We start from the raw sequence: 57,671 nt of genomic DNA, 5'->3' as shown, positions 1-57,671 counted from the left end.
TGTACAAGCGCGTCAGCCCTTCCGGCGTCCAGGTGGAGCCCTTCCTGGCGCGCACCACCACCGTGATCCGGTTCGCGCCGAGCAGATCGTTCCGGTATTTCTGGAAAGTCCGGATGTATTCATGGCCGATCGGCATCTGCTTCTCGAAGCCGGCGTCCATCCGGAGTTGCACGGCGAATACCGCCATCACTGCGGTAAACAGGCCGATCACCACAAGCACGATCGCGCGATGGCCGAAGAAGGCCTTTTCCAGCCTGCTGACAAGACGATTGAGCACAACGTTACCCCTTCAAGTATTCCGGCGGCGCGCGATGCGCGCCGTCTCTCACCGGTTCATGCGTCAGAAATTCCGGGTGACGAACATCCCGACGAAATTGCGATCCGCGTATGGCTGCCCCACCGTGTTGTGCCCGCCGAAGAACGCCGTGAAGTTGATGCCCGCCTGCCAGACGGTCGGATTCTGGTTGAACAGCACATAGACGTTCACCGACTTCGCGCCCTGCATGTAGTTGCCCGTGAAGGTCGGCGTGTAGCCATAGAGCCCATCGGTGAAGGTCACCCCGGGTGTCACCTGCCAGCCGTGAATCAGCGTGCCGTCGTAGGTCCAGTTGAAGTCGATCGTCGCGCCCACCGAGCTCGACGTGCCCTGTCCCGTCACGATCGGGTAGCCGGCCCCCGGCCCGTTGTTCAGCCACGGCAGATAGCCGGCCGCCGGCACCTGCGTAACCGCCTGCCCGTCGATCGTGCGCGTGACGCTCGAGCCGAGCCCCGGGTAGTAGATCCACGTCAGCTCCCACGTCAGCGCGGCCGAATCCGCGCCGAGCAGCTTCAGGAACGGATACCCGCTGCGTGTCAGCGCCAGCAGTCCGTTGATGTCGAGCTGGAATTTCTTCTTGTCGGCCCACTGCTGGCAGTCGATGCCCGACACGCCGTTCGTGTTCAGGTCGAGCGGACCACCGGCCCCGAAGCAGCTCGACAGCGCGACCGCGTCACGCGGGCGATACGACAGCTCGGCGCCGATCGCCCAGTCGCCGAGCCCGAAGTTGGTACTGGCGCCGAAGAGCTGGCGGTTGCCGAGATACGACCATTGCGCAACCCCATTCGCCGTCGACGTCAGCACCGGCGCCTTGTCGATATAGTTGACGTAATACAGCGCGAAGTTCGCACCGAGGGAAGGCGGCGCGAAATTGAATTTCACGCCGAACTGCGGCCGGTATTTCGCCGGCAGCTGTGTCGAGACCGGGATGCCGATGTCGTTGAACGGCGGCCCGGCGAAGTTGCCGTTCACGAGCCCGTTCTTGATTCCGTCAAGCGTGCCCTGGTTGCGTGCCGAACCCGGCCCGCCGATCGCGTTCGCGATCGTGCCCGCACTCGGGCCGGCCACGTTGAAGTTGGTCGTATTGATCGTGAACGGTTCCGCGCCGCGGCCAAAGCCGTTCGTGGTCGACCAGAACGTTCCGACCGGCGGATAGCGGTTGCCGTTCCACTGAAACTGGTAGTAACCCTCAGTGCTGATCCCGTGCGAGAGATCCGCGGCGAAGCTCACCATCGGCGCCGGGAGCAGACCTTGCTTGAGCTGCGTGCCCGGAATCAGCAGCTTCTGGATATCGAGCGAGTTGGTCGCATTGATACCGTTCTGCGCGTATATGCTCTCACCCCAGTTGATCACCTGGTTACCGAGCCGCACGTGCGCGGGCCGCCCGTTGATCGTGAAATCCTTCTGGCCCCACAGGTCGAGCAGTTGCGCGTTGTACACCACCTGCGCCGCCGCGGTGCTCGACAGCGGCGTTCGCTCGGTGTTCTTCGCCATGAAGTCGTACATGCCGGTGCCGCGCACCATGAACTTCAGCCCTTCACTCGGCATCTTCAGCAGCAGTTCGCTGGTTGCGCTGATGTAGGTGCTGAACGGCTGCCCCTTGCGGTAGTTCAGGTCGCCGTCGTCACCAAACCCCCATTGGTTGACGTTGGCTGCCGAGCCGCAGCCGAACGCGTTCGGATCGCCGGTGAGCGAGCAGCTCGGGCTCTTGGTCCGAATACCGGCGCCTGCCGTGATATTGCTGACCAACGACCCCTGCACGCTGCCATCGCCCAGCGTGAAATCGTACCCGTAAGCGGTCGATGTCGCTGCACCCAGCACGGAAATCGAAACTGCAGTATGCCTAACGATTTTTCTCGCTTTCATGTCTCCACCCGCCATCTCCAAACCGGATGCCGGCGACGCATCCACGCGCGCCGGCTCAGTTTTTATCTACTCGACACGCGTCAGCGTTCGCTGACCGACCGCAACGTTTCTGCGGTAAAGAAGTCCGCCTTGAAGCGCGGATCATCGGCTTGCTGATACCAACGGAGGTCTTTGCCTTGGCCGATCGTCGATGAATCGGTTACATAACGCCCATTGATCAAGTCATATTGCGCGAACGGCTCGTTATCGCAGGTGCCGCCCAGCTCCCACACCGGGATCGGGTAACTCTCGCGCACCCTCCACAGCTTGCCCTGGGCGTCGTAGTCCTCGCCGGCGAGCGCCAACCAGCTATCCTCATCCAGATAGAAGACCTTCTTTGATGCAACGTGGCGCGCGGTGGTCCTGAGCGTCGCCTCCACAACCCAGACGCGGTGCGTCTCATAGCGCCGGTTAGCGGCGGCGACACCATCAGGCGTAATCACGTCGTGCAACTTCTCGTTGAATTTGTACATGCCGAAGGCGTTGTACGGCACGATCATTTCCTTCTTGCCGACAAGCTTCCAGTTGAACCGATCGAGGGAGCCAAAGAACATGTTGGCTTCATCGATCAGGTACTGGTTTTCGAAGCCGATGACTGGCGCATCGTGCGTGTAGGCCGGCATGCGGCGCACGCGCCTCTGCCCGGGGAAGTAGTAGAAGGTTTCCGGATCCTTGTTGAAGAATTGGCGCTGAACAAAGGCCTGCCCGGCCAGCGCCGGCGGCGATTGCATCTGGAAGAAGGTGCCGCTGCTGAACTGGTCGACGTCCTGAGGTGTGTGCTTGCCCGACTTGCTCGGCGGAAAATATTGAGTTGCCGTGCTGATTGCATCGATCCATTCGCTGCCCCCCGGACGTGGGGAAACCGTCGTCACCACAGACGGCCATTCAATGGCTTCGCCCCGGTACCGCATGAGATAGTTCAGAATCGCTTCGGCGCCGTTCTTCGGTTGCGGAAATGCGACCCCCGGAAGATTCGCAGTCTGCAACTGCTCGCCCGTCGAATCGAGCTTTGCCGCCGTGAAGTTCGCCTTGGAGTTCTGCGCGACGAAGTCCGGCACTTGACATTCGCGATGCGACGGATACACGTCCATCCGGTAGCCCTTCTTCTGTTTGACCAGCGCGATCTGGCCCGGTGTCAGCTTGTCTGCGTACTGGTCGATGTTCGACGCGTCGATCGAGTACAGCGGTTTCTCGTTCTTGTGCTTCCAGAAATCGCCGCGAACCTTGCCCCACTCCCAGCCTGCGTCGGGCGATTGCTTGCCGGCGTAGGCCGCTACAGCGCCGTCCTTGCTCGCAGCGCGTTCCGCACCTTCCGGGGTAAGGTCTTCCGCTGCGACAGCGCCGCCTACCGAAAGTAACAAGACGGCTGCAATAGCAGACGCAGCTCCAATTTGGTGCTTCTTCATCATCGCCTCCTTCCGATTCCACATTCATTCGCCGATCACGCCACTGGCGGACGATCGGCACTCCTTCCAATATGATCACTGACGATCCGGCTTACCTACTTCCTGACGACTCACACCCTCCCGGATCCCGCAACTGCCATTGCCCGAATTTCAACGCACAGCTCGGGAAGAGCGAGTTGCGTCACCCCGACCGCCGTCCACGCCGGGAAGCGGCTCGGAAAATATTCGTCTTTGACAGCGGAGAACAGCTCAATGTCGGCTTGCAGATTCGTGTGGAACGTCGTCAGTTCGACGACGTCGGCCAGGGTCGCCCCGGCCGCCGCAAGAATCGTCTTCAGGGACTCGAATGCGATTCGGGTCTGTGCCTGCACGTCCTCGCCAATTTTCATCTGTGCGTCGACCCCAACTTGGCCAGACACCCAGATCGTGTCGCCCACGCGGGTCGCCGGGGTGAAGTGGTAGGTATCGTGCCAAGCCAGAAACTCGGGAGGGACGATCGATTGCCGTTGAGTACCAGATGCCATGGTGCATGTACCTTCGATTAAACGAGTTGACGGAAACAAGGGTGCGCGGAACGGATCGGCGAGGTGCACGTCGCGACTCTCTTTCGCCTGCCGCCTCGCAGCCGGCGCTCTTCGATACCCAGGCTAGCGCGTATTCGACCCACTAAATACGCGTACACGACCTATTGTTAACGCGGCTTAGACCTAAGAGTAGCGCGGCACAGACCTAACATCAAGGCAAATTAAGGCAGGGAAAACACTGACTTGAGTGTCAGACCATCCGGAAAAGTTCTTGATTTCAAGGGGGTATGACCACGATGGCGACGGCGACCTGCCGACTGCAGGGTCGAGCCAGCACGGGCTTTCAATCGCGATATGACTGCAGCAGCATGCCGCCTGTTAGGCTACGCGATGGTGTATCCTCTTACGAGGTCGCGACCTATAACTTGCGATAGGTCGAAGTGAATTTCTTTTCTTAAGGGTGAGCCGACGTGCAACAAAAGGCGGTAAGGCGAGGAGCCTCGGGTGACCTTGCAGAGGCAAGATCAGAGACGGGATCGACTGCGCAGGGAAATCGAGAACTGCGTCTTGCACAGATCATCCTTGCAGCGCAGCAAACGTTTCGCGAGGATGGATATGCCGCGTTCGCTACACGCGGTGTAGCCGCGCGCGTAGGGATCACATTAGGAAACCTTCAATACTACTTTCGAACGAAAGGGGAATTGCTACGCGCGGCGCTGCACGCATACGTGTCTCAGACAATTAACGACTACACCGCCATCGCAAACCAGCCGGGCATGAGTGCTGCGCGGCGTTGCTCAGCGCTGGTAGAACGCATTTTTCTCGATATCAACGAAACCGATCTACCGAAGTTCTTGTTTGAAATATGGGCTTTCGCCCAGCAAGAGCCCTACGCTGCCGAGCTCGTTGATGACCTGTATGCCGAGCATCGAAGCACCTTCGCGAAGTTGTTATCCGAGATCCATCCGACTTTGACTCACGAAGAGTGTCTTGCTCGTGCATCGGTGATTGTCGTGCAGATGGCAGGGATCATGATATTCGCCTACAACGGCGGAGATTCGGATAAGGACTATGCTGAATCCGTTCGCGTGACAAAGCAGTCTGTAAAAATGATCGTTGACCTGTCGCCACAAGTACTGGAGAACGACGTCACGCTTCGCGGTTTGCCCAATCTGGAGACTCACGGCACGAACAGTGCGCACGGCGCCATCTTCAATTCTGACAAGGATGGCCAGGACCTGTTCGAGTTGAGCGCGCGACAAACAGGCCAGGATACGCCTTCTTACCGACCAACCGTTCAAGGGAAGCGGCGAAAGGTAAAGATCAACGAAATCGTCTCTACTGCCGCCAACCTATTGGCGGCGGAAGGATACGTGAACTTTACCCTCGCGGGTGTAGCCAGGGAGCTTGGCATTCCGGAATCCGCGCTCCGGAACTACTTTCCAACACATGATGATCTACTGCGATCGACCACGAGCGCGCTCATGCAGGTCTATCAGGACCGGTATGCGGATATTGGCAAGCCAAGCGACAAGCCAGCGTTGGAGCGACTGTGTGAGATCACGGTTGATGCTTTTGAAGAAGCTCGCGATTCAAGAGTGTGTCGATTCACGTTCGAAATACTTGCGCTGGCCCAGCACTCGGACATTACGCTAGAACTGACGAAAACGCTCTACTCGGCCTATCGGGCACTCTACGTGGATTTAGTACGCGAGCTTGACGCTTCTGCCACCGCGCGCGAATGCCACGCGCGCGCGACGCTCATCGCGGCTCAGACAGAGGGGGCACCAATTTTGTTGTTCGGCTCCAAGAAGCAACCGTTGGAGGCGAATCGCATTTTCGAGTTGATGAGAGCCGTCACGATACGCGTCGCGCAAGGCAACGTTGGCACCAAGAGAGCGACAGAGAGTGGCCAGAGGAGATCGACGGCCTAGTTGGGGCAGCGAGGGACCTCCGAATCGATACGGTTGACGTGGTCACTGTCATGGATTCCCGGCTCCGGCTATTTCGAGCGGGAAGCTGACGTTCGGCTGCTCGATGCAGTCGCTGTCAGCAATCCGCCAATTGCTGATGTAGAACCCAGCCCGCCAAAACGTCGACAAAGGCCGACAAGCCGGCGAGCGAAAACTGCTGGTAGGTGACTGCCTTCGAAGCGAAGCGGCCGTCTGAACGACACGGGCGCAAAGACGGCGAACATCGCCCTGTGGCCGATTCCGGCCAATCCGTATCGCTGAGTGGGCAGCCTCCCAGGCGTCCGCGGTCCGATCGCCCCCATACGTCCGCTTGGCTCGTATCCGGTCCCGTAAAGGCTCACCGACAACCCAGGTCGGGACCGATACGGGCGCGAACCGGCCGATCCGCCGCGCGGCTGATTGGGCCGACGACAAAGGCTGCCAGCGCCCTGTCTCAATCGACGCGATCAGACGGCACGGGATCGCGCGACGGATCGACAGGCCGACCTGCCCGACTCGCCGCGCGCCCGCTGTGCGACGATTGCGGCACGCTGCCGGTGATGAGATCGAGCGCGTTCGCGTGAGGCTTCGATGGCGGCAACGGAACGGATCACGATGACGATGCGCGAACTGGACCGATTCAAGGTCATACAGGACGTCGCGGCCGGCAAGCTCAAGCCGTGGCGCGCGGCCGAGCGATTCTTGCCGCCGAGCAAGCTCCACCGGAATATGCACGATCTCCTGACGAGCAACGAGCAACGAGCAACGAGCAACGAGCAACGAGCAACGAGCAACGAGCAACGAGCGCCCCGGTCAATTTGGCGCGCTCGCTCGCTCACACGAGCCACCTCACTCTCGCGCCCAGCCGTTCTGATAGAGCTGCCCAGCCAGCACACCAAGGCGCGATGCCAGCACGTAGTTCTCGCCATCCTCGATCAGCGCCGAACGCACGTCACGGAACAGCTTCTCGATCGGAAACTCGCGCGTGGTGCCATTGCCGCCGAACAACTGAAACGCCTCATGCGTCACCTTCATCGCTTCCTCGGTCACGCTCACCTTGGCCTGCGCGGTCGCGTATGGATGGCTCTGCGGCGACATGCGCGAGAACGCGAGGCTGCGCCGCGCGATCGCGCGCGCCATCTCCAGCCGGCGCAGCATCTCGCCGATGCGCAGATGCGTCATCTGGTGATCCATTAGCAGCGCGCCGCCCTGCTTGCGCTCGTGGCAATACGCGAGCGCAAGCTCGAACGCCGCGCGCGCGACGCCGACGAACACCTGGCACATATGCGTGCCCGCATACGACCACGTCGATGCGAGGTTGCCGAGATAATCGTCCTTCAGCGCGACCGCGAAACGCTTCGGCACCTTCACGTTGTCGAAATAGATCTCGCCCTGCGGCAGCGAGCGCTGGCCGATCTTGTCGAGCGGCTTGCCACGCGACACGCCCGGCAGGTCGAGCGGCAGGATCATCGCGATGCCATTCGTGAACGCGCTGCGCTCGCCTTCGCCATAGAACCCGTCGCCATAGTCGGCCGCCATGTACGCAAGCGCGACCTGCGCGACCGACCCGTTCGAAATCCACGCCGAGCTTTGCCCGTTGATCACGATCTCGTCGGCGCCGACTTTCGCAGTCACGTTGCCGACCGGCTGCCTGCCGTGCGCATCGAGTTCCTGCCGATACAGGATCGCCGCGTCCGACCCGCGATCGGGCTGCGTGTTCATCCAGCAGCCGACCTTGCCCGCGCACATCTCGATCAATTCCTGATTGCCGACAGTCTGCGCCATCATCAGCGGCATCGTCGCCGCGCCGATCGACACGGCGAGGCCCGAATCGCCCCAGCCGAGCTCCTCACCGATCAGCGATTCGATGCGTACGGCGGTTTCCGGCGGAAACTGCGCGATCAGCTGCGGATCGAGCCCGAGCTTCGCGCTCTCGACGATCGCGGCCCAGTACGGCGAGCCGGGCGCGATCACCTCCTCCGCCGTCATCCGGTCGAGCTCGCGGCCGATCGGCCGCAGCACGTCGCGCGCAAAGCGGTGAACCGTGTGCTGGATTGCGCTTTCCTCTTCGCTCAGCGGCGTCTCGAAGCCGGTCATGCCGACCGCGGGCAGCGCCGCGGACTTGTTCAGACGAATCATCTCCGTTCTCCTCCTGGACTCCAATCATGTCGACCCGGCAGCGGACGCGCCGGGCCACCCCACATCTAGTAATGTATACAAAACATAGGTCATAATGACAAATACAGGAAGCAAAAAAAAGACAGGGTATTCCCCTGTCTCTTCCTGAATCGACGCTGTGCGCTTCGCGCGGCTAGTTGCCGGCGGGCGCCGTCAGCGTGCCGTACGCGATCGCGCGCGACGTCGCCGCGAAATACGCGTCGAGCGCCTGCGTGTGCCGCCCGACGGTGCCGTACTGGATCGCGAGGCCATCGGCCAGCGCGATGAGCATCGTTGCCGCATGCCGGCTGTCGGCCGCGCTGAATGCGGGCGTGAGCGTGCGCACCAGCTGCGCGAGGTCGCGCGTCAGTGCCGAATACCATTCGTCGCACAGCTTCAGGCATTCGGCATCGGTCGCCGCGAACGACAGGAAGTGCCGGAACAATGCGTTGTACTTCGAATCCTTCGCATCGGCGATCGAGCGCAGGATGATCTCTTCGAACACATCGCGCGGCGACGCGTCGCTGCCGATCGCGCGCTTCATATCGTCGAGATACGCTTCGATGACCGGTTCGATAACGGCCCGCAACACGGCGAGCCGGGTCGGGAAGTAGTACTGCAGATTGCTGACGCTGATGCCCGCGGCCGCGGCAACCGCGCGCTGCGAGAATTCGAGCGGGCCGCCTTCCAGCAGCAGCTTGCGTGCAACGCGAATGATCGTGTTGCGCGTGCGCAGGCCTTGCGCGCGCAAACCTTCCGGGTTGCCGGCAGCGGCCGGGGTGGCAGTCGAAGTGCGCCGCTTTCTGCTGCTGCGCGGGTCGTTGGACACTGTCATCGTGTTCGTCGTGAAGGTGGCGTTTCGGCTTCGTCGAATGGACGCTCCGTCCCTTACGGAGCGCAAACGACTATACCCGATGCGAGCTTCATTTTCCATCGAGCCGCCCCTCTGCCGGGCGCCCCGCCGGATCCACGTTTTTCGCGTCGCGACGATCGCCGGTGCCGCTACATTGGCCGCACCTTGCGGTTCACGCGTTCGTCGAGCAGGTTCGCGACGCCGAGCATCGCATTGACCGCACACCATCGCAGCGGCTCCGGCGGCACCGATGGCGTCTTGTGCGTCAGTGCCGCGAGCAGCGGCGAGTGCCCGCCCGCGATCCGCTCGGCCAGCAGGCGCCCGACCAGCGATTGCGTGCCAACGCCATGTCCCGAGCAGCCGGCCGTGTGGAACACGTTGCCGTGCGCGCCAGCCGCGCCGACCACCGGCAACGCGTCGCCCGCGAACGAGATGTAGCCGCTCCAGCACGCGCGCACCGGCACGCTGCCGAGTTGCGGAAAGCGCGCGTGCAGCGTCTTCAGGAGCGCGCGATACGCATCGTCGTCCGGCACGTTCGGCGTCTGCGAGCCGTACACGTAATGCAGCCGCTTGGTCGTCAACAGCAGCGTATTGCGCGCGGTGAGACGGTGGCTCTCCATCGTCAGGTGCGGCGTGACGATACCCTCGCGATTCGTCCAGCCCAGCGCCGCGAGCTGCGCATCGGACAGCGGCTCGGTTTCGAGCGCCGACACACGCAGCGGCATCACCTTGTCGCCGAGCAGGCCGAGCTGCGGTGTATAGGCGTTGGTCGCGAGCACCAGCACCGGCGCGCTCGCGCTGCCGCGTGCCGTGCGAACGCGCACCGTGTCGCCTTCCTCGAATTCGAGCAGCGCGGTGTTTTCGTAGAGTTTCACGCCGGCCGCGAGCGCCGCGCGCCGCAACCCCGTCACGTACTTGCCGGGATCGAGCGTGCCGCCGCCGGGCACGTATGCGCCGAACAGGAATGCCGGCGGAATGCCGCGCTCGCGCATCGCCGCACCATCGAGAAACTGTGCGGGCGACCCGAGTTCGATGCCGATGGCCATGCTCTCGCGCAAGCGCTTCTCCTGCGACGGATGCACGCCCGCGCGGATGATGCCCGACGCACGGTAGTCGCAGTCGATCGCGTATTCGGCGAGCTTGCGTTCGACATACGCGACGCCTTCGTCATAGAAGCCGACGATCTGCTTCGCCTGTTCGCGGCCGACCCGCTTGAGAAACAAGTCGTACTCGAGCCCCTGGCCGCCGGCGAGATAGCCGGCGTTGCGCCCGCTTGCACCGAAGCCCGCGAACTCGCGTTCGAGCACGACGACGCTCGCGCCGCGCGCGGCCAGCTCCAGCGCGGTGGACAGACCGGCAAAGCCCGCGCCGACGACGATCGCGTCCGCGCAGACGTCACCTTCGAGCGGCGGCTGTGCACGCTCGGGCGGCTCGATCCATCCGCCCACGGGACGATACTTCTGCAACGCCGCATCGGCGCGGATTTCCTCGCCCCAGCGCGCCAGCGGCCCGGCCGCGTCGGCTCCCGCCGCCTGCATCGACGCCGCCGCGCCGACACCACCCGACTCCTGCGTCGTCTGCCCTGCGTGCGCTCCCTGCCCGAGCGCCATCGCGCCATGTGCATCGCCCATGCCCACCTCCGTCAGTCCCTGCTGAGAATGTGAATCGCCAGCGCGGCCTCTTCGACGCCCTGCAAGCCGCCGCCGTTCTCCTGGATCGCATGACGCGCGCCGTCCACCTGCCGCGCGCCCGCTTCGCCGCGCAACTGCGTGACCAGCTCATACAGCTGCCCGATGCCGGTCGCGCCGAGCGGATGGCCCTTCGATTCGAGGCCGCCCGACGTGTTGATCGGGATGCGTCCGCCGAGCGTGAATTCGCCGCGCTCGGCCGCCGGGCCGCCTTCGCCGAGCGGCACGAAGCCGAGGTTCTCGGCCTGGATGATTTCGCCCATCGCCGACGCGTCGTGCACTTCGGCGACGTCCATGTCCTCCGGCCCCACGCCGGCCTGCTCGTACGCCTGAAGCGCGGCGAGCCGGCCGATGTGCTTGTGCGGCTCGTCGATACGCCGCCGCGTGAAGCTGCGAATCACGCTCGCGGCGATCCGGATGCAGCGGCTGCGATCGGCGCCGATGCGCTCCAGCCCTTCCTCGGTGCAGAGGATCGCGGCCGCCGCGCCGTCCGACAGCGGCGCACACATCGGCAGCGTGATCGGGTACGTGATCGGCGCGGCCGCCAGCACCTCGTCGATCGTGAACGGCTGGCGGAACTGCGAGTACGGGTTGTGTACCGAATGCCCGTGGTTCTTCGCCGACACGGCGGCGATCTGCCGCTGCGTCGTGCCGTACGTGCGCATGTGATACCGGCACATCGCCGCGTAGATCTTCATGAAGCGGCTGTACGGGCGGTCGGATTCCGACCCGGGCGGCGGCTCGATCCCTTCGCCGAGCCGCGCGAGCGTCGCGAAATTCTCGTCGACACGCGACACGTCCCAGCCGGCCTCGAACAGCGCGAACGATTTCGCCTTGTCCGCGACGTTCATCTTTTCCGCGCCGAGCGCGAGCGCGACGTCGCACGCGCCCGACTGCAGCTGCCGCACAGCGAGGTGCACGGCCGTGCTGCCGGACGCGCACGCATTCTCGACGTTGAACACCGGGATGCCTTCGATGCCGATCTTGCTGAACACGACCTGGCCGGGAATCGACAGCTGCCCCTGCAACGCACCGTTGGTGATGCCCGCGTAGAAAGCCGCGCCGATCGCGTCGGCACAGCAGCTCGCATCCTGCAGCGCGCCGCGCAGCGCCTCGCCCGCGAGATCGTCGAGACTGCGTTCGAGATGCCGGCCGAATACGGTCATCGCAATGCCGGCGATGTAGATGTTGCTCATGATGTGTCGCTCGTAGAAAGTAAGCTCAGATCCTGCGTTGCTGGCCCTGCCAGTACTGCTCGCGCAGATCCTTCTTCAGCACCTTCCCGGCCGTGCTGCGCGGGAGCGCGGCGACGAAGTCCACGGTCTTTGGCGCCTTCACCGAACCGAGCTTCTCCTTGCACAGCGCGACGAGCTCATCCGCGCTCACCTGCTGGCCAGCATTGAGCTCGACGACGGCCTTCACGGCCTCGCCCCACTTGTCGTCGGGTACGCCGATCACCGCGCAGTCCTGCACGGCCGGATGTGCCCAGATCACCTGCTCGATCTCGCTCGGATAGACGTTGAAACCGCCGCTGATGATCATGTCCTTCTTGCGGTCGGTGATGTGCAGATAACCGTCGGGATCGAGATGGCCGATATCGCCGGTGTGCAGCCAGCCGTCGACGATCGTCTCGGCCGTCTTGTCCGGCGCGCGGTAGTAGCCCTTCATCACCAGATCGCCGCGCACGCAGATCTCACCGGTCTCGCCCTGCTTCAGGACGTCGCCGCGCTCACCGACGATCTCGACGCGCACCAGCGGGTTCGGGCGGCCGACCGACGCCAGCCGCGTGTCGGACGCCAGCTTGCCGTCGACGAAATGCTCGGCCGGCGTCAGGTACGAGATCGACGCGGGCGCCTCGGTTTGCCCGTAGCCGCCCGTCATCACCGGGCCGAACACGTCGATCGCGCGCTTGAGCTTCTCGACCGACATCGGCGCGGCACCGTACAGGAAGTAGCGCAGCGACGAGAAATCGACCTTGTCGATGCCGGGGATGTCGAGCAGCCGGTAGATCACCGTCGGCGGCAGGAAGAACTCCGTCACGCGATGCTTCACGATCGCGCCCAACAGCAGCGCGGGGTCGGGCTTCGGCAGCACGACCACCGTGCCGCCGCGCGCGGTGCACGGCAGCGACAGCATGCCTGCCGTGTGCGTCATCGGCGCCGCGGCGAGATTCACCGGGCGCGCGTCGCCGTACGTCATCGCGATCATGAATTGCGCGAAGTACGTCTGCAGCGAACGGTGCGTGTTCATCACGCCCTTCGGCGCACCGGTCGTGCCGCCCGTGGCCGACAGCGCGACGACGTCGTCCATCGCGTAATCGACGGCTGGCAGCGTCGCCGGCTGGCGCTCGCTCCACGTGGCCAGCGACGGCGCCCACGGCAGGTCGGCGTCGAGGCACACCCACAGCCGGATCTTCGGCAGGCTCGGCCGCAGCGCGTCGATCGCGGCCGCGAACGCCTGGTGGAAAAACAGCACTTCGCAGTCGAACGCATCGAGCACGTACTGGTTCTCGGCCACCGCGTTGCGGCCGTTCACCGGGATGTACGCGAGCCCGGCGCGCCACATGCCGAGCGCGCAGCTCCAGCCGATCACGTCGTTGTCAGCCCACACGGCCGCCTTCGCCTCCTTCGTGAAGCCGGCGGCAATCAGCCCGTTGGCGATGCGGCACGACAGCTCGCCGATCTCCTGGAACGTATAGCTGCGGTCGTCCTGAATGTAGGCAATGCCGTCGGGATTGAGGCGCCACCCGCGGTCGTAGAAATCGATAATGGCCATGTCACAAGTTCCGTTGGGTCTGTTCCGGTGCGGCGGCGGCCGTCACAGTTGCGTGATCGTGGCGCGCGCGAGACCGCGCTGTTCGAGGAAGCCGAGCAGGTAGCGATGGCCGAATGCCTTCGAGCCCGACGCGAAGCCCGTGCGCGCGACGTCGCCGTCGAGCAGCTTGAGCACGCCGGCCGCGTGAATCGCGCCCGTCGAGATGTATGGCGTGATGCCGTGCACGGTCGCGCGCACCGACGCGAGCTGGCCGCGGCCGATCGCGAAATCGACGCTGCGCTGGATCGTCGTGCGCTCGCGCGGCGGCATCGTCGGCGTGGTCGACGCGACGACCTGCTTCAGCACCGCGTCCTGCTGCTCGCGCGGCAGGTGCTTGTATTCGGCTTCCCACTTCTGCCCGAACTGGTGCACCAGCTTCATCACGTTGTTGTCGTAGAAGCCCACGCACGAGATGCAGCTGCGCACGCGTGCATCGCGCTCGAAGTAGACGGGCAGCGACGTGCCGCCCCACGGCAGGCAGAACACCGGCTGCATCAGTTCGGGCGTCGCGACGGTGAACGATGCGTCCGGTGCGTGCGGAACGAGCGCCTTCTCCCACAGGTAGCAGGAGTCGTGGCGCGCGCCGTCGAAGATCGTCGCGGTCGAGCCGATGCTCACGCCGGCCGCGCCGCGCGGGCCGCGCGTCAGCGTGGCCGTTTCCAGCGCATCGATGCCCGGCGTTTCGAGCGCGAGCTCGGCGGCGATCTCGGCGAACGTGTACATGTACGCATTCGACGACGACACCAGCAGGCCGGCCTGGCGGTACAGTTCGCCGAACTGGTCGCGCACGTTGCGGATATACGACTGTTCGCCCGTCGTATCGAGGTGGTGACAGCCGGCCTTCAGCGCGGCCTCGACGCCGACGAGCCCGAAGCTCGAGAACGGCCCCACCGTATTGCACACCACCTTCGCACCGCTGAATGCCTTCACGAGCGCATCGACGTCGTGCTCCGCCTCGATGATTTCGTATTCCGCCGATTCGAGGCGCACGACGCGCTGCGCCATCATTTCCTTCGCGCGGCCCGCGTTGCGCGCAACCGCCGTAAACGGGATGTTCTGGTCGATCAGCCAGTCCATGATCAACATGCCGGTATAACCGCTTGCGCCATAAACGACGACGGGGTGCTTAGCCATGGTTGTCTCCTGAAACGTGAGTTGTCAAAAACCGGTTCGGTCCAAAGTCGGGTACTGCCGCTTCACATCCGGGGGGTGTTTCGTTTGTAGAACACATCACCAATGTTAGGTCACTATGACAAAGTAAACGGCAAAGAAAAAGGCAGGGTATTCCCGGCCCTGACGCGCTGCGCGCATCATCGGGCCGCTCCGTCCGGCGACAGGCCGGCCAGGTAGTGCGCAAGGGCGCGCGTATCGTCGCCGGACAGCGTTGCGGCCACCCCGTTCATCGCGCCGGTCGGATCGTGCCGCGCTCCCGACCGGAAGGCCGACAACTGCATTTCCAGGTAGAGCTGCCCCTGGCCCGCGAGGCGCGGCGCCGGATCCTTGCCCGTCAGCGCCGCGCCGTGACACGCGCGGCAGCTTCTGGCCTCGACCAGCGCGATCCCGCGCCGGTCGAGCGCGGCGTCGGCCGGCACGGCCTCGTTGCGCGCCGGTGCCTGCCGCGCGAAATAGGTCGCCAGCGCGTGGATCCTGGCGTCGTCGAGCTCGCGTGCGAGCGGTCCCATGTATGCGTTGCGCCGCCGGTCGCTCGCGAACGCGCGCAGTTGCGCGGCGATATACGTCGCCGGCTGCCCGGACAGCGACGGGTACCCCGCGTTCCGCGACTGGCCGCGCACGCCATGGCAGAAAAAGCACATCTCCTGTTGCTGCGGCCACGCGCCGCCGTTGGCCTTGTCGGCTGCGCCGATCGCGGCCATCGCCTTCTGGTAACGCATGCCGTCGACGAGGTCGGGGCCGTAGCACGCGCCTGCGGCCAACACGCCCGCCACCGCAAGCGCGACGCCGATCATCAGGGTTCGTTTCATTCACGCCTCCCCGCCACGGCCGGCCAGCTTGCCGAGCGCCTGCAGCGCCGCGCGGTGCCCGGAGCGCACCGCGCCGTCCATCGCGCCGGGCCACAGGTCGGCCGTTTCGGTGCCCGACCAGATCAGCCGGCCGGCCTCCGGGCGCAGGTACTTACCCCATTTCGTCCAGAAACCGGGCGGCAGCGGGTGTATGCACTGCAGCGTCCACGGATCGACGCGCCCCCAGTCGTAGTCGTGGAACTGCGTGGGGTGCAGCGCCTTGTCGCCGAGCGCGCGTGCATAGATGGCCGACAGCATCCGTTCGGCCGCCTTCGGTTCGGCCGGCAGCGCACCCGGCGCGACAAACGCGGCGAGCACGCCGACCGAGCCGTCCGGCGGCGAGTTGTCGTACGCCATGAAGACCGGGCCGCCAACTTCGAAGATCTGCCCGTTGTAGCCGTCGTTGCGCCAGAACGGCCGGTCGTACACGTGTACCGTCTTGCGCATCGGCGCGTTCGCCGGCCAGTTCCGCTGCAATTGCGCGCGGCCGTCGGGCAACGGCGGATCGAACGCGATCTGCTGGCACAGCGCCGGATTGAGTGCGACGATCACGCGCCGTGCGCGAAGCATGCCGCGATCGGTCTGCACGTCGACCACGTCGCGATCCCAGCCCGAGATCTTGCGCACCGGGCAGGACAACTGCACCTTCGCACCGAGTTCGCTCGCCATCCGGACGCTCAACACCTGCGAGCCGCCGACGAACCGCGTCTCCTGTGCGCCGCCCTTGATCGATTCGAGTTTCGCGTAGTCGCAATCGGCGCTGTTGATCATCGACAGGTAGTGCAGCAGCCCGAGCTGCGCCGGTGCGCCGCCGAGCGACAGCTTCGCCGCGAGGCCGAGGAAGTAGCCGTCCTCGTAGGTAACGCCCTGCTTGAGCAGCCAGTCGCCGTAGGTCAGTTTGTCGAACTCCGCCGCGTGCTGCGCGGTCCACGGTTCACGGGACGGCACGCCGCGTGCAAGCGCACCGAGCTTCGCGCCGATCGCGTCGTCGCCACCCGAGCCGCCGTGGAAATCCTGGGCAACACGGGCATCGCCGGCCAGCACGACCGTCTTGCCCGCGTAATAAGTCGGGAACGTATCGACACCGAGTTCGCGCGCGAGATCGGCGATCGCCGTCTGGCCGGGGCCAATCCACTGGCCGCCGGCCTCGGACACCACGCCTTGCCCGAGGTCGTGGTTGTAGGTCCGCCCGCCGACGCGATCACGCGCCTCGACCACGACGAATGATCCGCATCCGGCGCGCTTCAGGTCGCGCGCGGCAGTCAACCCGGCAAGCCCCGCGCCGATGACGACGACATCGAACACGCCGCGATCGGCGAACGCCGACGCCGCCCCTTCGGCGAACGACACCTCGCCAGCTGCGAGCGACGCGGCACCCGCGGCCGCGACGCGCAATATCCGCCGCCGGGCCTGCGGGTCCGGCTTGTACTTGCTCTTCATTTTGCGTACTCCATCGTTCCTTGCTTTTCTGCGGATTCAACTCACGGCGCGGCCAGCACGCCGTCCTGCGAAAACAGCACCGGCTTGCCACGAGCATCGATCAACGCGGCGGTGAGCGTCGCGCGATCCGCACGCTGTGCGACGTCGAACGGGCCGCCCGCCACGCGCTGCGTCAGCACGAGGCCGTCGAGCCCGACACCGGTCAGCCCGCCGTCGGTGGCGACCAGGTCGGTAATCGAACTGCGCGTGCCGGTGTGCTGTGCGGCCCACGTCGTGCCGCCGTCGCGGCTCTCGAACAGGCTGCCGAGCAGCCCGCCCACCACGATCCGGCCGTCGGGCATCGCGACGCCCGACCACAACGTGCCCTTGCCGCCCGTCGGCAGATAAGTCCAGTTCGCGCCCCCATCGGCCGACTTGAGCACCATCCCCTGTTCCGACGCGACGTAAAGCGCGTGCGCGGCGTCGGCAAACACGTGATAGAGATTGCGGTCGGCCTTGCCGCCGCCCGGCGGCTTCGGCAGCGTTGTGCGGGCCCACGTCTTGCCGCCGTCATGGGTCTGCAGCATCAGCGACCACAGGCCGACCGCGATGCCGTCCTGCGCATTCGTGAACAGCACCGAGAACAGCGGCTGGTCGACCGACGTATCGAGTCGCTGCGTGATCCACGTATCGCCGCCATCGTCGGACGCGAGAATCGCGCCCCACTGGCCGACGGCCCAGCCGTGCTTCGCATCCGCGAACGACACGGCCGACAGCGTCGCCGACACCGGCACGCGTCGTGCCTGCCGCCAGGTTTTGCCGTCGTCGTCGGACAGCAGCACGATGCCGTGTTCGCCGACCGCGACGACCCGCGACCCGGCACGCGCCGCGTCCATCAGCATCATGTGTGTCGGCGTGGCCCACGCGTGCGCGGGCTTCGCGGCCCAGGCCGCGACCGTTCCGTCCTGCGCTTGCGCGAAGGCCTTCGCGGCGGCGCAGAGCGCGATACAGGCAACTAGCGTCTTGATCATGGATGAGCCTCTGTAGTGGTGTGCGCGGGCATCAGTGACTGAACAGGCCCGGTGCGCGGGCCGGCTTGCGGCGCGGGAACCAGCGTTCGAGCAGCGACGCGAGCGCAGGCAGCGCGGTCATCGCCATCACCAGGTTCACGACGAACATGAATGCGAGCAGCTTGCCCATGTCGGCCTGGAACTTGAGCGCCGAGAAACTCCACGTCGCGACGCCGATCGCCAGCGTGATGGCCGTGAAGATCGTCGCGACGCCCACTTCGAGCATCGCGTGCTGCACGGCCTTCACGATGTCCTGGCCGCCCGCGAGATGCACCTGCAGCCGGTTGTAGATATAGAACGCGTAATCGACGCCGATGCCCACTGCCAGCACCATCACCGGCAACGTCGCAACCGTCAGCCCGATCTGCAGCTCCTTCATGAACCAGTAGCCGATGAAGGTCGCGACCGACAGCGGCACGCAGCACGCGAGCATCGCGCGCCAGTCGCGGTACGCGAGGAACACGAGAATCAGGATTGCGGCATACACGTAGAGCATCATCGGCAGCTCGCTCTTCTCGACTTCGTCGTTGGTCGCGGCCAGCACGCCTGCATTGCCGGCAGCCAGCCGCACCGTGATGCCCGGGAACGGATGCGACGCGCGGTACTGCTTCACGTCGTCAAGGATCCGGTTGATCGTCGTCGCCTTGTGATCGGTCAGGAACAGGTGCACGGCCGTCATCCCGCAATCGCGGTTCATGAAGCCCTTCACGCGCGACACGTCGACCGACACCGCACCGTAGTTCTCGCCGTCGATCGGCACGACGTTCATCTTCGGGAAGTCTTCGTTGTAGCCCTGGTTGTACGCGCGCAGCATCGCCGAATACGACTGCACCGATACGACGCCCGGCTCGGTTTTCATCGCGGCCGAGAAGTCGTCTTCGTACAGCCCGACCGCCGGGTTGTTGCAGGCCTTGCCGTTCGATTCGATCGCCACCGTCAGCCAGTCGAGCCCCATGTCGTAGTTGCCGGCGATCGACGTCGCATCGCGGTTGAAACGTGCGTCCGCGCGCAGTTCCGGCGCGCCCGGTTGCAGCGTGCCGATCACGCGGTCGCAGCTTTGCCAGGCGGCGAGCGCGAAGATCGCCACCGTCAGCGCGACCGTCACGCTCGCGTACTTCGGTTCGGCCACGCGGGCCAGCACGCGCAGCGGCTTCGCACGCTGCTGCGCGCGCTTCAGCGAGTTGTCCGCATAGGTTTTCGTGAAGTTGAAGCACGACGCGGCGACCGGCAACAGGATCAGGTTCGTGACGATCTTGTATGCCACGCCGAGCGATGCGGTGATCGCCAGCTCGCGCACCATCGGAATCGGGATCAGCAGCAGCGTGATGAACGACACGAACGCCGTGATCAGCGCAAGCACGCCGGGGATCAGCAGGCCGCTGAAGCTGTGCCGTGCCGCATCGAACGAACTCTGCCCGTGCGCGATCTCGCGGACGATGAAGTTCACCTGCTGCACGCCATGCGACACGCCGATCGCGAACACCAGGAACGGCACCAGCACCGCGAGCGGATCGAGGCCGAACCCGAGCAGCTTCAGCGTGCCGAACTGCCACACGAGCGACGTCAGCGAACACGCGACCAGCAGCACCGTGAAGCGCGCCGAATGGCAGTACCAGTACACCGCGAGCGTGGTCAGCAGCAGCGCGACCGCGCAGAAGCCGAGCACGGCCGTTGCACCGTCGGCGATATCGCCGATCTGCTTCGCGAAGCCGATGATCTGGATCTCGTACCCGGCATCCTCGAACGGCTTGCGGATTTTGCTTTCGAGCAAATGATTGAATGCGACGTAGTCGAGCACCTTGCCGGCGCTGTCGCGCTCGTTCAGCTCGGCCGTGATCATCGCGCTGTCTTCGTTGTGCGACACGAGCGTGCCGACATAGCCGCCGAGCGTCGTTGCGCGGCGCACGCGGGCCACGACGTCCTGCGTCAACTGGTCGGGCGTGACCGTGCCGGGAATGATCGGCTCCGCGCGAAAGCCTTCGTCGGTCACTTCGTTGACGAACGCGTTCGGCGTCCACAGCGAACGCACGCCGATCCGGTCAACGTTCGGCAAGTACGTGACGGCCTGCGTGACGTCGTACAGCCGTGTCAGCCCCTCCTTCGACCAGATCGACCCGTGCTTCGCCCGCACGACCACCGTGATCCGGTTCGCGCCGAGCAGGTCGTTCCGGTATTGCTGGAACGTGCGGATGTACTCGTGCCCGATCGGCATCTGCTTTTCGAAACCGGCATCCATCCGCAGTTGCACGGCGAACACGGCCATCGCAACGGTGAACAACGCGATCGCCGCGAGCACGAGCGCGCGATGACCGAAGAAGAACCTTTCCAGGCGAACGACCAGACGATTGAGCACGACGTTACTCCCTCATGTATTCCTGTGACGTGCGACGCACGCCACCTGCCATCCCGCCACCGTCAGAAATTCCGCGTGACGAACAACCCGACGAAATTCCGGTCCGCGTACGGCTGCCCCACCGTGTTGTGGCCGCCCCAGAACGCGGTGAAGTTGATGCCGGCCTGCCAGTTCGGCGGGTTCTGGTTGAACAGCACGTAGACGTTCACTGACTTCGCGCCCTGCATGTAATTCGCGGTGAACGTCGGCGTGTAGCCGTACAGCCCGTCGGAGAACGTCACGCCCGGCGTGACCTGCCATCCGGAAATCAGCGAGCCGTCATAGGTCCAGTTGAAGTCGATCGTCGCGCCCACCGAGCTCGACGTGCCCTGGCCCATCCCGATCGGATAGCCGGCCGCCGATCCGTTGTTCAGCCACGGCAGGTAGCCGGTCTGCGGCACCTGCGTGACGGTCTGCCCGTCGATCGTGCGCGTGACGCCGCTCGAACTCAGCCCCGGGTAGTAGATCCACGTCAGCTCCCACGTCAGCGCGGCCGAATCGGCGCCGAGCAGCTTCAGGAACGGGTATTCGCTGCGCGTCAGCGCGAGCAGCCCGTTGAGGTCGTACTGGAACTTCTTCTTGTCGACCCATTGCTGGCAGTCGATGCCCGCCACGCCGTTCGTGTTCAGGTCGAGCGGGCCGCCCGCGCCATAGCAGCCCGACAGCGCGACCGCATCGCGCGGCCGGTACGACAGCTCGGTGCCGATCGCCCAGGGCCCGAGCCCGAAGTTCGCGCTGACGCCGAACAGCTGACGCCGGCCGAGATACGACCATTGCTCCGTCCCGTTCGCGAGCGACGCGAGCACCGGCGACTTGTCGGTGTAATTCAGGTAGTAGAACGCGAAATTTGCATCGAACGAACGAGGCGAGTAGTTGAACTTCACGCCGAACTGCGGCCGGTATTTCGCCGGCAGGTTCGTCGTGCTCGGCAAGCCGATATCGTTGAACGGCGGCCCGGCGTACGCACCGTTCACGAGCCCGTTCTTGATCGCGTTGAGCGTGTCCTGGTTGCCGGCCGCGCCCGGTCCGCCGATCGCATTGGCGATCGTGCCCGCACTCGGGCCGGTCACGTTCAGGTTGCCGGTGTTGATCGTGAACGGCTCGGCGCCGCGACCGAACCCGTTCGTCACTGACCAGTACGACCCGACCGGCGGATAGCGGTTGCCGTTCCACTGGAACTGGTAGTACGCCTCGGTGCTGAACCCGTGCGACAGATCGGCCGCGAAGCTCGCCATCGGCGCCGGCAGCAGCGCCTGCTTGAGCTGCGAGCCGGGAATCAGCAGCTTCTGCACGTCGATCGAGTTCGTCGCGTTGATGCCGCTCTGCGCGAACATGCTCTCGCCCCAGTTGATCACCTGGTTGCCGAGTCGCACGTGCGCGTTGCGCCCGCCGATCGTGAAGTCCTTCTGCGCCCACAGGTCGAGCAACTGCGCGTTGTAGACGACCTGCGCAGCCGCCGTGCTCGACAACGGCGTGCGGTTCGTATTGCCGGCAAGGAAGTCGTACATGCCGGTGCCGCGCACCATGAACTTCAACCCTTCGCCCGGCATCTTCAGCAACAGCTCGCTGGTCGCGCTGATGTAGGTGCTGAACGGCTGGCCCTTGCGGTAGTTCAGGTCGCCATTGTCTGCGTAACCCCACTGGTTGGTGTTCGCGGCCGCGCCGCAGCCGAATGCATTCGGGTCGCCGGTGAGCGAGCAGCTCGGGTTCTTGGTCCGGATCCCGGCGCCGGCCGTCAGGTTCGTGACCCACGAGCCCTGCAGGTCACCATTGCCCATCGTGAAATCGTAGCCGTACGCGCTCGACGCCGCGGCACTCGTACCCGCGACCGCAATCAATACCGTAGCATTCCTGATTATCCGTTCCGCTTCCATGATTCGCTCCACCCCTGTTCGACGCCGGCGCGTCGCTGTGCGCGCCGGTCCTTGTGTTCGTCAGTCGACTCCCTTCAACGCTCGCTGACCGAGCGCAGCGACTCCGCCGTGTAGAAATCCGACTTGAAGCGCGGGTCGTCCGGCTGCTCGAGCCAGCGGATGTCCTTGCCCTGACCGATGGACGACGCATCGAACACGTATCGGCCGTTGATCATGTCGTACTGCGCGAGCGGCTCGTTGTCGCAGGTGCCGCCGAGCTCCCAGACGGGAATCGGATAACTCTCCCGCACCTTCCACAACTTGCCCTGCGCGTCGTAGTCCTCGCCGACGAGTGCGAGCCAGCTGTCCTCGTCGAGATAGAACACCTTCTTCGACGCGACATGGCGCGCGCTCGGCTTGAGCGTCGCCTCGACGACCCACACGCGGTGCGTCTCGTAGCGGCGGTTCGCGGCGGCAAGACCGTCGGGCGTCGCGACGTCATGCAGCTTGCCCTTGAAGTTGTACATGCCGAACGCGTTGTACGGGACGACCATTTCCTTCTTGCCGACCAGCTTCCAGTTGAACCGGTCGAGCGAGCCGTTGAACATGTTCGCCTCGTCGATCAGATACTGGTTCTCGAACCCGATCAGCGGCGCGTCGTGCGTATAGGCCGGCATGCGTCTCACGCGCCTCTGACCCGGGAAGTAGTAGTAGGTTTCCGAGTCCTTGTTGAAGTACTGCCGCTGGACGAAGGCCTGCCCGGCGAGCGCGGCCGGCGAATTCATCTGGAAGTAGACGGCCGCGCTCAACTGGTCGACATCCTGCGGTGAGTGCTTGCCGAGCTTGGCCGACGGGAAGTAGAAGGCCTGCGGGCCGAACGCGTCGATCCAGTCGCTGCTGCCCGGACGCGGCGCAATGGCGGTCACGACCTGCGCCCATTCGACGCCTTCGCCGCGATAGCGCATCTCGTAGTTCAGCATCGCTTCCACGCCGCTCTTCGGCTGCGGGAACGGCACGCCCGGCAGCACGGCGGCCGCGAGGTTCTCGCCGGTCGAATCCAGCTTCGCCGCGGTAAGGTTCGCCTTCGAGCTCTGCTCGGCGACGTCCGGCAACTGACATTCGCGATGGGACGGGTAGACGTCCATCCGGTAGCCTTTCTTCTGCTTGATCAGCGCGGCCTGCCCCGGCGACAGCTTGTCCGCGTACTTGTCGACGTTGGCCGCATCGATCGAAAAAAGCGGCTTCTCGTTGCGGTGCTTCCAGAAATCGCCGCGCACCTTGCCCCACGCCCAGCCCGCATCGGGCGACTGCCGGCCGGCATAGGCCGGCACCGCGCCATCCTTGCTCGCCGCGCGATCGGCACCGGTCGGCGTCAGGTCGTCCGCCGCCGCCGCGGTGCCGATCGCGATACATGCAGCGGCCGCGATCGCCGACACGGCCCAGAATCTCTGCTTCTTCATCTCGGTTCTCCTTCCCACTCCGCCTTCGCTCGCCCGTCGTGGACGAAGCGCGTTCGCTGCGATCGCCATCATCGGCCGACGATGGCGTCGCTCTCTGATCGCGGCCGGCCCGCAAAGCCGGCCGGCCGCCTGTCGACTGGTTTGAATCTCGATACCTTTTTACTCAGGACTGCGATTCATGTGGAACGCAGGCCCGGTGCAAAACCATCCATGCTGCGTCAGTCCTTGCCCGACCCGGCCACCGCCACGGCTCGAATCTCGACGCAAAGGCCCGGCAGCGCGAGTTGCGTCACGCCGACGGCCGTCCACGACGGATAGCGGTTCGGGAAATACACGTCCTTGACCGCCGCGAAGCCCTCGGTCTCGCGCTGCAGGTCCGTATGGAAGGTCGTCAGCTCGACGACGTCGGCAAGGCTTGCGCCGGCCTCCTCGAGAATCATCTTCAGGCATTCGAACGCGATCTGCGCCTGCGCCTGCACGCCGTCGGCCGGCTGCATCTGTGCGTCGAGGCCGACCTGGCCCGACACCCAGATCGTGTCGCCAACGCGCGTCGCCGGCGAGAAGTGGTACGCGTCGTACCACGGCTGAAATGCGGCCGGCACGATCGATTGCCGCTTGGAAGTTGCTGTCATGATGAAAATCTCCGTTTAAACGAGTTGACGGAAACACGGCGCGCGGAACGGGTCACCGGCCTTCAGCGCGGCCAGTTCCTCGACGAACAGCACGCCGGCCGGGGTGAAGCCCGAGCGGCTTTCGTCGGGCAGCGGGCTGAACACCGCGTCATCGCCGAAGAAGCGCAGCACAAGCGTATGGCGATCGGGGAAATCGGCATCGACCGCGCCACCGCCGTGCAGCACGCCCGGATGGAGCAACAGCACGTCGCCCGGCTTCGTTTCCCACGACAGGATGTCGTACGCCTCCGGTGCGGCACGACGCTCGACCTCGATGTTCGGCAGGCGTGGCCACACGTCGCCGCCATGCAGCGGGTCGGTCGGATCCTCAGCGTTCTGGAACGTCGTGCCGTCGTGGCGCACGCCGTGATGCGAGCCGCGCACGATCTCCAGCGCATTGCGCTTCGGCACACCTTCGAAGCTGATCCACGCATTGCCGAAATGCATCCCTTGCCACGGCAGGTATGACGTGTCCTGGTGCCACGGCGAGCGCGCGCTCTTGCCGCCGGCCTTCATGAACAGTTCCTCCGCGAAGTACCACACGTGCTTCGAGCCCCACAGGTCGGCGAACAGCTGCCCGAACGGCAACGTGCCGACAAGTTCGTCGAGCCGCGCCTTCGCATACGGGTTCGCGTTGTCGTTGTGCGATTTGTATTCGGTGCCGTCGAGCAGCGTCGATGCCATCGGGCCCGGGTTCTCCATCCCCCAGTCGAACACCGCGCGGCATTGCGCGAGTTGTTCGTCATTGAGCACCCCTTCGATGAGCACGGCCCCATCCTCGAAGAACGCCCTGCGCGTCTTTGCATCCATCGTCAATCTCCTGATTCGTCCAGCGACAACCGGCGGCTGAGCTTCACTACCGGCCCTTAAGTAGATCATGATGACTATGTTAGGTCATCATGACAAAAATAAAGAAAAGAAAAAGACGGGGTATTCCCTGTTTCGTCTGCATGATCGAACGAGCATCGCGGCGGGCCGCCAGCCCGACATGACAACCGGCTTTCGGCCTTCATACAAGCTCACGACAATCTCAATAAAGCTACTCATTTCGGATACGACAACAAACCGACGCCGGCCTGACTGCGCCCCTTCTCCCGCTCCAGCGCGCAGTACGCGTAGTAGAGCACCACCGTGAAGTACGACCACGTGAGCAGCGCCAGCACGTAGAAGTTGAACACGACGTTGGTGTCCTCGCCCGGGATCCTGTAGAAATCGTAGATGCACGCGATCGCCAGCGAGGCAACGAGCGCGACCGTCGTCGTCAGTGCATGGAGCGCGTGCCCGGCACGCAGCAGCCGCATCACGAACCCGGCCAGATAGACCGACAGCAGCGCCCACATCGTCACGTAGAAGTACGGCAGCACGTGTTGCAGGAATCCTGCCGAGACCAGCACGACCGTGCCGACGGCCGCGAGCACGAACAGCAGCACGTCCTGCCGCACCGACGGCCGGTAGCCGTGCGTGACGGCCATCAGCCCCGCGACTGCGATGACGGGCATCCCGAATCCACGCGAGAACGCGTCGAGAAAGTGAGAGATGCCGTACGACACCGGCGACTCCGTCGCGAAGAAGATCAGCGCGTTGGTCGAGGAGATCGTGACGATCCACCATTCGAAGCCGAGCAGGAAATTGCGCTTGCGGACGAACTTGAAGCCGTAGATGCCGGTCGTCGTCGCAAGCGCCACGCTGGAAAGACAAAGTGCAAGTGATCGGTGATCCATGATTCGAACTCCGTAAGTCGATTGCTGTCGATGAGTCACTGTTTGCCGGGGCTGACGCTCGCGAGGTAGGTCGCGACCGCCGCGCGGTCATCCGCCGACATCGCCTGCGCGACGCGCTGCATCGTGCCCGTCGCCTCGCTGCGCGAACCCTTCGCGAACGCGTCGAGCTGCGCGAGCAGGTAGTCGTAGCCCTGCCCGGCGAGGCGCGGGAACTGTGCCTGCCCTGTCAACCGCGCACCGTGGCACGCGGCGCACGCGCCGCCCGTCACCAGTTGCTCGCCCTTCGCGCGCAGTCGCGCATCCGGCTTGTAGTACCGGTTGTCCACCGGTACCTGCTTCGCGTAGTAGCCGGCCAGGTGCGCGATCTCGGTTTCGCTCATCGTCATCGCGAGCGGGCCCATCGTCGGGTTCGCGCGCTGTCCGCCGGCAAACGCGCGAAGCTGCGCGGCCACGTATTGCGCCGGCTGGCCGGCGAGGCTCGGATACGCCTGGTTGAGCGACGTTCCCTTCACACCGTGACAGCCCATGCACACGTCGGTCACGCGTGGCCATACACCACCGTCGGCCTCGTCGGCCTGCGCGGCCGTATCGATATGGCGCTGCAGGCGATAGAAGCCGAACAGCGTCGGGCCGTAGAGCGCCAGCAGCGCGCCGATCACCACGAGCGCCGCGAGCAGCAGCATGCGTTTCTTCATCTTCGGTCTCCTAAGCACGACGCAGCGCATTGAGAGCGTAAAGCGCACTTTGGTGACCGGAGCGCACGGCGCCGTCCATGTAACCGGCCCAGATGTTCGCAGTCTCGGTGCCCGACCAGATCAGGTTGCCGCATGGCGCGCGCAGCGCCTCGCCGTGCGCGCTCCAGAAACCGGGCGGGATCGCCGACACGCACGTGATCGTCCACGGATCGGCCAGCCCCCAGTCGCGATCGTGGTACGACACCGGCGCGCACGCTTCGTCGCCCCACGCCTGCGCGTAGAGATCCATGTGCATCTGCTTCGCGGCCGGCGGGTCGGACGGCACCAGCGCATTCCGCACGAACGCGTTGATCACGCCGATCTCGCCGCCCGGCGGCGAATTGTCGTAAGCCCAGAAGATCGGCCCGTCGGTCTGGAAGATGTGGCCGTTCAGCCCCTTGTCGCGCCAAAACGGGCGGCGATAGACCATCGCCGTCTTGCGTGCAGGCGAATGCGCGGGCCATGCTCGTTGCAGCGCGTTGCGCTTGTCCGGCAGCGGTGGATCGAACTGCACCTGGTGACACAGCGCCGGGTGCAGCGCCATCACGACCTTGCGCGCACGCACCGTGCCGCGATCCGTCTGCAGCGTGACTACGTCGCGATCCCAGCCGACGATCCGGCGCACCGGCGACGCGAGCCGCACCTTGTCGCCGAGCTGTTGTGCCATCCGGATGCTGAGGATCTGCGAACCGCCGACGAAGCGGGTTTCCTGCGCGCTGTGCTTGATCGAGTCGAGCTGCGCGTAATCGCAATCGGCGGAGTTGATCATCGACAGGAAATGAAGCAGTCCCATCTTCGCCGGCGCGGAGCCGCCCGACAGCGAGATCGACGCGTTCCAGCCCATCCGGTCCTCGGGCTTGATGCCCTGCTGCGCGAGCCAGTCGCCGACCGACAGCCGGTCGAGTTCGGCCGCCTTCGGCGACGTCCACGGTGCGCCCGACGGCACGTCGCGCGCGAGTCGGCTTAGCTTCGCGGCGACCGACTCGTCGGTGCCGAACGTGCCGTGCAGGTCGATCTCGGCGCGGCCGTCGCCGCCGAGGATAACCGTCTTGCCCGCGTAGTAGCTCGGGAACGTGCCGATTTCCAGTTCGCGCGCGAGATCCGCGACGGCAGTCTGGCCCGGGCCGATCCACTGGCCGCCGACTTCCGACACATAACCGCCGCCGACGTCGAAGTTAAGCGTGCGGCCGCCGACGCGATCGCGCGCCTCGAGCACGACGAAGGATTCGCAGCCCGCGTAGTGCAGGTCGCGTGCGGTCGTGAGGCCGGCGAGTCCGGCGCCGACGATCGCGACGTCGAGCACGTCGCCGTCATTGCCGGCGATCGGTGCGGTATCGGCACGGGCGCGCGCCGCGCCAAGCGCCAGGCCGCCGGCCGCGACGGACGCGCCGGCGATCTTGAGCCACTGCCTGCGCTGCAGGTCTGCCGACCCGCGGGAGGATGACTTGCTGGACATGATGGTTGGGTTCCTGCCTGCAAAGGGCGCGAGCGACGGCGTGCCCGGCGGCACGCGACTTTCGTTCGCGCGAAATCCGACGACTGAATACGCGCCGCGGCCGCTTCCTCCGCTGGCCTCGCCGCCTGCCGATAGTCCCCGTCACGCTATGGATCCGTCGGCCCTCTGAATTAGTACATGATGAGAAAGATAGGTCATGATACATAAGACAGGGTCGAGAAAAAAAGACAGGGTATTCCCGCTGTTGCGCAGTGCCTTACAGCGATTCAGAAAGGTCGTAGAAAGAAAAGGTATCGCGGCTTCGCCACACAAGTTGCCATTTCGTGCGCGAGCATCCTCCGGGATTCACGATTGTCCTCGGCAACCGGATTATGGGCGGCGACATGCGTTCAGTCCTGGTTCGCGAGCGCCATCGCGCGTGCACGCGTGGCGCCCATTCTGCACACACGCCTGACGATCCCTATCGGGTATTCAGTAATCCGCTCGTTTCGTCGCCGCTCACGCCCGCCTGGTCGTGCCCTGCGCGGCCAGCGCGGCCCGCTCGATCCAGCGGATGGCCGGCGCATCGTGCTCGCCCGGCGCGGGCTTGCCGATCAGGAAGCCCTGCACCTCGCGGCAGCCGGCATCCGTGATGTACGCCAATTGCTCCTCCGTCTCGACGCCTTCCGCGACGGTCGTCACGCCGAGACGCTTGCCGAGATCGGCCACCGCGCGCACGACGGCCGCGCAGTCCGGGCGCGTGACCGCATCGCGCACGAAGCTGCCGTCGATCTTGATCTTGTCGAACGGGAACGCGCGCAGATGCGCGAGCGACGAGAAACCCGTGCCGAAGTCGTCGAGGGCGACGCGCACGCCCATCGAACGTAGCGCGCGCAGGTCCGCGATGGCCTTGCCCTCGTCGTGCAGCAGCGCGGTTTCCGTCACCTCGATTTCGAGCCGGTCGGGCGCGAGGCCCGCGCCGGCCAGCGCCGCCGCGAAGGCCGGCGCGATCGTGCCGTGGCCGAGCTGCGCCGCCGACACGTTGATGGCAACGCGCGCACCGTCCGGCCAGCGCGCCGCCTGCCGGCATGCCTGGTCGAGCACGAAGCGGCCGAGCCGGTCGATCAGGCCGCCGCGCTCGGCCACCGGAATGAAGCGGCCCGGCGAAATCCAGCCGGAGCGCGGGTGATGCCAGCGCAGCAGCGCCTCGCGCGTCGTGATCTGGCGGGTCCGGACATCGACGATCGGCTGGTAGAACACGTACAGCCCCTGGTTCTCGTCCAGCGCGAAGCGCAACTGCGATTCGAGCGCGATCCGCTCCTCCGCGCTCGTTTCCATGTCCGGCGAGAACATCCGGTACGTGCCCTTCCCGGCTTTCTTGGCCGCATAGAGCGCCATATCCGCGCGTGACAGCAGCACGCCGGCGTCGTTGCCGTGATGCGGCGCCAGCACGCAGCCGATCGACGCGCCGATACGGAACTGCCGGTCAGGCGACGGCGCATAGGGCGCGACGAGCGTGTCGACGAGCCGCGCGGCCGCGCCCATCGCGCCGTCCGCGTCGGTGTCGCGCAGCAGCACCGCGAATTCGTCGCCGCCGATGCGCCCGAGCATCATCCCCGGCTCGGGGCACTGCCCGCGCAGGCGTTCCGCGACCTGGCGCAGCACCTCGTCGCCCGCCGAATGCCCGCGCGCGTCGTTGATCAGCTTGAAGCCGTCGAGGTCGATGTAGAGCAGCCCGAGCACCTTGTCCGAGCGGCGCAGGCTCGCGTCGAATTCGGCAAGGAAGGTCGCGCGGTTCGGCAGACCTGTGAGCGAATCGTGATGCGCGAGCTCATGGATGCGCGCCTCCGCCTCGGCCTGCTGCGTGACGATCGACCACGACAGCATCGGGCCGATGTAGCGCCCCTCGGCGTCGCGCACGGCCGACACCTGGAAGTCGAGCACTTCCGGCCCGAGCCGGACGCGTGCACGATGCGGCAGGTTCGCCGGATCGGCGAGCAGGCGGCGCTGGTGCTGCGGGTGCGGGTGGAAGAAGTCGATCGGCGCGCCGAGCGCGTCGTCCGCGCGGATCGGCAGCAGGTGCTCGATCGAGCGCAGCAGGTTGCGCGACGTCGCGTTCAGGTAGTTGATGCGGAACGTCTCCGGGTCGGCCGTCATCACGGCCACCGGCATGTCGTCGATCATCCGTAGCAGCCGCGTCTGCGCCTGCTCGCGTATTCGCGATTCGGCCTGGGCATCGACGGTGCGCAGGAAGCCCCGGTAGTTGACCGAGATGACGGCGATCAGCGCCGCCGACACGAAGGCCATGTTGACCGCGGTGGCGACGAGCGTCGGTTGGCGCGTCGAGATGAAGAACGCGATGAACGCGACGTTGACGATCACGGCCACGCTCAGCGCGGCCGTGCGCAGGTACATCAGGCTGAAGATGCAGCCGATCACCGTGATCGCCATGTAGAACGCAACCTGGGCCTTTTGCCACGCGTCGCCGTACGGGAACAGCAGCAGCGCCCAGGTGGTGAACGTCACCGCGATCGGGATCACCAGCCAGTTCGTGACCGTGAGCGCGCGCATCACGGTGTCCGGCGTCGGCTCCAGCAGCCGGGCGCGGCGCCAGCGCAGCAGCCGCGCGAGCGACGCGAGCGTCATCGCGGCCGGCATCGCGACCGACAGCCACCACGGCGTGCTGCCCAGGTGCGTGACGGCGAGGCTCCAGGTGCTCGTGATGAGGATCAGGTACATCACCGGGAGCTGGCCGGCGAATACCCGGAATTGCGCCGCGAGCAGGTCCGGGTTCCGGGCCGGCGCCGCGATGCTTGCCAGTCTTGCCATCCGTGCGTAGTGGGTTTTCATGTGAGCCTGCCTGCTGCAACCCGGGTTCAGGTTGCCGTGTCCGGCGTCGTCGGGTACCCGCGCGGGTCCGGTTCCATATCGGCCATGACAGCCGATTCGGACACCGGAACCGGCGCGCGGGCGCGGTTGCTGCCGGTCAGCGCGATCTGTCCGCTGCCGACAATCTCGTTAAGTGGTGCGGGCCTGCCGAGCAGGAAGCCCTGCGCTTCGTCGCAGCCCTCGTCGGCCAGCAGCGCAAGCTGGTCGCGCGTCTCGATGCCTTCGGCCAGGATCGGAATGCCCAGGCTCTTGCCGAGCGCGAGCACCGCGCGGATGATCGCGCGATCCTGCGGTTTGGCTTCCGCGTCCGCGACGAACGACTGGTCGAGCTTGATGCGGTCGAACGGGAACGAGCGCAGCGTGTCGAGCGACGAATAGCCGGTACCGAAATCGTCGAGCGCGATGCTCACGCCCAGCGCCTTGATCTGCCGCAGCGTGTCCAGCGCGCGCTCGCGGCCGGCGAAAATCGACGATTCGGTCAGTTCCAGCTGCAGCCGCGACGCCGGCAGGCGGGTTTCTTCGAGCACGTTCGCGACGAGCGCCGTCAGGTCCGCGTGCATGAACTGCATCGCCGATACGTTCACCGCGACGGCATACGGCGGCTCCCACGTGGCCGCCCGCGCGCATGCCTCGCGCAGCACCCACGCGCCGATGTCCAGGATCACGCCGTTTTCCTCGGCGAGCGGAATGAACTCGGCCGGCGGGATGGTCCCGAGCGTCGCGTGCTGCCAGCGCAGCAGCGCCTCGTAGCCGCGGATCTCGCCGGTCACGAGCGAGGTCTGCACCTGGTAGTGGATGCTCAACTGGTTGTCGGCCACCGCGCGGCGCAGGTCGGCCGCGAGGCTGCGGCGCGCGCGGACGATCTGGTCCATCGCCGGTTCGTAGAAGCAGATCGGCTGCGCGATGCTGCCCTTCGCGCGATACATCGCGAGGTCCGCGTTGTTGATGAGGATCGCTTGGGTGGCCGCGTCGTCCGGGTAGATTGCGACGCCGAAGCTCGCGCCCGGCACGACCTCGTAGTCGTCCACCCTGACCGGCTTGTAGAGCGCCGGCTCGAGCCGCGCGAGCAGATCCATCAGGCGCGTGCCGTCGTCCATCCGGCACAGCGCAGCAAATTCGTCGCCGCCGACGCGGGCGACGAATTCGCCGTCGCACAGCAGGTTGGTCATGCGCCGCGCGAGGATGCGCAGCACCTCGTCGCCGGCGTGATGGCCGCGCAGGTCGTTGATTTCCTTGAAGCGGTTCAGGTCGATGCCGATCAGCGCGAGCCGCGCGCCGCGCTCGTGCGCGAGCGCGATTTCCAGGTCCAGCCGCTCGTTGAAGCTGGCCCGGTTCGGCAGGCCGGTCAGCGTGTCGCTCAGCGCCATCCGGCGCAGGTGTTCGAGCGATTCGGCCCGCACGTTGCTGTCGATCACGTAGCTCACGAGCCCCGTGCAGACGATCACGAGCGACATGCCCGCGACCGCCAGCGCCAGCGGGCGCAGCGCGTTTACGTCGGTCCACGCGCCGTCGAGCGTCAGCAGCGTGACGCGCAGCGCGCACATGGCCGTAAAGTGCAGCGAGAGGATCGCGAGCGCCAGCATGCCGGCCATCTGGTTGACCGCGTGCGGCGACGGCCGCATCGCGAGGTGCAGCGCGAGCGCGGCGAAGATCATCGACAGCAGCACCGACGCGACCAGGTAGCCGACGTCCCACGATACGATGCCCTCGACCCGCCACGCGAGCATGCCGGTGTAGTGCATCAGCACGATCGCGACGCCGACGATCGCGCCGCCGAGCGCGGGCGCGGCCTTCACGGTGCGGCAGGTCGTCAGCGCGAAGCCGATCGTGCTGCCGCCGACCGCGATGAGCAGCGACAGGAGCGTGAGCGGCAGGTTGAAGTGCACGGGTGCGCCGGCGTCGAAGCCGAGCATCGCGACGAAGTGCGTGCACCAGATCGCAACGCCGGCCGAGATGGCCGTCAGCACATGCCAGCCGAGCCGCTGCGTGCCGATCGTGTTCACCGTGCGCTGGAACAGGCGCGCGGTGACCCACGAGCCGGCCCCGCACAACAGTGCGGCAAGCAATACCAGCCAGAGATTGTGCCTATATACGATGCACCCGAAAACTGTCGCCAAATCCTTCCTTCCCCTATCCGTCGCATTGGCTGATTGATGCGGCTCCTGATCGAAGCGGCGGGGGCGATGCCGCTTCGATCGGGAACGCCTTCAAGATATCGGCATGTGATGAATAAACTGAACGCCGGGCGGCGGTACGCAAACGATTGCCCGGAAGATATTTTTTTCTGGAAAAAGTGCCGGAACGAAACGGGGTGGCGCATCGAAGAATCGGCCGATCGCTTGCCAATCAACCGTGTGATGCAGGCGATTGGTAATGCGGCGGAATTCCGCCGCGGTTCACCGTCAGGTTTTGTCAGGTTTAGCGCTCCTCTACTTTGCGGCAGCCTCGATCACACGAGCGACCGCGGCCGGCTGAGACATGAACACCGCGTGACTTGCGCTCACCTCGGTCACCTTCGCACCCGAACGCTGATACATCCAGCGCTGAAGCTGAGGGCTCACGACATGATCCCGGGTGGTCAGGACCGCATAGCTAGGTTTGGTTCGCCATGCCGCCACCGTGACAGGGGTTCCCAACGCCTTCTCGGCGAGTTGCACCTGCGAGTCCGCCAGGAATCGAGCGTCCGACGGCGAGACATCCGCTGCATAGGTCGCGTGGAATTGCGCCGGTGGAATGAAGAAATGCTTGTCGGGCGTGGCCCGCATCGCATCGTTGGGCGCGGCGAACTTCGACAGAAGTTGACCGCTGGCTTCTCCTGCATCGGGTTGGAGTGCCGCCACGTAGACGAGCGCACTGACCTTCGGGTCAGCCCCCGCCTCCGTGATCACGGAGCCGCCATAGCTATGACCGACCAGCACGACGGGGCCCTTCTGCTGATCGACGATGCGTTTGGTGGCATCGACGTCCTCGGCGAGCCCGGTGAGGGGTTCCTGCACGACGCTCACATGAAAACCATCCTTCGTCAGGATGTCGTAGACGGCCCGCCAGCCTGAGCCGTCCACCAATGCGCCATGGACGATGACAACATCTTTTGCAGCCAGTTTCGGCTCGGCGTGAGCCATCGTGCCGGTCATGGTTGCCATGACGGCGACGGCCAGTGTATTTCGCAGTGCAAATAGTCGGACGAATGATGCATGCTTGATCATCTTTGCTCTCCAGTATCCGCGTGATCCATTCACTCGGTGAGAGACACTTTACAAACGGAGCGCCCAGGGAAATACTGTCGCGATCGACAGTTTTGATATCGATCCTGCCATGCGAATTTTTGTCCTCGCGCTCGACGGGGTGTTCGACACCGGCCTCACGACCGTGCTCGATGCGTTGACGACGGCCAACGAACTGGCGCGCTCGACGGGGATCGCCACACCGGGCTTCGACATCACCGTTGCGGGGATGCGGCCGGAGGTGCGCACCGCGCTTGGGCTGCAGGTTCCCGTCTGCGACGTGACAGACGCCCCCACCCCGGATTGGGTCGTCGTACCGGCGCTCAACAGGACGACGACGGATCTGCTCGTGCCTTCGCTCGGCCGGGCCGACGTGATCGATGCGCTAGATGCATTGCGCTCGTGGCACCATGCGGGCGTTCAGATCGGGGCCGCCTGTACGGGTACCTTCGTGCTGGCCGAAAGCGGCTTGCTCGATGGGCGCGAAGCCACGACCACCTGGTGGCTCTCGCCGCTGTTCCGGCAGCGTTACCCCGACGTGCACCTGGATGCGCATCGCATCGTCGTTCCCAGCGGCAGCACGGTGACGGCCGGGGCCGCGCTGAGCCATCTCGACCTTGCGCTCTGGCTGATCCGTCACAACAGCCCCGAGCTTGCGGCGCTCGTGGCCAAGTACCTCGTGTTCGATTCGCGCCCGTCGCAGTCCGCCTTTGCGATCTCCGATCACCTGTCCCATTCGGACCCGCTCGTCGAGCGTTTCGACCGCTGGGTGCGCGAGCACCTCGACACGGCAATCGCGCTCGATGACGTTGCGGACGCATTGGCGACGAGCAAGCGGACGTTGACGCGACGTCTGAACGACGTGCTCGGTAAAACGCCGGTCGAATACATACAGGATCTGCGGATCGAGCGTGCCGTTCATCTGCTGAAAACGAGCAAGGACAGCGTCGATCGTATCGCCGAGCAGGTCGGCTACGCAGACGGCGTCACATTGCGCACGCTGCTGCGGCGGCGGATCGGCAAGGGGGTACGCGAGTTGCGGGCGTCGTGAGTCCGGGTTGGACAAAGCGCTCGATGCATTCAGGCTTGCACGATCGAATCGCGACGTGCCCGATACACCACAAAGACCATCCAGAGCACCAGCAGGCTGAAGCTCCACCATCGCAGATAGAATCCCCATCCCCAGATCAGCGACCCGAACGCCGAAAGCGTCAGCCCGCGCTTGGCGGCCAGGATGTCGCTCATGACTTCACCAGGCTTGAATATCGCGTCCTCGTCTGCGTGGGCGATAACCAGATCGGTCACGGTGTGTTCAAAGTACGGGCGTGATGCCAGCAGAAGCCCGATCATCGTGAGCACCGACCCGGACCGTTCGAACAGATCCCAATGTCCGGAGGCTTGCGCGATGCATGCACAGATGATCGCCGGGCACACGGCCAGCGCAATCATCGCAATGCTCCACGCGATGTAGCCCTCCGGCACTCGTAGCGCTCCCCGGTGAAGGTTGCTCACGTCGCGGTTCATAGGTGCTTTGTTCAAAACGGGCTCTCCAATTTGCCGCGTCAATCCGGGTTACGCGTGCGATCGCGCGACGCAATGCGCTTCGCTGCCGGCTTTGCGACGATCCCGCGCGAAGCCATCGCGTTTTGCTCGATCACTTTCACGATTTCGGCCTCGGCCTGCGCGCCGTACTGCGCGAAGACGTCCGTCCGATAGCTCGTGTTGATCGCGGCGCCAAGCTGCGTGCCCGATTCGTCGTGCGTATCGACATCGACCTGCATCGACAGCCCGATCCGCAGCGGATGCGCTTCGAGTTCGCGCGGATCGAGCAGGATGCGTACGGGCAGACGCTGTACGATCTTGATCCAGTTGCCCGTCGCGTTTTGCGCCGGCAACGTTGCGAACGCACTGCCCGTCCCGGCCGAGAAGCCCTCGACCCGCCCGTGATACTTGACGCTCGAACCGTATACGTCGGCCGTCAGCTCGACCGGCTGGCCGATGCGCATGCGCGTGAGCTGCACTTCCTTGAAGTTCGCATCGACCCACACACCGTCGAGCGGCACGATCGCCATCAACGGCGTGCCGGGCGACACGCGCTGGCCGACCTGGACCGACCGTTTCGACACGTAGCCCGTCACCGGCGCCGGCAACGTATTGCGCGCATAGGCGAGATAGGCGTCCCTGACTTTCGACGCCGCCGCCTGCACGTCGGGATGCTGTTCGACCGTCGTGCGGTCGGTCAGCGCATGGTTCGCGCCGGCCTGCTGGCGCGCCGCATCGAGCGCCGCCTGCGCGGCCGCCACCGTGTCGCGGGCATGCGCGATGTCTTCCGCGGAAACGGCGCCCGTGCCCGCGACGGCCACGCGTCGTCGCAGGTCATCGTTGGCACGGGCCAGATCCGATGCGCGTTGCGCGACGTTCGCCGCATAGAAATCGTTGTTCACGTACAGGCTGCTCACGCGGCGCACGGTCTGCCCAAGTGCCGCCTCGGCGTTCGTCAGCGCGATCTTCGCATCGGCCGGGTCGAGCGTGACGACCGGGTCGCCTGCCTTCACGGTCTGCGTATCGTCGGCATTGACGGCGATCACCGTTCCGGTGACCTGTGGCGTCAACTGCACGAGATTGCCGCTCACATAGGCGTCGTCGGTTGATTGGTAATAGCGGCCGATCGTGAAATAGTAGGCCGCATACGCCGCCCCCGATACCACGACCGCCGCCGTAAGGAGTACGAGCAGGCGCTTGCGCTTGCCGGGGGGCGTCGCGCCGGCGTCATGGCCGGCCGGGTCGGCGTGCTGTCCGCCACTGTGTTCGCTGCTTTGTTCGCCGCGCTGGTCCGCCGTTTCGCGGTCGGGCGTGAGGGTATCGCTCATGTCAAATCTCCTTGCCAGTAAGTGAACGCGCCGTTCAACGCGCGGCGACGGCGGGATGGGTGGACGCGGCAGCCGCCGCGCCGTGGGCGGCGTCGGCCGACGTGTCGACATAGCCGCCGCCAAGCGCCGACGCGAGCGCAATCTGCTGGTCGCGGCGGTTCATCTTCAGGTTGGCGACGGCTTCATCGGCATTCAGCGTCGTGACATCGGCATTGAGGACGGTCAGCTGGTTGGTCAGGCCTGCCTTGTACTGCGTGATCGCAAGCTGGTCGGCGTCCCGCGCGGCCTGCTGTGCCGTGTTTGCGTCGACGAGTTGCGCGTCGCTCGAGCGGATCTGCGCAAGCTGCGTCGCAACGTCGCTCAGCGCGCCAACGAGCGTCTGGTTGTACGTGGCCACCGCGTAATCGAATTCCGCGTAACGGCCCTTCAGTTGCGCGCGCAGTGCGCCTGCGTCGAAGATCGGCAGGTGGATCGCCGGACCAACCGAAGCGGTCCGGCTCGCGGCGGTCAGGAAGCGCCCGAAGCCGAACGCGTCGAGGCCGATCATCGCGCTCAGGTTGATGTCCGGGTAGAACTCCGCCTTCGCTTCCTTCACCTGGTGCGTGATCGCATCGACGCGCCAGCGCGCGGCGACGAGGTCCGGCCGGCGGCTCACCAGATCCGCCGGCAGGTTGTCGGGCAGACGCACTTCGTCGCCGATGCCGAGCGTCGGCCGCTCGATCGCGAGACCGCGATCCGGTCCTGCGCCGAGCAGCGCAGCCAGCTGATAGCGCGCGGTCAGAATGCTGCCGTCGAAGGCGGTGACACGGGCGCGGCTCGTCGCCAGATTCGCCTGTGCGGTCTTGCGTTCCACTTCGGTATCGAGACCGGTCGCAATGCGCCCGGCCGTGATGCGATCGATCTGCTCGCGGCGCGCCACTTCCTGTTGCGCGATGTCGCGCAGCACGTAAAGGCGGGCCAGCTGGTTGTATGTGCGTGCGATCGACGTATCGAGCGTCAGCCTGACGAACTCCTCGTCCGCCCTGCCCGCTTCCGTCTGCGAGACGGCCGCCCTCAATGCTTCGCGGTTCTTGCCCCACAGGTCGAGGTCATACGATGCGCTCAGCAGGCCCTTGTTCTCGGTCTGCCAGGAACCGGCATACGGTGGCGGGATCATCGCCGTGCCGCTGTACTGCTGGCGCGTCAGCGAGTAGCTCGCATCGACGCGCGGCAGCGTGTTCGCATTCGCGGCTTCGCTGTAGGCCTGCGCCTGGGCTACCCGCGCGCGGGCCTGCTCGATCGTCGGACTGCCGCGCAGCGCCTCGGCAAGCAGCGCCGTCAACTGCGCGTCGCCGAACTGGTCGACCCAGTCGGCCGCCGGCCAGCGGCCTTGCTCGGCCGGCAGGCTGCGGGCCGTCTCGAGCTGTTGCGGCTGTGCGATCCGCTTGTCGCTATGGATGCCCGCATAGTTTGCACATGCCGACAGCACCGCCGCGAAGATCGCCGACACGCCCAGTTTCAATGCACGGGTGCGGACGCCGGATCCATATGTCTGCGATTTCATTTTCTGACCTATCAGATTAAAGATTCAAAAAAGGCGCGCCTGCCACGCTCACTCGCCGATGAACTTGCGAAGCAGGCGGGACAACTCGTCGAACTCGGTGTTCGTGAATTTCCGCAGCCGCGCGTTCAGCACGTCGGGCGCGATCTCCGGAATTCTGGCCGTCGCTGCCTCGCCCTCTTTCGTCAGCGTCAGATTGATCACGCGGCGATCGTCAGCGTTGCGTGAGCGTCCGAGCAATTGCTTCGCTTCCAGCTTGTCCAGCATCCGCGTCATCAGGCCCGTGTCGATCCCGAGCAGCTTCGACAGTTCGAACGGCGTGGCGGCCGCGCCGCGCTGTATCGACAGCAGGATGCCCATCTGCTGGCTGGTGATGTCGAGCTCCCTGAGCGCGTCATCCAGCTGCGCGGTGACCAGGTTGCGCGCCCTCGTCAACAGGAACCCGATACTCTCCGTGAGCATGAAGTTCCTGGCCGTGTAGTGGTCCATCGTGTGATTCTTCCGAATGCGCCGGTCAGTGGCCACCCGCAGCCGCCGCGCCGGCCCCGCCGCCCTTGGCTGGCCTGGTCACCCAGATCAGCGGGACGATGCCGATAAAGATCACCGCCGATATCCAGAAGATGTCGTTCAGGCCCAGCATCGTGGCTTGCACGTTGAGCGACGCTTCGAAAAAGGCCATTGCCTTGGGTGCGTCGGCGTTGAGCGCCGACTGCAGATGCGCGATGGCGGCAACGTAAGTCGGGTTGTTGACGCTCGTTTGCTCGACCAGCCTCGCGTGATGGAAGATCGTCCTGTCGTTCCAGCCGGTACTCAGCAGCGACGTGCCCACCGCACCGGCAAAGATGCGTGCGAAATTGGACAGGCCGGCCGCCGCCGGAATCTTCTCGGATGGCAGCCCCGACAGGATGATGCCCGTGAGCGGTGTAAAGAACAGCGCGGTCGGAATACCCTGCAGCAGGGTCGGGAGCACCAGCGTGTAAGCATCGACGCCCGTCGTGTAGTTCGAGCGCATGAAGAACACGCCAGCAAATCCAACGAACGCCAGCGTGGCGAGCACCCGCATATCGGAGCGCGGCATGATCTTGCCCAGCACCGGTGCGAGGATCACCGCGAAGATGCCGAGCGGCGCCGTGACGAGCCCTGCATCCACCGCGCGGTAGCCGAGATATCCCTGGATCCACTGCGGCAGGACGACCAGGTTCGCGAAGAAGATCGCGTACGCGACCGATATCGCCACCGTCCCGCCGAGAAAATTGCGTCCGGCAAAGAGTCGCAAGTCGACGATCGGCTTCTCCTCGGTAAATTCCCAGATGAGGAAGAACAGGAAGCTGATCGCCGCCACGATGGTGAGTACCCAGATCACCGGCGAATTGAACCAGTCGAGGTCCTTGCCCTTGTCGAGCATGATTTGCAGCGATGCCACCCAGGCGATCAGTGAAATCAGGCCGACCTTGTCGAACGGCAGCTTGCGCACCGGCGTTTCCCGATCACGGTAGATCGCCCAGATCGCCGCTGCGGCGAACAGGCCAACCGGCACGTTGATATAGAAGATCCATGACCAGCTGTAGCTGTCGGTGATCCAGCCACCCAGCGCCGGGCCCGCGATCGGCCCGACCGTCGCGGTCATCGCCCAAAGCGCGAGCGCGCTCGAACTCTTTTCCTTCGGAAACGACGCGAGCAGGAGCGCCTGCGACAGCGGCACCAACGGCCCTGCCACCGCACCCTGCACGATCCGGGCGACGAGCAGCATCTGCAGATTCGGCGCAAGCCCGCACGCCGCGGACGACAGGACGAACAGCAGGATCGCCCAGACGAACAGCTTCACTGCTCCGACCCGCTGAGTCAGCCACCCGGTCAGCGGAATCGACACCGCGTTGGCGGCAGCAAACAGCGTGATGACCCACGTCCCCTCGTCGATCGACACGCCGAGGTTGCCGGAGAGCGTCGGGATCGCGACGTTCGCGATCGACGAGTCCAGTACGTTCATGAACGTAGCGAGTGCCACGGCAAACACGCCAAGCCCAAATCTGGCGCCGGTCAAGGGCGCAGGCGTGCCTGTGTTGGTCGACTGATTCATGTTCTGTCCTTTGGCCTGAAATCGACGCCTGTCAGTGATCGGCAGATATCTGACATGTCTGATATTTGGGTAAAAAATGGTGCGTCAAGCAGCGAGCAGTTTGAAAAGCAGTCTGCTCAAGGTCTCGAATTCGGCGTTCGTGAAGCATGCAAGCTGCCGAGGCCGTACCGCAGGGATCGCTTGTGCGCTTTGCTCGACGGTTCCCCACCCCGCTTGCGTCAGCGACACGTTGACCACCCGCCGGTCCGCGCTGTTGCGCGATCGCTGCACGAGTCCACTACGTTCCAGCCCGTCCAGCACGCGGGTCATCCGGCTCGGGTCGACGCCGAGCAGCTTCGACAGCGCGGCCGCCGACGTGGCGCTATCGCGCGTCAGCGTCAGCAGAATGCCGAGTTGCTGCGCATTGATCCCGATATCCTTGAGCGTCGCGTCCAGCTCCGAGGCCGCCTGATTGCGGGCTTTGCCGAGCGCGACGACGAGCTTTTGAGATCGGTCGAGATCCTCGTTGACGCGGTAGTCCATCGATCGCCTCCATCTCCTGACCAGTTATATATCTGACTCTGCAGATATGTGACGCAGTATGGACAACGCGTGGCCAAATCACCATGGCCATGCGGTTATAGAGCGAATTCCCGAAATTCATGCAGCACGAGGGTTGGCGCGACTCAGGTATCGTGGCGGGCAAAAAGCCTGTGCACCAGCGCACGGATCCATTGGTTGCCCGGCTCCCGGTGCACGCGATCGTGCCAGTACTGGGCGATCTCCAGGTCGGGCAGCGCCAGCGGTGGCGTCACCACCGCCAGATCCAGGTTCCCGCAAATGGCGCGCGCCAGCGTCAGCGGCAGAATCGCCACAGTGTCCGAATGCTGGGCGATCAGCGCCGCCGTGGCGAAGCTCGGTACGCGGCAGACGATGTTGTTGTGCGGCACCGCAGCCTCGATGGCCCGCTCGGCGTTGAGGTGTCCGTGACCCGTGCCGGCCGTGGAGACCAGCACATGCTTCTCGGCCACGAAAGTATCTGGCTCACCGAGCTGTGCGAGCCGCGGATGGTCCTTGCGCACGACGGCGCTGTAGGTTTCGTGCCATAGCAACTGGCGGCGCATGCCCTGCATCAGCCCGGGAAACGCGCCGATTGCCAGGTCGACCGTCCCGTTCTCCAGCCAGGTATCGAGATGCGCGGCATCGGCGTTGATGGCTTGCACGAGGATGCCCGGCGCCTCCTCCGCCAGCCGGCTCAGCAGCAACGGCAGCATTTGCGACGCGCCGACATCGAGCATGAAGAATCTGAAGCTGCGCTGGCTGGTGCGTGGATCAAAGCTGATACGGTCCGAGCGCAGCGCACGTACGCTCTGGAGAATGGCCCGCACCGGCTCGCCGAGCTCGAGTGCCTTGGGCGTCGGCTCCATGCGCAGGCCCACCCGGACGAACAGCGGATCGTCGAAATACTGGCGTAGCCGCGCCAGCGTCTTGCTCAGCGCCGGCTGCGTCAGGTCGAGCACGCGCGCCGCCCTGGTGAGGCTGCGCTCGCTGAGCAGCACGTCGAGCACCAGGAGTTGATTCAGGTTGAGTTCGTCTTCATGACGCCGGGGAAGCGTGTCCATGATGCGCGGTGGTTAGCAAATCGGGCGGGCTCGGCTGTAGTCTAGATTCACACGCTGCTGGCGAAGAACAAAAATACTGCCCATCCATCATTTTCCGCCTGACTTACTGTTACCACTCGCCAAGCGATTCATCAAATCGAACAAAGGCATCAGAAAGTGCCCGAAAGACTCGGTTGACGCATGCTCGACAGCCAGGCTGTGTTGCCCGCCGATCGCGCTCAGGTGACATATCCATCCGAAGAGTTCGGCTTCGCTTCGGGTTGGCAGGATCATTGCGCAGGACTCGACGGAAAAGGCCAGGCGAGCCAAGTCGACGCGGCGCACGACTTCGGCGACGATCGCTTCGCGTTTGGCCCAGCTCCGAATCGCCACCTCTCGCTCGGGTGACATATGCGCAGTCACTTCGAGATAACGTTCCAGCCGCTTCCGTGCATCGTGGCAGTCAGTGATCGCGGCGAGGACGCTGAGCGTATAGTCGCCTTCCCATTCGGCAAGCAGTGCAAGAACAAACTCGGAACGATTGGCAAAGTGGTGATAAAAGGAACCGCGCGTCACATTGAGTCGCCGCGCCACGCGTTCGATCGAAATCCCTTGCGCACCCTGTTCATCGAGCAGTCGCAAGCCCGCGATAATCCAGCGGGTACGACCGTTTCCGATCTTTGCCATAACTACTCCGAAAACATACAGGCTATGTATGTTAGCGGTTCGTCATTTATCGTGGCGGATCGATGTTCGGGAAAGCGGCTATGGCCTGGGCAAGCCAAGGAAAGGACGACATGAGGATACTGATTGCGACCGCAGGCAGCCACGGTGATGTACTGCCCTTCATCGCGTTGGGCAGGGAACTGTCACGGCGCGGCCATGACATCCATATGCCGGCCTGCGCTTCCGGCCAGTCGGCACGGCGCAAGCCTACGCAGCGCTGTTCAGCGATGTGGCCGAAAACCATCCCGATCGTGCGTTCAGGCGCGTTGCTCGGGAGTTTGCAAGCTTGAGCGGCGAATACTACGCCGCGATGCAGGCCGATATTCTGCCGGGGAAAACCGCGGTTGTCGGAAGTTCTCTGCTGTTCGCGCCGCGCCTGCTTGCGGAGACTACCGATACGCCATGCGTCACAGTTCATCTCGCACCGAGCATCATCCGTTCCGACCGGCGTCCGGCGCGCCTGATGCCGCGCTGGATCACGGCCTCGACGCCATCGCTGATTCGCCGCATGGCCTGGTGGCAACTGGATCGCTTCTATGATGCCGCGCTGACCAAGCCATTGAACAAGCAACGTGCCGATCTCGGCCTGAAACCGCTGACGCGAATTTTTCAATCGTGGATACACGAAGCGGACTGTGTTATCGGGATGTTCCCCGCGTGGTTTGCACGACCGCAGGATGACTGGCCGCGCAAACTCATCCTGGCAGATTTCGCGCTCTACGATCACGGAGAGGTGCAGCCCTTATCTCCCGAACTGCTTCGCTTTATCGACGCTGGCTCGCCACCGGTCGGCATTTCAGCCGGTACGGCGACCGCCAACTCGCACAAATTTTTCCAGACCTCGATTGCTGCCTGCCAGGCAACCGGGTTACGCGCGATCCTGCTTTCCCCTTTTGCCGAGCACATTCCCAGGAATCTGCCCGCCAACATCATGCATGTGAGCTACGCGCCGTTCGGCAGCTTGCTCCCCCGTCTGGCGGCTTTTGTTCATCATGGCGGGATCGGCTCGACCAGTCAGGCGCTACGCGCCGGCGTGCCGCAACTCATCCGTCCCGTTGGCTACGACCAATTCGACAACTCGGCCCGGACGACGGAACTGGGTGTCGGGCGCGAATTGCTGGTCAAACACTACACGCCGCAAAACGTTGCCAAAGCCCTGGTCACGTTGACTAGTGATCCGCTTGTCCGGCAACGTTGCCGCGAGATTTCCAGACGCTTCGAAAAGCAAGACGGCATGACGATAGCGGCCGAATCCATTGAAAATTGTCTGTTTCAAAGGGAAACGCGGGGCATTGGCGCACGGGTAGTTAACGCTGAACCTACCTGAAAGCGGTAGGCCATTACATTCCGACCCATCACCTCATTGATCGGGTCAACCTCCATCGAATTGAATAGCCTGGGTCGGAACGGGCCGCGAGTCGCTCGCGCATTACTTCGCTAAGCGCAAGCAGACGATCTAGCCTCTGGCGGAACGTCTTCGCAATCTTCCGCGCAACGCGACGTCCACCCTTCGCCGCCACCGGCCTCCAGAATGCGCGACTTCCATTGGCACTCGGACCATTCGAGATCGGCCTCCGAATCCAGCACGATGCCGCCGCCAACGCCGTACACGCCGGAACCGTCTTTATCCAGCACAAGCGTACGAATGGCCACGTTCAGCGAGAAGTCTCCATCCGGCGCCAGCCATCCGATGCTGCCGCAATACAGGCCGCGATCGTCGAGTTCCAGTTGCCGGATATAGCGCATCGCCGCGATCTTCGGCGCGCCGACAACCGAGCCGCACGGAAACAGCGCGCGCAATATGTCGAGGAACGAAGTACGACCGACGTCGGCCTTGATGGTGGACGTCAGCGTCCAGATGGACGGGTAGCGTTCGAGGTCGAACAGCTTGTCGACGTTGACCGAGCCGACGCGGGCGATCTTCCCCATGTCGTTCCGCAGCAGATCGACAATCATCGCATTCTCGGCCCGGTCCTTCGTGCTGGCCTTGAGCGCTTCAGCCGACGCCAGGTCGGCGGCCGGATCCGTGTGCCGCGGGGCCGTGCCTTTCATGGGCCGGCTGGTCAGCATGTTGCCGCTGCGGGACAGAAAGAGCTCCGGTGAAAACGACAGCACGTACGATTCGCCGTCGTCGATATAGGCCGCGTGCGACACCGGATGCCGATTGATCAGTTCCCTGTACAGCCCCTCTGGCGCCCCTGTCATCCTGACGTCGACCGGAAGCGTGAAATTGACCTGATAGACCTCGCCGGCTTCGATCCATTGCTTGACGTGCGCTATTTTGTTTTGGTATTCGCTGAAATCGATCCGTGGTGCGGCTTCGACGATACGGCCGGATTCAGATGCGAGCGGCGGCCCCCAAGGCGCTTCGTCGACGGCCCGCTCGAACACGAGCGCGGTCAGAAGCGGGCCATCATGCTGCGTCGGATGAGAATCGCCTCGCGCCAGCGCGGGCTCGAGCCATTCACCGAGAGAATAGGAGAGCATCAGCGCGACCCAGTGCCCATCCCGCTGCGCCTTTTCGATCGCGTCGAACGACGCTGGTAATTCGTCCGGCGTTCTGGCGACGATCTTGTGGCGGAAGCCATGCATGACGAGCGCCCGTTTCCGGATCGCGTCTTCGAAGCGGCAGATGGCCATCAGACGCCTCCCGCCGCAACGCCGCTTCGCGCCAGCACGGGTTCGAGCGCGCGCCCCGTATGACTCGCGCTCACCTGCACGAGCCCTTCCGGATGCGCGGCCGCCACGATCGCGCCGCCGCCCACGCCGCCTTCCGGCCCGAGGTCGATGATCCAGTCCGCTTCCGCGATCACATCGAGGTCGTGCTCGATCACAACGACACTGTGTCCCGCATCGACGAGCCGGTGCAGCACATGGATCAGCTTCGCGACGTCGGCCATATGCAGGCCCACGGTCGGCTCATCGAGCACGTATAGCGTGTGCGGCGCTTTCTGGCCGCGCCGCGTGATGTCGTCGCGCACCTTGCTGAGTTCGGTGACGAGCTTGATGCGCTGCGCCTCGCCGCCGGACAAGGTCGGCGACGGCTGGCCGAGCGTCAGGTAACCGAGGCCGACGTCCTTCATCAGTTGCAGCGGATGCGCGATGTTCGAGATCGGCCCGAAAAACTCCACCGCTTCGTCGATTTCCATCGTCAGCACGTCGCCGATGTTCCGGCCGCGCCACGTGACCGCGAGCGTCTCCGGATTGAAGCGCTGCCCGTGGCACACATCGCACGGCACCTTCACATCGGGCAGGAAGCTCATGCCGATCGTGCGCACGCCCTGCCCTTCACATGCGGGGCAACGCCCTTCGCCGGTGTTGAACGAGAAGCGCGACGCCGTGTAGCCGCGCGCGCGTGCCTCCAGCGTGTCCGCGAACAGCTTGCGGATCGCGTCCCACACGCCGATATAGGTCGCCGGGCATGAGCGCGGCGTCTTGCCGATCGGTGTCTGATCGACTTCGAGCACGCGATCGATATGCTCCCAGCCGCTGATCGACTCGCAGCCCTGCCACGCATGCGTGACGTTCAGCGACGCCCGTGGCGCGCTGCGCGCCAGCACGCTCGCGCGGCGATTCGCCGCCTGCTGCGAGGCCTTGCGCGCGCGTCGCGTCGCCGGCGACGACAGCACCGAGCGGCCCACCGCATCGAGCAGGTTCGTCATCAGCACATCGCGCGCGAGCGTCGACTTGCCCGAGCCGCTCACGCCCGTCACCGCGACGAGCCGCCCAAGCGGAATGCCGACCGTGACGTCGCGCAGGTTGTGCAGCTTGCCGCCGTGCACCGTCAGCCAGGTCTCCGGCACCGCCGCGCCGTTCTTCGCGCCCGGCAGGTTCACGCTGCGGCGCGGTTGCAGCGGATGCACGATCGGTTGTGCGAGGAAGCGCCCCGTCAACGAGTCAGGCTGCGCGGCGAGATCCGCGACCGCGCCCTGCGCGACCAGCGTGCCGCCGCGTTTGCCGGCGCCCGGACCGACGTCGATGATGTGATCGGCGCGGCGTATCGTGTCTTCGTCATGCTCGACGACGACGAGCGTATTGCCCTTGTCGCCGAGCTTGCGCAGCGCATTCAGCAGGATCTGGTTGTCGCGCGGATGCAGGCCGATCGTCGGCTCGTCGAGCACGTAGCACACGCCCTGCAGGTTGCTGCCCAGTTGCGCGGCCAGACGGATACGCTGCGCCTCGCCACCCGACAGGCTCGGCGCCGCGCGATCGAGGCTCAGGTAGCCGAGCCCGACTTCCTCGAGAAACGCGAGACGGCTGCCGATCTCGCTGACGATGTCGCGCGCGATCTGCGCGTCGCGCCCGGTAAGCTGCAGGCCGTCGATCCAGCGACGCGTATCCGACACCGTCCATTGCGCGACATCGACGATCGGCTGGCCTTCGAAGGTCACCGCGCGCGCGGACGCATTCAGACGCGTGCCGCCGCAATCCGGACACGGCTCGTCGCCGACGCCCTCCGGTTCCTGCTCGTCGGACGGCAGCGTCTGCTCGCGGCCGCGACCGTCTTCGGCGAGCACCGTGTCGTCGTAGGCCGCGCGCTGTTCGCGCGTAAGCGTGACGCCGGTCCCCACGCAGGTCGTGCACCAGCCATGCTTGCTGTTGTACGAGAACATCCGCGGGTCCAGCTCCGGGTAGCTCGTGCCGCACTCGGGGCACGCGCGCTTGACCGACAGCACCTTGACCTCGCCGATCCGCGCGGTCGAATGATCGTTGGCCATCGCATGATGCAGGCCGTCGAGCGGCGCGAGCAGATGCATCACGCCCTTGCCGAGCTCGAGCGTCTCGTCCAGACGTTGCCGCAGCTCGGCCTCGTGGTCCGGCGACACGACGATATCGGCCACCGGCAGCTCGATCGTATGCTCGCGGAAGCGATCGAGCTTCGGCCATGGGTCCACCGGCACGAATTCGCCGTCGACGCGCAGATGCGTGCTGCCGCGCGCTTTCGCCCACTTCGCGAGATCCGTGTACACGCCCTTGCGGTTGACGACGAGCGGCGCGAGCAGCCCGACGTGTTCGTCGCGGTGATCGCGCAGCAACTGCGCGGCGATCGATTCGACGGATTGCGACGTCACCGGCGTGCCGTCATGGATGCAATGCTGAAGGCCGAGCTTCACATACAGCAACCGCAGGAAATGCCAGACTTCGGACGTCGTCGCGACCGTGCTCTTGCGGCCGCCGCGCGAAAGCCGCTGCTCGATCGCGACGGTCGGCGGAATGCCGTACACCGCGTCGACTTCGGGGCGCCCCGCCGGCTGCACGATCGAGCGCGCGTACGCGTTCAGCGATTCGAGGTAGCGGCGCTGGCCTTCGTGAAAGAGGATATCGAATGCGAGCGTCGACTTGCCGGAACCGGACACGCCGGTGACCACGTTGAATTTGCCGTGCGGAATGTCGACGTCGAGCGCCTTCAGGTTGTGCTCGCGTGCGTTGACGATCCGCACGACGTCCTCGCCTTCGACTTCCCGTCGTGCACGCGCCGCGTTCAACGCGGTCTGCAACGGCACGCCCTGCTCGTCAGGCTCGGCTTCGGTATCCATTGCGCGGTCGTAGTACAACAACGCCGCGCCGGTATGCGATTCGGCGCAGGCTTTCACATCGTCGGGCGTGCCCGCGCACAGCACGAGGCCGCCGCCGTCACCGCCTTCCGGACCGAGATCGATCAGCCAGTCCGCCGCGCGGATCACGTCGAGGTTGTGCTCGATCACGATCAGCGAATGGCCGCTGGCCAGCAGCTTGCCGAACGCCTGCATCAGCTTCGCGATGTCGTCGAAGTGCAGCCCGGTGGTCGGCTCGTCGAACATGAACAGACGTGCGACGCGCGCCTCTCTCGTGACCACACGGCGCCCGCTGGCGGCCTTCGCCGACTCGGCGAGAAAGCCCGCCAGCTTCAGGCGCTGCGCTTCGCCGCCCGACAGCGTCGGCACCGGCTGGCCGAGCTTCACGTATTCGAGCCCGACGTCGACGATCGGCTGCAGCACGCGCAGCACCTCGGCGTCGGCGACGAAGAATGCCGCGGCTTCGCTGACGGTCAGGTCGAGCACCTCGGCCACGCTGAGTGCGCGGCCTTCGCGCTCGATCCGCACTTCGAGCACTTCGGCCCGGTAGCGCTGGCCGTCGCAGTCCGGGCAGCGCAGATAGACGTCGCTCAGGAACTGCATCTCGATGTGCTCGAAGCCGGAGCCGCCGCACGTCGGGCAGCGGCCGTCGCCCGAGTTGAAGCTGAAGGTGCCCGCGCTGTAGCCGCGCTGCAGCGCGAGCGGCGCCGTCGCGAACAGCTTGCGGATCTCGTCGAACGCGCCGACATAGCTCGCCGGGTTCGAGCGCGTGGTCTTGCCGATCGGCGATTGATCGACGAACACGACATCGGTCACCTGCTCCGCGCCGGTGAGGCGGCGGTACGCGCCCGGCGACTCGGTCGCCTTGCCCAGGTGCCGCGCCATCGCCGGATAGAGCACGTCCTGCAGCAGCGTCGATTTGCCGGAACCCGAGACGCCGGTCACGCAGACGAGGCGCTGCAACGGAATCTCGACCGTGACGTCGCGCAGGTTGTGTTCGCTCGCGCCTTCGAGCACGATACGCGGCGTGTTCGCGTCCACCGCGCGACGCGCCCAGTGCGACGCGTGGGCCACGTGCTTTCGGCCGCCGAGATACTCGCCCGTCAGCGTGCGGGCCGAACGGATCTCGCCGGGCGTGCCGTCGTAGACGATCGTGCCGCCGCGCTCGCCCGGGCCGGGGCCCATGTCGATCAGCCGGTCGGCTGCGAGCATCACCGACGGATCGTGTTCGACGACGACCAGCGTATTACCCGCGTCGCGCAGGCGCTGCATCGCCTCGACGATCCGGTTCAGGTCGCGCGGATGCAGCCCGATGCTCGGCTCGTCGAGCACGAACAGCGTTTTCGTGAGCGAGGTGCCGAGCGCCGTCGTCAGGTTGATTCGCTGCACCTCGCCGCCCGACAGCGTGCGGCTTTGCCGGTCGAGTGTCAGATAGCCCAACCCTACATCGCACAAGTACTTCAGCCGCGTGCGGACCTCGGCGAGCAGCAGCTTCAGCGCATCGTCGAGCAGCGCGCTCGGCAGGCTGATGTCGTCGAAGAAGCGGCGGATGCGCTCGATCGGCAGCAGCATCAGGTCGTGCACCGTCAGGCCCGGCAGCGCTTCGAGTTGCGCGCGGGTCCAGTCGACGCCGCGCGGCAGGAAGCGGCCGGCAGGCGCGAGCGCCGCGTCGGCGTTTGCCTTCGTGCCGAGCCGCCACAGCAGCGATTCCGTTTTCAGGCGCGCGCCGCCGCACACGTCGCACGGCGTGTAGCTGCGGTATTTCGACAGCAGCACGCGGATATGCATCTTGTACGCTTTGGATTCGAGGTACGCGAAGAAGCGCTGCACGCCGTACCACTGGCTCTGCCACTTGCCGTTCCAGTCCGGCGAGCCGTTGATGACCCAATCCCGTTCGTCGGACGTCAGCTCGGCCCACGGCGTGTCGCGCCGGATGTTCGCCTTCGCCGCATAGCGCATCAGGTCGTCCTGGCATTCCTTCCATGCGGGCGTCTGCATCGGCTTGATCGCGCCGCCGCGCAGCGTCTTGCGCTCGTCGGGAATCACGAGGCCGAGGTCGACGCCGATCACGCGGCCAAAGCCGCGGCAGGTTTCGCACGCGCCGTATGCCGAGTTGAACGAGAACATCGCCGCCTGTGGATCTGCGTAGCGCAGGTCGCTGTCCGGGTGATGGAGCCCGGTGGAGAAGCGCCACACTTGCGGCTCCGCTGCCGCGTCGGTCGCGTTGTCCGGCTGCTGTGCGAGCACGTAGACATTCACCCGCCCGCCGCCGCGCTTCAACGACGCCTCGATCGCCTCGATGACGCGCACCTTGTCGACCTGATGCAGCCGGAAGCGGTCGGCCACCACGTCGAGCACCTTGCGCGGCCCGGTGGGCGATGCGACTTCGCGCCGCGCCTGCACCCGCGTATAGCCGCTCGCCGACAGCCACTGCTCGACTTCCTCATCGGTCACGGTTTCCGGCAACTCGACCGGAAACGTGACCACGAGCCGCGGATCATGATCCGCCGTGCGTGCGGAGAGGTCCGCGTAGATCGTTTCCGGCGTGTCGTGCCGCACCGGCTGCGCGGTCTTGCGGTCGAACAGCTCGGCCGCGCGGGCGTACAGGAGCTTCAGATGGTCGTTGAGCTCGGTCATCGTGCCGACGGTCGAGCGCGAACTGCGGACAGGGTTGGTCTGGTCGATCGCAATCGCGGGCGGCACGCCGTCGACGCGGTCGACCTGCGGGCGGTCCATCCGGTCGAGAAACTGCCGCGCGTATGCGCTGAACGTTTCGACGTAGCGCCGCTGGCCCTCGGCATACAGGGTGTCGAACACGAGACTCGATTTGCCGGAACCCGACGGGCCGGTGACGACCGTCATTTCACCGGTGCGCAGGTCGAGATCGATATGCTTGAGATTGTGCTGACGCGCTCCGCGAATGCGGATCAGATTGCTGGATGACAATTTGTCTGCCCGTCTGAAGGGTTGGCCGGGGTTCACGGCGCCGGAAGGCTGTGGGGCGCTCGCAGGCACGGCGCCCGTGCCGTGGTGCGGACACGGGGGCGAGCCGGTTTCGTACGCGTACTATACTGTATGTTTGTACAGCCTTCCACCATGCAGCGCTGTTTCGGGCTTGGCGTGGGCGGAGCTTCAACCGCGGACCATCACGGTAGCCACAACGAGAGCCGAAAACACCAGCGCCGGGGCGAGGTGCCCGACCGGCTCCCGGTTTCGCAGCAGCGTGAAGAGCGCCGCGACCATGATTGCGCCGGCCAGCGCCAGACCCAAGACTCTGGTTTGCTGCCCAAGAAGAAGCGCCGCACTCAACAGCTCGAGCGCGCCACAGAGCAAATGAAACCATGCCGGATAACCCCAACGTGCGAAGTCGCGCTTGACCGAGCCGCGTCCCGCGAGGTTGACCACCCCGGCAACCGCGAACAGAACCGCAACGACCGTCGCGAGAATCGATTCGAAAGATGCACTGTTCCACGCCATCGTCATGCTCCGGTAATTTGTTGTGAAGAGAGGTCCGCAATCAGGCCGGGGCCATCGGGTGTCCAGGCAAGAACTCGGCGCGCACGCTGGCCGCTTACTGTCTGGTCGAGCGCCAGTGCGTCGGCGAACGGCCCAAGTGATGTGCGGGCGTCCTCGAGCGGCCAGGCTTCGACGCGATCGGCGCCGACCGATACCCGAATCGCTTCGCCCATTTCGGCGATGGCAACAGCCTCTTCCGCCACCACGTTGAAGATTTGTCCAGCGACCCGTTCGTCCCCGCTTGCCGCCCGCTCCACCGCGCTCAGGTATGCCGTGGCCAGGTCATCGACGTGAACGGCAGGCTAATGGTTACGACCATCGCCGACGACCCTCACACTGCCGCTTTGACGCGCCATGTTGGCAAGCATGCCGAACATGCCGCCGCCGTAGCCGTGCACCATCGCGGGCCTGAGGATCACTGCGGCAGCGGAGCGGCGCGCGGCAAGCGCCAGCACATGTTGCTCCACTGCGGGCCGCCAGGCGACGAGCGGTGTCGGGTTCAGTGCCGCCGCTTCAGTCGCGGGCTCTCCCCCCGTATTTCCATATACCCAGGCGCCAGACGTATAGATAAAGGCCGCGCCGGGATGCAAATCCGACAGCATCGCCACAACCGCAGCCTCATCCACGGCAGCAGCGGAGGCGTCGTTGGTCGACGCCGTGTGCACCACGCCATCGGCAACGGCGGCAGCCGCGGCGAAAGACTGGGGCTCACTCAGGTCGCCGGCATGCAGATTCACACCCAGACGTGCCAGCGCGCTGGCGGACGCCGACGTGTCGTGGCGCACCAGCGCCGTCACCTGATGGCCGAGGCCGATTGCCTTGCGCGCGACCGCTTGCCCGATGAAGCCGGTACCACCCGTAAGAAACAGTTTCAAAGCGCTCTCCTTGACGATTGCCTGCGAAATTGAATGGTCATACAAACGAGACCGATAAGTCTCATTTGTCCGGAAGTTAAACGAGACTGGTCGGTCTTGTCAACAACTCGACGCTCTGCTATTTTTCTCGCATGGACACATCCACACTTCCCGACCTGAGCCCGCTGCAACGCCGCAAGCGGTCTGCGATCCTCGACGGCGCGAGAACCGTTTTTTTACGTGAGGGTTTTGGTTTGGCGACCATGGACGATGTCGCGTCGGCCGCCGGCGTCGGCAAACAGACGGTCTATCGCCACTTCAAGTCGAAGGAGGCGCTCTTCGTCGGTCTGGTGATCTCGATGTGCGCCCAGGTGGGCGCGCTTGCCAGCACGCTGGGCGAGCAATCCGATGTGCCACCCGAAGTCGAGTTGCGCGAGTTGGGATGGTTGCTGGCACAAGGCCTTATCGCGCCGGACAGTCTGCGGCTTTTCCGGGCCATCGTCGCTGAGGCCCAGCGTCTTCCGAATCTCGGCCAGATGTTCTACGAAAATGGCCCGAAGCTTGTGCGTGCCATCGCCGCAAACATTCTGCGAAAGCGATTTGACGAATCGACTGCTGCAATGCGGGCAGCGACATTCGTTCAGTTGGTGCTGGGAGACGCGTATCTGGAGCTGACACTGGGCTACACCGTGCCCGATGTTGAAGCGCGTTTTGGAATGCAGATTGACGAAGCGGTAGCGGCTGCACTCCGCTAACGGACACAACAGCGTGTGGCGCACCGCCCTCCGGCGCCCCAGCTTTTTTGCGACTGACGACAATATTCCTGATTCTGAATCGTCAACACAGGCATGGAATCGCCGCACACCCCGAACCGGATGAACGATCGAGATAGCGATATCGCCGCAACCGTCGTGCGAGAGCGCACGCGGCTCGGCAACTTCATCCGCCAGCGCGTGCGCGATCCTGGCGAAGCGGAAGACATCTTGCAGGACGTGTTCTACGAGTTCGTGCAGGCGTATCGGCTTCCGGAGCCGATCGAGCAAGCCGGGGCCTGGCTTTTCCGTGTCGCGCGAAACCGCATCATCGACCGCTTTCGCAAGAAGAAGGAGCAGCCCTTGCCCGAGCGGGTGGACGACGACGGTGAAGACCGGCTCGATCTCGCGCTACCCGCCAGCGATGCCGGCCCGGCAGCGGCCTACGCAAGGTCCGTACTCCTGGAGGCGCTGCAAGACGCGCTCGACGAATTGCCGGCGAATCAACGCGATGTCTTCATCGCGCACGAACTCGAAGGACGCAGTTTCAAGGAGATGGCTGCCGAGCGTGGCCTGAGCGTGAACACGCTGCTTGCGCGCAAGCGCTATGCGGTGCTGCAACTGCGTGCTCGTCTGCAGGACGTTTATGACGATTTGGATATCTAACGGAGTCGATTGATGAAATTCAGAGTGAGATGTTTCGGAAAGGCATTGCTGGTTCTAGCGGGCGTCGCCCTGTTGGGTTTGTTGGTGATGCTGCTCTGGAACTGGGTCATCCCGACGGTATTCGCAAGCGGCCGCTCGATCGACTATTTGCATGCGCTAGGCCTGCTGGTCCTGAGCCGGATACTGTTCGGCGGCTTTCGAGGACACGGCGGCTGGCGCGGACATCGGCACTGGCGCCGTTGGGAACGGATGACGCCGGAGGAACGCGAGCGCTTTCTGAAGAGCATGCCTTCCGCTGGCGGCAAGCCTCGGGAGGATCAGGCATGAGCCGCGCGGCGAAACCTGCATGCAAGCAGGACGCGGGGGTGTTTGCCCCCGTGGTCGACTTGAAGCGTTGTGAAGGCAAAGGCGATTGCGCGGTGGTGTGCCCGGAGCAGGTTTTCGAAGTCCGGCGGATCGACGCGGCAGACTATCAGCAGCTCGGACCGCTGCACAAAATCAAGTTGCGCGTGCACGGGATGAAGGTCGCTTATACGCCGAACGCCGACGCATGTCGGGCGTGCGGGGCGTGTGTGACCGCGTGTCCCGAGCGGGCGATTACATTGGCGCGCGCGAATTGACGCGTCGATTTATGGTCGAACGCCGACGGACACCGGTCACCCCCACGCTCGAAACCCGCGCAGGCGCTCCCCGGTGCCGGCATGCCTCCTCAGATATGCACCGCGTGCCCCAACGCCCGCAACGCCGCCTCCTGCATCGCCTCGCCGAGCGTCGGATGCGCATGGATCGTGCCGCCGATGTCCTCGAGCCGCGCCCCCATCTCGATCGATTGCGAAAACGCCGCAGCCAGCTCCGACACCCCTCGCCCGACCGCCTGCCAACCGACGATCAGATGCGTATCCCGCCGCGCGACGACGCGCACGAAGCCATCGGTAGCCTGGAGCGTCATCGCCCGCCCATTCGCCGCGAACGGGAACGAAGCACTCAGGCAGTCAACACCAGCCGCCCGCGCATCATCCGGTGACCACCCCGACGTCACGATCTCCGGATCGGTAAAGCAGACAGCAGGAATCGACGCCGGCACGAACTTGCGACGCTTGCCCGCAATCAACTCCGCGACCATCTCGCCCTGCGCCATCGCGCGATGCGCGAGCATCGGCTCGCCAGCAACGTCGCCGATCGCCCACACATTGCGCATCGATGTCCGGCATTCGTCGTCGATCCGCAGCGCCCGCCCGTTGCGTTCGAGCGGTAACGTCTCGAGCCCGAACCCGTCGACGCGCGGCCGGCGGCCGACCGCGACCAGCACGCGATCGGCCGGCAGCGTCCGCTCGGCGCCGTCGGGCGCCTGCACGCGCACCGCGCCGTCGTCCGCGAGCCCGAGCACCTTGTGGCCGAGCCACAGCCTGACGCCGAGCCGTGCGAGCGAATCGGCGACGGGCTTCACGAGCTCCGCGTCATACGCGGGCAGCACGCGCTCCGCCGCCTCGACCACGCTGACGTCGACCCCGAGCTTGCGATACACCATCCCGAGTTCGAGCCCGATGTAACCCGCGCCGACGACGACCAGCCGCTTCGGCAACGTCTTTGGCGACAGCGCCTCGGTCGACGACACGACATGCCCGCCGAACGGCATCGACGGCAGCGCGACCGGCTCGGATCCCGTCGCGAGCAACAGGTGCTCGCAACCGATCCGGATCGTCTCGTCGCCGGAGTCGACCTCGACGGTCTTGCCGTCGATCACGCGCGCATCGCCGTGCAGCACGCGCACGCCGTTTTTCTTCAGCAGCGCGCCGACGCCGCGCGTCAGCTTGTCGACGATTCCATCCTTCCACGCGACGCTGCGCGCAATATCGATCTCCGGCGTATGCACGCGGATGCCGAGCGCGCCTTCGCCGGCGTGGTCGCGCGCCTGCTCGAACGCGTCGGCGACGTGGATCAGCGCCTTCGACGGAATGCAGCCGATATTCAGGCAGGTGCCGCCGAGCCGGTCGCGCTCGACGAGCACCGTCGGAATGCCGAGCTGTCCGGCACGAATGGCAGCGACGTAGCCGCCCGGGCCGCCGCCGATCACGAGTAGCGTGGTGTGTTCGTTCTTCATTGCGCTCACTTCGTCACTCCACGAACAGCAGCGCCGGGCGTTCGAGCAACGCGCGCACTGCCTGGATGAATTCGGCCGCGTCCATGCCGTCGACGACGCGATGATCGAACGACGACGACAGGTTCATCAGCTTGCGCGCGACGACCGCGCCGTCCTGGAACATCGGCCGCTCGACGATGCGGTTCACGCCGACGATGCCGACTTCCGGATGATTGATGACCGGCGTCGATACGAGCCCGCCAATCGGGCCGAGACTCGAAATCGTGATCGTCGAACCGGTGAGTTCGTCGCGCTGTGCGCGATTGGTGCGCACCGCATCGGCAAGCCGCGCGATTTCGGCCGAGATCGACCACACGTCGCGCGCTTCCGCGTGACGCAGCACGGGCACCGTGAGGCCCGCGTCGGTCTGCGTCGCAACGCCCATGTGCACCGCGCCGTAGCGGGTCACGACGCCGGCTTCGTCGTCGAAGCGCGCGTTGAGTTGCGGAAAGTCGCGCAACGCGATCACCATCGCGCGGATCAGCAGCGGCAGCAGCGTGAGCCGGCCGCGCGAGTCGCCGTAGCGGCGGTTCAGTTCCGCGCGCAGCTTCTCGAGCTCGGTCACGTCGATTTCCTCGACGTAGCTGAAGTGCGGAATGCGCCGCTTCGCTTCCTGCATCTTGCGCGCGATCGCGCGGCGCAGGCCGATCACCGGCACCTCGGTCTCGTCGGTCCGTTCGTCATAGCCGCGCGCAGGCTGGCCGCCTGACCGGCTGCCGGTGCGCGCATACGCATCGAGGTCCGTATGCAGGATCCGCCCGGCGTCGCCCGTGCCGCGCACGTAACGCAGCTCGATGCCCATGTCCCACGCGCGCTGGCGTACCGCCGGCGACGCGAGCGGACGCTCGCCCGGCGCAAGCGCCGCGCGCGGCGGCGTGGCGTGGTCCGAGC

General features: G+C 65.1%; 47 protein-coding genes (1 of these 47 running past the window's edge). 8 read left to right on the top strand and 39 right to left on the bottom strand.

Features of this window, described 5'->3' with window-relative positions:
- The 4 genes from G3N94_RS13920 to G3N94_RS13905 form a co-directional block, all read right to left on the bottom strand.
- Positions 1-277 carry part of the coding region annotated (locus tag G3N94_RS13920) for an MMPL family transporter (protein ID WP_205792968.1) on the bottom strand (this coding region is incomplete at its 3' end). Its footprint begins 897 nt before the window's first position, so 277 of the 1,174 annotated nt are shown.
- A gap of 63 nt (positions 278-340) precedes the next feature.
- Positions 341-2,182, bottom strand: a complete 1,842-nt coding sequence (locus tag G3N94_RS13915; protein WP_205792967.1) for a DUF1302 domain-containing protein — start codon at positions 2,180-2,182, stop codon at positions 341-343.
- Positions 2,183-2,262: 80 nt separating this feature from the next.
- Positions 2,263-3,630, bottom strand: coding sequence for a DUF1329 domain-containing protein (locus G3N94_RS13910; RefSeq protein ID WP_205792966.1), 1,368 nt, complete (start codon positions 3,628-3,630; stop codon positions 2,263-2,265).
- 107 nt (positions 3,631-3,737) lie between these two features.
- Entirely contained in the window at positions 3,738-4,151 is a 414-nt protein-coding gene (locus G3N94_RS13905; RefSeq protein WP_205792969.1) for a RidA family protein, read from the bottom strand.
- 470 nt (positions 4,152-4,621) lie between these two features.
- Between G3N94_RS13905 and G3N94_RS13900 the strand changes: the two genes are divergently transcribed.
- The gene (locus tag G3N94_RS13900; protein ID WP_205792965.1) at positions 4,622-6,085 is read left to right on the top strand and encodes a TetR/AcrR family transcriptional regulator; all 1,464 of its coding nucleotides are present in this window, start codon (positions 4,622-4,624) and stop codon (positions 6,083-6,085) included.
- A gap of 867 nt (positions 6,086-6,952) precedes the next feature.
- On the opposite strand, the gene G3N94_RS13895 is transcribed toward G3N94_RS13900, so the two are convergent.
- From G3N94_RS13895 to G3N94_RS13800, 20 genes are all read right to left on the bottom strand, one after another.
- Positions 6,953-8,242, bottom strand: a complete 1,290-nt coding sequence (locus tag G3N94_RS13895; protein ID WP_205792964.1) for an acyl-CoA dehydrogenase family protein — start codon at positions 8,240-8,242, stop codon at positions 6,953-6,955.
- A 172-nt stretch (positions 8,243-8,414) separates the two neighbouring features.
- Entirely contained in the window at positions 8,415-9,095 is a 681-nt protein-coding gene (locus G3N94_RS13890; RefSeq protein ID WP_205792963.1) for a TetR/AcrR family transcriptional regulator, read from the bottom strand.
- Positions 9,096-9,262: 167 nt separating this feature from the next.
- The gene (locus G3N94_RS13885) at positions 9,263-10,744 is read right to left on the bottom strand and encodes an FAD-dependent oxidoreductase (RefSeq protein ID WP_205792962.1); all 1,482 of its coding nucleotides are present in this window, start codon (positions 10,742-10,744) and stop codon (positions 9,263-9,265) included.
- An 11-nt stretch (positions 10,745-10,755) separates the two neighbouring features.
- Positions 10,756-11,997 carry a thiolase family protein gene (locus G3N94_RS13880; protein WP_205792961.1) on the bottom strand — a complete coding sequence of 414 codons (1,242 nt, stop codon included), beginning with the start codon at positions 11,995-11,997 and terminating at the stop codon, positions 10,756-10,758.
- Positions 11,998-12,022: 25 nt separating this feature from the next.
- The gene (locus G3N94_RS13875; protein ID WP_205792960.1) at positions 12,023-13,576 is read right to left on the bottom strand and encodes an AMP-binding protein; all 1,554 of its coding nucleotides are present in this window, start codon (positions 13,574-13,576) and stop codon (positions 12,023-12,025) included.
- A 42-nt stretch (positions 13,577-13,618) separates the two neighbouring features.
- Entirely contained in the window at positions 13,619-14,749 is a 1,131-nt protein-coding gene (locus tag G3N94_RS13870; protein ID WP_205792959.1) for a DUF5938 domain-containing protein, read from the bottom strand.
- Between the two features lie 176 nt (positions 14,750-14,925).
- Positions 14,926-15,597 (bottom strand): c-type cytochrome, encoded by a 672-nt coding sequence (locus tag G3N94_RS13865; RefSeq protein ID WP_205792958.1) that lies wholly within the window; start codon positions 15,595-15,597, stop codon positions 14,926-14,928.
- A complete protein-coding gene (locus G3N94_RS13860; protein ID WP_205792957.1) occupies positions 15,598-17,076 on the bottom strand; it encodes an FAD-dependent oxidoreductase in 1,479 nt (492 codons plus the stop codon). It lies immediately after the preceding gene.
- Positions 17,077-17,117: 41 nt separating this feature from the next.
- A complete protein-coding gene (locus G3N94_RS13855) occupies positions 17,118-18,086 on the bottom strand; it encodes a YCF48-related protein (RefSeq protein ID WP_205792956.1) in 969 nt (322 codons plus the stop codon).
- A gap of 31 nt (positions 18,087-18,117) precedes the next feature.
- Positions 18,118-20,478: an efflux RND transporter permease subunit gene (locus tag G3N94_RS13850; RefSeq protein WP_205792955.1), complete on the bottom strand. Its 2,361-nt coding sequence runs from the start codon at positions 20,476-20,478 to the stop codon at positions 18,118-18,120.
- 62 nt (positions 20,479-20,540) lie between these two features.
- On the bottom strand, positions 20,541-22,391 hold the full coding sequence (locus tag G3N94_RS13845; protein WP_205792954.1) for a DUF1302 domain-containing protein: 1,851 nt from the start codon (positions 22,389-22,391) through the stop codon (positions 20,541-20,543).
- Positions 22,392-22,465: 74 nt separating this feature from the next.
- A complete protein-coding gene (locus tag G3N94_RS13840; RefSeq protein ID WP_205792953.1) occupies positions 22,466-23,830 on the bottom strand; it encodes a DUF1329 domain-containing protein in 1,365 nt (454 codons plus the stop codon).
- 218 nt (positions 23,831-24,048) lie between these two features.
- Positions 24,049-24,462: a RidA family protein gene (locus G3N94_RS13835; protein ID WP_205792952.1), complete on the bottom strand. Its 414-nt coding sequence runs from the start codon at positions 24,460-24,462 to the stop codon at positions 24,049-24,051.
- Between the two features lie 15 nt (positions 24,463-24,477).
- The gene (locus G3N94_RS13830) at positions 24,478-25,311 is read right to left on the bottom strand and encodes a phytanoyl-CoA dioxygenase family protein (protein WP_205792951.1); all 834 of its coding nucleotides are present in this window, start codon (positions 25,309-25,311) and stop codon (positions 24,478-24,480) included.
- Positions 25,312-25,544: 233 nt separating this feature from the next.
- The gene (locus G3N94_RS13825; RefSeq protein ID WP_205792950.1) at positions 25,545-26,222 is read right to left on the bottom strand and encodes a hypothetical protein; all 678 of its coding nucleotides are present in this window, start codon (positions 26,220-26,222) and stop codon (positions 25,545-25,547) included.
- Between the two features lie 35 nt (positions 26,223-26,257).
- A complete protein-coding gene (locus G3N94_RS13820) occupies positions 26,258-26,917 on the bottom strand; it encodes a c-type cytochrome (protein WP_205792949.1) in 660 nt (219 codons plus the stop codon).
- A gap of 10 nt (positions 26,918-26,927) precedes the next feature.
- Entirely contained in the window at positions 26,928-28,412 is a 1,485-nt protein-coding gene (locus G3N94_RS13815) for an FAD-dependent oxidoreductase (RefSeq protein ID WP_205792948.1), read from the bottom strand.
- A 498-nt stretch (positions 28,413-28,910) separates the two neighbouring features.
- Complete coding sequence (locus tag G3N94_RS13810; protein WP_205792947.1) at positions 28,911-31,241, bottom strand: EAL domain-containing protein; 2,331 nt, start codon at positions 31,239-31,241, stop codon at positions 28,911-28,913.
- A gap of 26 nt (positions 31,242-31,267) precedes the next feature.
- Positions 31,268-33,346, bottom strand: a complete 2,079-nt coding sequence (locus G3N94_RS13805) for an EAL domain-containing protein (RefSeq protein WP_241021827.1) — start codon at positions 33,344-33,346, stop codon at positions 31,268-31,270.
- Between the two features lie 363 nt (positions 33,347-33,709).
- Positions 33,710-34,486 carry an alpha/beta hydrolase gene (locus G3N94_RS13800; protein ID WP_205792945.1) on the bottom strand — a complete coding sequence of 259 codons (777 nt, stop codon included), beginning with the start codon at positions 34,484-34,486 and terminating at the stop codon, positions 33,710-33,712.
- 109 nt (positions 34,487-34,595) lie between these two features.
- On the opposite strand from G3N94_RS13800, the gene G3N94_RS13795 reads away from it, so the two are divergent.
- Complete coding sequence (locus G3N94_RS13795; RefSeq protein ID WP_205792944.1) at positions 34,596-35,555, top strand: helix-turn-helix domain-containing protein; 960 nt, start codon at positions 34,596-34,598, stop codon at positions 35,553-35,555.
- 29 nt (positions 35,556-35,584) lie between these two features.
- On the opposite strand, the gene G3N94_RS13790 is transcribed toward G3N94_RS13795, so the two are convergent.
- The 8 genes from G3N94_RS13790 to G3N94_RS13755 form a co-directional block, all read right to left on the bottom strand.
- A complete protein-coding gene (locus tag G3N94_RS13790) occupies positions 35,585-36,043 on the bottom strand; it encodes a hypothetical protein (RefSeq protein ID WP_205792943.1) in 459 nt (152 codons plus the stop codon).
- 23 nt (positions 36,044-36,066) lie between these two features.
- On the bottom strand, positions 36,067-37,374 hold the full coding sequence (locus G3N94_RS13785; protein ID WP_205792942.1) for an HlyD family efflux transporter periplasmic adaptor subunit: 1,308 nt from the start codon (positions 37,372-37,374) through the stop codon (positions 36,067-36,069).
- Positions 37,375-37,408: 34 nt separating this feature from the next.
- Entirely contained in the window at positions 37,409-38,917 is a 1,509-nt protein-coding gene (locus G3N94_RS13780; RefSeq protein ID WP_205792941.1) for an efflux transporter outer membrane subunit, read from the bottom strand.
- Between the two features lie 48 nt (positions 38,918-38,965).
- A complete protein-coding gene (locus tag G3N94_RS13775) occupies positions 38,966-39,403 on the bottom strand; it encodes a MarR family transcriptional regulator (protein ID WP_205792940.1) in 438 nt (145 codons plus the stop codon).
- 25 nt (positions 39,404-39,428) lie between these two features.
- A complete protein-coding gene (locus G3N94_RS13770) occupies positions 39,429-40,991 on the bottom strand; it encodes a DHA2 family efflux MFS transporter permease subunit (RefSeq protein WP_205792939.1) in 1,563 nt (520 codons plus the stop codon).
- An 84-nt stretch (positions 40,992-41,075) separates the two neighbouring features.
- Entirely contained in the window at positions 41,076-41,513 is a 438-nt protein-coding gene (locus tag G3N94_RS13765; RefSeq protein WP_205792938.1) for a MarR family transcriptional regulator, read from the bottom strand.
- Positions 41,514-41,656: 143 nt separating this feature from the next.
- Complete coding sequence (locus G3N94_RS13760; RefSeq protein ID WP_205792937.1) at positions 41,657-42,592, bottom strand: LysR family transcriptional regulator; 936 nt, start codon at positions 42,590-42,592, stop codon at positions 41,657-41,659.
- A gap of 87 nt (positions 42,593-42,679) precedes the next feature.
- Positions 42,680-43,258: a TetR/AcrR family transcriptional regulator gene (locus G3N94_RS13755; protein ID WP_205792936.1), complete on the bottom strand. Its 579-nt coding sequence runs from the start codon at positions 43,256-43,258 to the stop codon at positions 42,680-42,682.
- Positions 43,259-43,368: 110 nt separating this feature from the next.
- Between G3N94_RS13755 and G3N94_RS13750 the strand changes: the two genes are divergently transcribed.
- Entirely contained in the window at positions 43,369-43,587 is a 219-nt protein-coding gene (locus G3N94_RS13750; RefSeq protein ID WP_205792935.1) for a glycosyltransferase, read from the top strand.
- On the top strand, positions 43,584-44,624 hold the full coding sequence (locus tag G3N94_RS13745) for a nucleotide disphospho-sugar-binding domain-containing protein (protein ID WP_205792934.1): 1,041 nt from the start codon (positions 43,584-43,586) through the stop codon (positions 44,622-44,624). The genes G3N94_RS13750 and G3N94_RS13745 overlap by 4 nt, the downstream gene beginning before the upstream one ends.
- Before the next feature lie 110 nt (positions 44,625-44,734).
- On the opposite strand, the gene G3N94_RS13740 is transcribed toward G3N94_RS13745, so the two are convergent.
- The 5 genes from G3N94_RS13740 to G3N94_RS42335 form a co-directional block, all read right to left on the bottom strand.
- A complete protein-coding gene (locus tag G3N94_RS13740; protein ID WP_205792933.1) occupies positions 44,735-45,937 on the bottom strand; it encodes an aminodeoxychorismate synthase component I in 1,203 nt (400 codons plus the stop codon).
- Positions 45,937-51,798, bottom strand: coding sequence for an excinuclease ABC subunit UvrA (gene uvrA, locus G3N94_RS13735; protein ID WP_205792932.1), 5,862 nt, complete (start codon positions 51,796-51,798; stop codon positions 45,937-45,939). The genes G3N94_RS13740 and uvrA overlap by 1 nt, the downstream gene beginning before the upstream one ends.
- Before the next feature lie 186 nt (positions 51,799-51,984).
- Complete coding sequence (locus tag G3N94_RS13730) at positions 51,985-52,329, bottom strand: DoxX family protein (protein ID WP_205792931.1); 345 nt, start codon at positions 52,327-52,329, stop codon at positions 51,985-51,987.
- A gap of 2 nt (positions 52,330-52,331) precedes the next feature.
- Positions 52,332-52,625, bottom strand: coding sequence for a hypothetical protein (locus G3N94_RS42340; protein ID WP_241021826.1), 294 nt, complete (start codon positions 52,623-52,625; stop codon positions 52,332-52,334).
- Between the two features lie 45 nt (positions 52,626-52,670).
- Positions 52,671-53,243, bottom strand: coding sequence for an NAD-dependent epimerase/dehydratase family protein (locus G3N94_RS42335; RefSeq protein ID WP_241021825.1), 573 nt, complete (start codon positions 53,241-53,243; stop codon positions 52,671-52,673).
- Between the two features lie 131 nt (positions 53,244-53,374).
- On the opposite strand from G3N94_RS42335, the gene G3N94_RS13720 reads away from it, so the two are divergent.
- The 4 genes from G3N94_RS13720 (at position 53,375) to G3N94_RS13705 (ending at position 55,260) form a co-directional block, all read left to right on the top strand.
- The gene (locus tag G3N94_RS13720) at positions 53,375-53,977 is read left to right on the top strand and encodes a TetR/AcrR family transcriptional regulator (protein ID WP_205792930.1); all 603 of its coding nucleotides are present in this window, start codon (positions 53,375-53,377) and stop codon (positions 53,975-53,977) included.
- A 93-nt stretch (positions 53,978-54,070) separates the two neighbouring features.
- The gene (locus tag G3N94_RS13715) at positions 54,071-54,640 is read left to right on the top strand and encodes a sigma-70 family RNA polymerase sigma factor (RefSeq protein ID WP_205792929.1); all 570 of its coding nucleotides are present in this window, start codon (positions 54,071-54,073) and stop codon (positions 54,638-54,640) included.
- A gap of 12 nt (positions 54,641-54,652) precedes the next feature.
- Positions 54,653-54,967: a hypothetical protein gene (locus G3N94_RS13710; RefSeq protein ID WP_205792928.1), complete on the top strand. Its 315-nt coding sequence runs from the start codon at positions 54,653-54,655 to the stop codon at positions 54,965-54,967.
- Entirely contained in the window at positions 54,964-55,260 is a 297-nt protein-coding gene (locus G3N94_RS13705; RefSeq protein WP_205792927.1) for a ferredoxin family protein, read from the top strand. Before G3N94_RS13710 ends, G3N94_RS13705 begins: the two co-directional genes overlap by 4 nt.
- A gap of 89 nt (positions 55,261-55,349) precedes the next feature.
- On the opposite strand, the gene lpdA is transcribed toward G3N94_RS13705, so the two are convergent.
- Complete coding sequence (lpdA, locus tag G3N94_RS13700; RefSeq protein ID WP_205792926.1) at positions 55,350-56,741, bottom strand: dihydrolipoyl dehydrogenase; 1,392 nt, start codon at positions 56,739-56,741, stop codon at positions 55,350-55,352.
- A 13-nt stretch (positions 56,742-56,754) separates the two neighbouring features.
- A partial coding sequence (locus G3N94_RS13695) for a dihydrolipoamide acetyltransferase family protein (RefSeq protein ID WP_205792925.1) occupies positions 56,755-57,671 on the bottom strand: 917 nt, incomplete at its 5' end.

The organism is Burkholderia sp. Ac-20353, assembly GCF_017104785.1.
Taxonomy (GTDB): Bacteria; Pseudomonadota; Gammaproteobacteria; order Burkholderiales; family Burkholderiaceae; genus Burkholderia.
Note: the sequence above shows the minus strand (reverse complement) of the source record. Positions and strands in the feature narration are given on the sequence as shown.

What these genes read in the sequence shown, in the direction of transcription:
- G3N94_RS13915 (WP_205792967.1), bottom strand. Translation starts at nt 2,182, where the DNA reads ATGAAAGCGAGAAAAATCGTTAGGCATACTGCAGTTTCGATTTCCGTG.
- G3N94_RS13910 (WP_205792966.1), bottom strand. Translation starts at nt 3,630, where the DNA reads ATGATGAAGAAGCACCAAATTGGAGCTGCGTCTGCTATTGCAGCCGTC.
- G3N94_RS13905 (WP_205792969.1), bottom strand. Translation starts at nt 4,151, where the DNA reads ATGGCATCTGGTACTCAACGGCAATCGATCGTCCCTCCCGAGTTTCTG.
- G3N94_RS13895 (WP_205792964.1), bottom strand. Translation starts at nt 8,242, where the DNA reads ATGATTCGTCTGAACAAGTCCGCGGCGCTGCCCGCGGTCGGCATGACC.
- G3N94_RS13890 (WP_205792963.1), bottom strand. Translation starts at nt 9,095, where the DNA reads ATGACAGTGTCCAACGACCCGCGCAGCAGCAGAAAGCGGCGCACTTCG.
- G3N94_RS13885 (WP_205792962.1), bottom strand. Translation starts at nt 10,744, where the DNA reads ATGGGCGATGCACATGGCGCGATGGCGCTCGGGCAGGGAGCGCACGCA.
- G3N94_RS13880 (WP_205792961.1), bottom strand. Translation starts at nt 11,997, where the DNA reads ATGAGCAACATCTACATCGCCGGCATTGCGATGACCGTATTCGGCCGG.
- G3N94_RS13875 (WP_205792960.1), bottom strand. Translation starts at nt 13,576, where the DNA reads ATGGCCATTATCGATTTCTACGACCGCGGGTGGCGCCTCAATCCCGAC.
- G3N94_RS13870 (WP_205792959.1), bottom strand. Translation starts at nt 14,749, where the DNA reads ATGGCTAAGCACCCCGTCGTCGTTTATGGCGCAAGCGGTTATACCGGC.
- G3N94_RS13865 (WP_205792958.1), bottom strand. Translation starts at nt 15,597, where the DNA reads ATGAAACGAACCCTGATGATCGGCGTCGCGCTTGCGGTGGCGGGCGTG.
- G3N94_RS13860 (WP_205792957.1), bottom strand. Translation starts at nt 17,076, where the DNA reads ATGAAGAGCAAGTACAAGCCGGACCCGCAGGCCCGGCGGCGGATATTG.
- G3N94_RS13855 (WP_205792956.1), bottom strand. Translation starts at nt 18,086, where the DNA reads ATGATCAAGACGCTAGTTGCCTGTATCGCGCTCTGCGCCGCCGCGAAG.
- G3N94_RS13845 (WP_205792954.1), bottom strand. Translation starts at nt 22,391, where the DNA reads ATGGAAGCGGAACGGATAATCAGGAATGCTACGGTATTGATTGCGGTC.
- G3N94_RS13840 (WP_205792953.1), bottom strand. Translation starts at nt 23,830, where the DNA reads ATGAAGAAGCAGAGATTCTGGGCCGTGTCGGCGATCGCGGCCGCTGCA.
- G3N94_RS13835 (WP_205792952.1), bottom strand. Translation starts at nt 24,462, where the DNA reads ATGACAGCAACTTCCAAGCGGCAATCGATCGTGCCGGCCGCATTTCAG.
- G3N94_RS13830 (WP_205792951.1), bottom strand. Translation starts at nt 25,311, where the DNA reads ATGGATGCAAAGACGCGCAGGGCGTTCTTCGAGGATGGGGCCGTGCTC.
- G3N94_RS13825 (WP_205792950.1), bottom strand. Translation starts at nt 26,222, where the DNA reads ATGGATCACCGATCACTTGCACTTTGTCTTTCCAGCGTGGCGCTTGCG.
- G3N94_RS13820 (WP_205792949.1), bottom strand. Translation starts at nt 26,917, where the DNA reads ATGAAGAAACGCATGCTGCTGCTCGCGGCGCTCGTGGTGATCGGCGCG.
- G3N94_RS13815 (WP_205792948.1), bottom strand. Translation starts at nt 28,412, where the DNA reads ATGTCCAGCAAGTCATCCTCCCGCGGGTCGGCAGACCTGCAGCGCAGG.
- G3N94_RS13810 (WP_205792947.1), bottom strand. Translation starts at nt 31,241, where the DNA reads ATGAAAACCCACTACGCACGGATGGCAAGACTGGCAAGCATCGCGGCG.
- G3N94_RS13800 (WP_205792945.1), bottom strand. Translation starts at nt 34,486, where the DNA reads ATGATCAAGCATGCATCATTCGTCCGACTATTTGCACTGCGAAATACA.
- G3N94_RS13795 (WP_205792944.1), top strand. Translation starts at nt 34,596, where the DNA reads ATGCGAATTTTTGTCCTCGCGCTCGACGGGGTGTTCGACACCGGCCTC.
- G3N94_RS13785 (WP_205792942.1), bottom strand. Translation starts at nt 37,374, where the DNA reads ATGAGCGATACCCTCACGCCCGACCGCGAAACGGCGGACCAGCGCGGC.
- G3N94_RS13780 (WP_205792941.1), bottom strand. Translation starts at nt 38,917, where the DNA reads ATGAAATCGCAGACATATGGATCCGGCGTCCGCACCCGTGCATTGAAA.
- G3N94_RS13775 (WP_205792940.1), bottom strand. Translation starts at nt 39,403, where the DNA reads ATGGACCACTACACGGCCAGGAACTTCATGCTCACGGAGAGTATCGGG.
- G3N94_RS13770 (WP_205792939.1), bottom strand. Translation starts at nt 40,991, where the DNA reads ATGAATCAGTCGACCAACACAGGCACGCCTGCGCCCTTGACCGGCGCC.
- G3N94_RS13765 (WP_205792938.1), bottom strand. Translation starts at nt 41,513, where the DNA reads ATGGACTACCGCGTCAACGAGGATCTCGACCGATCTCAAAAGCTCGTC.
- G3N94_RS13760 (WP_205792937.1), bottom strand. Translation starts at nt 42,592, where the DNA reads ATGGACACGCTTCCCCGGCGTCATGAAGACGAACTCAACCTGAATCAA.
- G3N94_RS13755 (WP_205792936.1), bottom strand. Translation starts at nt 43,258, where the DNA reads ATGGCAAAGATCGGAAACGGTCGTACCCGCTGGATTATCGCGGGCTTG.
- G3N94_RS13750 (WP_205792935.1), top strand. Translation starts at nt 43,369, where the DNA reads ATGAGGATACTGATTGCGACCGCAGGCAGCCACGGTGATGTACTGCCC.
- G3N94_RS13740 (WP_205792933.1), bottom strand. Translation starts at nt 45,937, where the DNA reads ATGGCCATCTGCCGCTTCGAAGACGCGATCCGGAAACGGGCGCTCGTC.
- G3N94_RS13730 (WP_205792931.1), bottom strand. Translation starts at nt 52,329, where the DNA reads ATGGCGTGGAACAGTGCATCTTTCGAATCGATTCTCGCGACGGTCGTT.
- G3N94_RS13720 (WP_205792930.1), top strand. Translation starts at nt 53,375, where the DNA reads ATGGACACATCCACACTTCCCGACCTGAGCCCGCTGCAACGCCGCAAG.
- G3N94_RS13715 (WP_205792929.1), top strand. Translation starts at nt 54,071, where the DNA reads ATGGAATCGCCGCACACCCCGAACCGGATGAACGATCGAGATAGCGAT.
- G3N94_RS13710 (WP_205792928.1), top strand. Translation starts at nt 54,653, where the DNA reads ATGAAATTCAGAGTGAGATGTTTCGGAAAGGCATTGCTGGTTCTAGCG.
- G3N94_RS13705 (WP_205792927.1), top strand. Translation starts at nt 54,964, where the DNA reads ATGAGCCGCGCGGCGAAACCTGCATGCAAGCAGGACGCGGGGGTGTTT.
- lpdA (WP_205792926.1), bottom strand. Translation starts at nt 56,741, where the DNA reads ATGAAGAACGAACACACCACGCTACTCGTGATCGGCGGCGGCCCGGGC.